This is a genomic window from Lichenicoccus roseus, from assembly GCF_005844085.1.
Classification (GTDB): Bacteria; Pseudomonadota; Alphaproteobacteria; order Acetobacterales; family Acetobacteraceae; genus Lichenicoccus; species Lichenicoccus roseus.
The window spans coordinates 627,729-685,399 of the sequence record NZ_VCDI01000002.1 but is presented as its reverse complement, the minus strand read 5'-3'; the positions used below and the strand labels follow the sequence as shown (position 1 = coordinate 685,399).

Sequence of the window (57,671 nt, the reverse complement as noted above, 5' to 3'; positions counted from 1 at the left end):
CTGCGTGCGCCCTACGGCAACCCCGAGGCTGATCCGCGCGGCGACGTGCCGCCGCCCGGCCTGCATTCCGACAACCCGACCATGACACGACAGGAAGAGGCGCGCCCGCAATGATGCGACGCTATGGACTGCGACTGGCCCTGAAGCTGGCAACCCCGGCCTTGCTGCTGACCGGCGCGACGCTGCTGCGGTCGCCGCTCGCCCACGCCGCCGGCAGTACGGATGCCTTCACACACACGGTGAATGCCATTCCGCTGGACAACGTGGCGCTTCCCACCGGCTATGTACTGCAGGCGCATGCACAGGTGCTCAGGCCGGCGCCGCTGCCGGACCCGGACGTCTCCGCTCCGGGACCAAGCCGCGAATCCCTCGAGGCGCAGGCTTCGCCAAGCGTTTCCCCCGACCTGTTCAACCCGCGGGCGCATATCGCCGGCGATGGCTATGCGGCCGGTTCCTCGATCGACACCGACCACAACAACCGCCACTCGACCGGCGGCGGCATGAGCCTGTCGATACCGATGCAGTAGGCGGGCCCGATGCAGCAGCTTCAGGCCGGCTGCTGGCGGATGAAGCTGTCCGGCGTGCCGTCCGCCGGATCGACGAAGACGATGTCCTTGGGGTCGCGGCGCGGCGCATCGAAGGACAGGAACACCACCGGCGGCTCGAGGATATCCGGCAGCGCATGAACGGTGCCGCGTTCGAAGAACAGCAGCGTGCCGGGGCCGAACTCTGCCTTGTCGGCTTCCTGTCCCATCCAGAAGGTTCCGCGCCCGGTCAGCACGTAGAGAAACTCGTCGCTATGCACGTGATAGTGCGGCGGCGTGCCACGATAGACCCGGAACAGCCGCGCGCTGGCCGCGGGCCGGTCCACCATGTAGCGATCGAGCAGCAGCGTCTGTGCGCTGTCCGGAAACGCCGCCGCCAGCGCCCTGGTATCGAAGGTGGCAAAGTCCGTCTTGTTGTCCGGCATGCGCTTGTCCGCTATCTGGGTCGCCGGGTCGTCGGCACAGGGGACAACAGGCAATGCTCGAAGTGGTTCAACAGCCCGATGGGCGATACGCGGTTCGCGACATCGGCGGCCGCTCCCTGGACGATGTCCTGGCGGTGTTCGACACCCAGCGCGAAGCCGACGAGTGGATGCTGAGCCGCACCCTCACCGACGAGGGCGCCGATACCGGCCTCGGCATCATGAAGCCGGGCGCCGGCGAGCGGATCACCTGATCTGCCGGCTCAGCGATTGACGTCGATCACCACCCGGCCGCGTACCTGACCCTCTAGCAGGGCATCCGCGACCGGACGGGCCTCCGCCAGGCTATGGCGGGTGGTCAGCTCGTCCAGCAGGGCCGGATCCAGGTCGCGGGCCAGGCGGTTCCAGGCCTCCATCCGGTCGGCGACCGAACGCTGCACGCTGTCGATGCCGGCCAGCGTGACGCTGCGCAGGATGAACGGCGCCACCGAGGCGGGGAAATCCAGCCCCTGCGCCATGCCGCAGGCGGCGACGATTCCGCCGCGCCGCAGTCCGGCACAGACATTGGCAAGCGTATGGCTGCCGACGGTGTCGATCGCCGCCGCCCAGCGTTCCGACTGCAGCGGCTTGCCCGGGGCGGACAGCGTGGCGCGATCGATCACCGAGCCGGCGCCGAGGCGATGCAGGTACGGCGCCTCCCCGGCACGCCCGGTGGAGGCCACGGTCCGGTAGCCGAGCCTGCCGAGCACCGCGAGCGCCACGCTGCCGACGCCGCCGGCGGCCCCGGTGACAAGCACCTCGCCATCCCCCGGCAGCACGCCGTGCCGCTCGAGCGCAAGCACGCACAGCATGGCGGTGAACCCGGCGGTGCCGATCGCCATCGCCTGCTCCGGCGTGAACGCCTCCGGCAGCGGCACCAGCCACTCGCCTTGCACGCGCGCCTTCTGCGCCAGCCCGCCCCAGCGCGTCTCGCCCAGGCCGGCCCCGTTGAGGATCACCCGGTCTCCCGCGACGATCCCGTCGCGGCTGCTCTCCAGAACCGTGCCGGCGAGGTCGACCCCCGGCACCATCGGGAACTTCCGCACCACCGGCCCGGCGCCGGCAAGCGCCAGCGCATCCTTGTAGTTCATCGAGGAGAACGCGACCTCGACCGTGACGTCACCTTCCGGCAGGTCGGCCTCGTCGAGGTCCTTCAGCGCCGACACGGTGCCGCTTGCGGTCTTCTCGATCAGCCAGCCCTTGAACATGGGAGGTCCTTGCCGTGGGTGATTGCCGCTCTACTCGAAGCCGCTCAGCACGATCTTGCCGATCGAGCGGCCGGACTCCAGCAGGGCATGGGCGCGCTTCAGGTTGGCGGCGTTGATGGTCCCGAACTGCTGCGTCATGGTGGAACGCAGCCGTGCCTGGTCGACCAGCCGCGCCACCTCGCCGAGCAGGATGCCCTGCTGCTCGATATCCTGCGTGTCGTAGATCGACCGGGTGAACATCAGCTCCCAGTGGATCGACACGCTCTTGCGCTTGAACGGCACGATGTCGAGCGATTTCGGATCGTCGATCAGAGCGAAGCGGCCCTGCGGTGCGATCAGCTCCGCGATGTCGCCGACATGGTCGTTGGTGTTGGTGGTGGAGAACACGACGGACGGAGCGCCGAGGCCGAGCGCCTCGACCTGCGGGGCCAGCGGCTCGCGATGGTTGATGACATGGTGGGCTCCGAGCGCCTCCACCCACTGCACGGTCTCCGGCCGCGACGCGGTGGCGATCACGGTGAGGCCGGTGAGCACCCGGGCCAGCTGGATCGCCATCGAGCCCACGCCACCGGCGCCGCCGATGACCAGCAGCACCGGCGCCGCACCCGCCACCGGTCGGCGCACCTCGAGACGGTCGAACAGCGCCTCCCAGGCGGTGATCGCGGTCAGCGGCAGCGCCGCCGCCTCGCTGAAATCGAGCGAGGCCGGCTTGCGCCCGACGATCCGCTCGTCGACCAGATGGTATTCGGCATTGGTGCCGGGCCGGCCGATCGCACCCGCATAGTAGACCTCGTCGCCGGTCTTGAACCGGGTGGTCTGCAGGCCGGCCTCCACCACCGTGCCGGCGGCGTCCCAGCCCAGCACCTTCCATCCGCCGGCTTCGGGCGCCGCCGACGACCTGATCTTGGTGTCGACCGGGTTCACCGAGACCGCGCGCACCCGCACCAGCAGGTCGCGGCCGGTCGGGCTCGGGCGTGGCAGGTCGATGTCGCACAGCGAGGCCGGGTCCGAGATCGGTCCGGGCTGCTGGTAGCCGATGGCACGCATGGTTCAGGTCTCCGGGTCTGCGGATGGCTGGGAAGCTGTCAGGCGCACGCTATCGCCGACCAGGCCGCGGGCGAAATCCGCCGCCCGGAAGGGGCGCAGATCCTCCGCCTTCTCGCCGACGCCGACCGCATGCACCGGCAAGCCGAACGCCTCGGCCAGCGCCACCACGATGCCGCCGCGCGCGCTGCCATCGAGCTTGGTCACGATCAGGCCGCTGATGTTCACCATCTCCTTGAACACCCGCACCTGCTCGATGGCGTTCTGCCCGGTGGTCGCATCGAGCACCAGCAGCACCGAATGCGGCGCGGTCTCGTCGAACTTGCGCAGCACGCGGATGATCTTGGCCAGCTCCTCCATCAGCGCGCCCTTGTTGTGCAGGCGCCCGGCGGTGTCGATCAGCAGCAGGTCGGCGCCCTCCGCACGGGCGCGCTCGAAGGCCTGGTAGGCAAGCCCGGCGGCATCCGCGTTGGGGGCGCCCGCGATCACCGGCGCGCCGACCCGCTCGCCCCAGATCTGCAGCTGCTCGACGGCGGCGGCGCGGAAGGTGTCGCCGGCGACCAGGATGGTCCTCACCCCCGCGCGCCCGTACTGCAGCGCCATCTTGCCGATGGTGGTGGTCTTGCCGGTGCCGTTGACGCCGACCACCAGCACAACGTGCGGCTTCAGCGCCGGGTCCGGCACGAACGGGATCGCCACCGGCTCGAGCACGCGCGCCACCTCGGCGGAGAGCGCCACCCGCACCTCCTCGTCGGTGACCTCGTTGCCGAAGCGGGTGCGGCGGAACTCGTCGATCACCCGTCCCGCCACCGCGGGGCCCAGGTCGGCCGCGATCAGCAGCTCCTCGAGTTCCTCGAGCGCCGCATCGTCGAGCCGGCGCCTGGTGAACACCGCCGCGATGTTGCCGCCCAGCTTCTGCGTGCTGCGCGACAGGCCTTCCTTGAGCCGGCTGAAGAAACCCAGCGCCATCTAAGCCTCGATCCTCTCCGCCAGCAGCCCGGCATCGTCCAGGGCGACGGCGCGCGCCGCGATCACCGTGCCCGGGGCATCGTCGCACGGAGCGTCCAGGCGCACCGGCGCGAACTGCCCGGAATGCCCGCGCGTGGGGGTTTCCATCAGGACCGAGACCGTCCGACCGAGCAGGTCGGCATGGAACGCCTGCGCGACCTCCTGCCCGGCCTCGCGCAGCCGGCGCGCCCGCTCGCGCCGCACCGGTACCGGCACCGCGGGCATGCGCGCCGCCGGGGTGCCGGGACGCTCGCTGTACGGGAAGACATGCAGGTACGGCACCGCATGCTCGCGCACGAAGGCCAGCGTCTGCCCGAACAGCGCCTCGTCCTCGGTCGGGAAACCGGCGATCAGGTCGGCGCCGATGCCGATGCCGGGCCGCAGCGTGCGGGCGCGCCGGATCACCGCGGCGGCGTCGGCCACCGAATGCCGTCGCTTCATGCGCTTCAGCACGATGTCCGACCCGGCCTGCAGCGAGAGATGCAGGTGCGGCATCAGCCGCGGCTCGCTCTCGATCAGCCGCCAGAGGTCGTCGTCGATTTCGGTCGGGTCGAGCGAGGACAGCCGCAGCCGTGGCAGTTCCGGCACCAGGGCAAGCAGCCGGCGGGCGAGCTGGCCGAGCCCCGGCCGGCCGGGCAGGTCGGCCCCGTACGAGGTGATGTCGACGCCGGTGAGCACGATCTCGGCGTAGCCACTCCGCACCAGCGCCCGCGCCTGGCGGGCAACGGCGCCCATCGGCACCGAGCGGCTCGGCCCGCGGCCGAACGGGATGATGCAGAAGGTGCAGCGGTGATCGCAGCCCTGCTGCACTTCCAGGAAAGCACGCGCCCGGTCGGCGAAATCGGTGACCAGGTGCGGCGCCGTCTCGCGGGCCTGCATGATGTCGGAGACCGCATGGCCGGACGATGCCGACGCCATCGACCAGGTCTCGGCGCGCAGCTTGTCGTCGTTGCCGACAACCCGCGAGACGCCCGGGAGCGCCGCCCAGCGGCCGGGATCGATCTGCGCGGCGCATCCGGTGACCACGATGCGCGCGTCGGGCTTCTCGCGATGCGCGCGCCGGATCGCCTGGCGCGCCTGCCGCTCCGCCTCGCCGGTTACCGCGCAGGTGTTGACGATCACCAGCCCGCGGCGGTCGTCCGAGGCCGCGACATGGCCGCGCATCACCTCGCTCTCGTAGCGGTTCAGCCGGCAGCCGAAGGTGAGGATCTCGGGCTCGCTCATGAGAGAGATGCGTGGGGGAGAGCCGCGCGGGGGATGGTCCCGGTGAACACGGTGGCGGTCGGACCGCAAAGCTGGACGGACCCTGCCGCGTCCCACTCGACCTCGAGCACGCCGCCCGGCATCTCGATCGTCGCCCGGCGGCCCACCAGCCCGCGCCGGTGGGCGTTCACCAGCGCGGCGCAGGCGCCTGACCCGCAGGCGAGCGTCAGCCCGGCGCCACGCTCCCAGACTCGCAGCCGCAGCGCCGACGCGGACAGGACCTGCGCGAACCCGATGTTGGCACCGTGCGGGAACATCCCGTGCCACTCCAGAAGCGGACCCACCGTGGCGATATCGATGGCGTCGGCATCGTCGATGAACAGGGTCGCATGCGGATTGCCCATCGAGCAGCACGCCGCGTCCATGCCGTCCAGCGCGACATGCAAGGTGTCCTGCGCTTCAGCCAGCGGCACCGATTGCCAATCCAGCCGGGGTGCGCCGAGATCGACCCGTGCCCTACCCGGCCCGAGCCGCTGCGCCGCCAGTATTCCCGCCTGTGTGCGCATCGAGACCGCATCGCGACCGGTCTCGTCCGCCAGCAGCGAAGCGATGCAGCGCGAACCGTTGCCGCAAGCGCCGGATTCCGTGCCGTCGCCGTTGAGGAAGCGCACGAAGGCATCGGTCTCGCCGTCGTGCTGCAGCAGGATGACCTGGTCGCAGCCGACGCCGAGCCGCCGGTTGGCGATCCACGCCAGCTGCGCCGGTTGCAACCCGCTCGGCACACCCCGCTCATCGATGACGACGAAGTCGTTCCCGGCGCCCTGCATCTTGGTGAACGCGATCATGCGCGCCTTATAGGACGCGCCGCGGCGTTGCGCGAAGGGGCCGTGCGGATGGCCCCGTCAGTGCGACGCCTGCTCGACCCCCAGGGCATCGAGCAGCACGCCGCGCAGGCGGTTGAACTCGGCGTCGGCGTGCCGTCGCGGGCGCGGCAGGTCGATATCGACCTCGGTGCGGATGCGTCCGTGCTCGAGTACCACGGCCCGGTCGGCCAGCAGCAGCGCCTCGTCCACATCGTGGGTGACCAGGAGCACCGCGCAGCGATGACGCTGCCAGAGCTCGCCGACCATGGCCTGCATCTTCAGGCGGGTCAGCGCATCGAGCGAGGCGAACGGCTCGTCCAGCATCAGGAACTGCGGCTCGCGCACCAGGGCGCGCGCGATGCCGGCCCGCTGCGCCTCGCCGCCGGAGAGCGTCAGCGGCCAGGCATCGACACGATGATCGAGCCCGACCTCGCCGAGGGCCGCGATCGCGCGGTCCTTGGCGTCACGCGCGCCGAGACCGAGCCCGACATTCTGCCAGACCCGCTTCCAGGGCAGCAGCCGGCTCTCCTGGAACACCACGGCGACATCGCCCGGAACCTGCACGCGGCCCTCGGTCACGTCGTCAAGGCCGGCCAGGGTGCGCAGCAGCGTGGTCTTGCCCGAGCCGCTGCGTCCGAGCAGGGCCACGAACTCGCCACGCCCGACGCTGAGATCCAGCGCATCGAGCACAGCGGGACCGCCGAAGCGACGCGTCAGTCCCTCGATGCGTATGACCGGCTCGGGTCGGATCACCGGCTCCGGGCGATGCATCATGTTCATGGCGTGTTTCCTCGCGACAGGGTGGGCTCAGCGCACATTGGAAGGACGCCAGGCCAGCACGCGGGCCTCGATGCTGCGCACGATCTGGTCGGAAATAAGCCCAAGGGCGGCGTAGACGAACAGCCCGACCAGGATGATGTCGGTGCGCAGGAAGTCCTCCGCATCCATCATCATGTGGCCGATGCCGCTGTTGGCGTTGATCTGCTCGGCGACCACCAGCATCAGCCAGGAGATGCCGACCGCGAAACGCAGGCCGAGCAGCAGGTCGGGCAACGCGCCCGGCAGGATCACCTGCAGGATGGTCTGCGCCCGCGACAGGCCAAGCGTGCGCGCCATCTCGAGCAGCTTGGGGTCGACGTTGCGCACGCCCTTGAACAGGTTGAGGTAGATCGGGAACAGCACCCCGAGCGAGACCAGCGCGATCTTCGGTGTCTCGCCGATGCCGAACCACAGGATGAACAGCGGCACCATCGCCAGCACCGGCAGGGTGCGGCCCATCTGCATCAGCGCGTCGACCGCATCCTCGCCGAGCCGGGACAGGCCGGCGACCAGTGCCAGCGCGACACCCGCGACGGTGCCGATGGCCAGGCCGCTGAGCGCACGGCCGAGCGAGACCAGCAGGTTGTGCGGCAGGGTGCCGTCGCGGGTGAGGCTGATCGCGGTCTGCAGGATCTGCCAGGGCGAGGCCAGGGTCTGCGGCGAGATCAGCCCGGCCGAGCATGCAGCCTGCCAGAGCGCCAGCACCACGACCGGCGACGCCAGGCGGCGCCACGGCCCCGGACGGCGAGCCGCCTGCCCGGTGGTCGAGCGTGCTGGCCGCACCGGACGCCGCTGGGACGCGCTCTGGTCGGCAACCGGCTGGAGGGTGGTGTCGAGCATGCCGAGGTTCCCGTGGCATTCGTCTGGCAGTGATGTTCCACGCATCTGGTGCGTGGCAAGGCTTGCCGACGACGGCATGCCGCGTCGATTGCCCGCCAGAGATCATCACTCCCGGCTGGATGTCAAGGACAGCACGACGCCCAGCCGTACAAATGACCGGACGACCCAGGAGAAACCCGATCCTGAAGTGTAGTTTAAGCCTACTCCGGCTGGTTCAGTGGCGCCCACTGCCGGCCATCCCGGCCAAGCAGCGCCTCGGCGCCCTTCGGTCCGGCGCTGCCCGCCTGATAGATCTCCGGGCCGCTCTTGTCGGCGGCCCAGGCCTTCAGCGCCGGATCCACCACCTTCCAGGCGGCGTCGATGTTGTCGGCGCGCTGGAACAGGGTCGCGTCGCCAGTCAGGCAATCATACAGAAGCGTCTCGTAGCCGACATTCGGCGTCAGCTTGAAGGCGTCCTCGTAGCGGAACTTCATCTCGACGCCGGACAGCTCCATCTTCGGCCCCGGGATCTTGGCGGCGATGTTCCAGGTCACGCCCTGCGCCGGCTGGATGTTCAGGGTGAGCGTGTTCTGCGGCAGCTTGTCCATCGGGGTATCGTGGAACATGCCGAACGGCGCATGCCTGAAATGCACCACGATCTCGGTGCGACGACCGGTCAGGCACTTGCCGGTGCGCATGTAGAACGGCACGTCCGCCCAGCGCCAGTTGTCGACATGCAGCTTCAGCGCGACATAGGTCTCGGTGTTGCTGTCGTGCGCGACACCGGCGCTCTCGCGGTAGGCGGTGACCTGCTTGCCCTGCACCGTGCCGCCGCCGTACTGGCCACGCACCGAATCCTCGGGCGTGACCGGACGCACCGCCTCGAACAGCTGCTCCTTTGCGGTTCGCACCGTCTCGGCGCTGAACGAGTTCGGCGGCTCCATCGCGATCATCGCGAACAGCTGGAACAGGTGGTTCGGGATCATGTCGCGCAGCGCACCGGTCGGTTCGTAGAACGCCCCGCGACCCTCCACGCCGACCGTCTCGGCAGCGGTGATCTGCACGTGGTCGATATGCTCACGGCGCCAGAGCGGTTCGAACACGCTGTTGCCGAAGCGCATGGCAAGAATGTTCTGCACCGTCTCCTTGCCGAGGAAATGGTCGATCCGGTAGATCTGGCTCTCGTCCAGCACCTTGAGGATCGAGGCGTTCAGCGCCTTGCTGCTGTCGAGATCGGAGCCGAACGGCTTCTCGATCACCACCCGGCGGAAATGGTCGTTCTCCTGCTTGGTCAGGCCGGCCTTGCCGATATTCTCGACGACGGTCGCAAAGAAGCGCGACGCCACCGCGAGATAGAACACCGCATTGCCGGTCTTGTTGACGTGCTCGGCGAGACCCTGCAGCTGGCTTACGTCGGTGAAGTCGGCCTTGTGGTAGTGCAGCCTCTGGTTCAGCCAGCCCCACCAGTCCTGGTTGATCTCGGGCGTGTAGAATTCGGCATCCGGATCCTTGGTGAACTCCTGCATGGTATCGGCCAGCGACTTGCGCCACTCGTCGTCGTTGCTGTCGACGCGGTCCACGCCGATGACGGTGAATTGGTCGTCCAGCAGGTGCGCGGAGGTCAGGTTGTAGAGCGCCGGCATCAGCAGCCGCTTGGTCAGGTCGCCATGGGCCCCGAAGATGATCAGGGTGCAGGGCGGCGCCGGCTTGGCGGCGGCAGGCGGGATCTTGTGGTCCGCCTGCGCGGGTGACGAGACCTCGGCGATCTTTTCCATGCGTGCTGCTCCTGTTCCGTACCTGGCCGGGTCTGGCAAACCGGCTCACCGAGTGGTGAACGCGGTGACGGCGGACGGTTTCCTGGCTGGACCCTCAGGATCGGTCTGGCGCCACCGACCCCGGAACCGGCTTCGCGGTGCCGCGGCCCGGCCGCAGGGTGCGGAACGATGGGATCGCGCGTCGCACGATGGGCTGGTCGGCCAGCACGCCGAGCAGGATGACGGTGCCCATCACGGCGAAGTTCAGCGAGCTCGGGATGCCGAGGATGTTCACCAGGTTCTGCAGGACCTGCAGCAGGGCGGTGCCGAGCACGATGCCGATGACCGAGCCCTCGCCGCCACGCAGGCTGCAGCCGCCCAGTACGGCGGCGGCGATGGCATACAGCTCGTAGAAGTTGCCGAACGAGGAGGGCGACACGGAATTGGTGTAGAAGACCAGGCAGATCGTGGCGACACCCGCCAGCCCCCCGCTGATGACGTAGGCGCCGATGACCACCGCGTCGGTGCGTATGCCGGAGAAGCGCGCAGCCTCCTCGTTGCGCCCGATGGCGAACAGGTAGCGCCCGAACACCGAGCGGTGCAGCAGCACGCCCATGACGACGGCGACGATGATGAGCAGGATGAACGGGTGCGGGATGCCCCAGCTGCGGCCCGAGGCGAGCCATCCGAGCCAGTCGAAATCGTCGGAATAGCCGAAGCCCATGGTCGCGTCGGTGGTGTAGTAGCGCGCCGCACCCCGGTAGATCAGCAGGCCGCACAAGGTGACGACGAACGGCTGCAGCTTCGCCTTGGTCACCAGCAGGCCCTGCAGCCCGCCGAGCACGACGCCGCCGGCGACGACGGCCAGGATCGCCAGCGGCCACGGCACGCCGCGATTGACCAGCAGGTCGATGAACACCACCCCGAGCAACGCGAAGATCGAACCCACCGACAGGTCGATGCCGCCGGTGATGATCACCATGCCGACGCCGATCGAGAAGATCCCGAACAGGCCGATCAGGTTGGCCATGTCGAGCAGGTTGACCGCCGACAGGAAACGCGGATTGAGTATGGCGGTGACGCCGCCGACGACGAGCAGCAGCAGCAGCAGCCCCCAGTCCTTACGCGCCATCAGCCCCGGTCCTTGCTGCTCATGAGACGGTCTCCAGATGCTCGGCGGGTTGGCCGATGGCCAGGCGCAGCACGTTGAGTTCGGAGAAATCGGGCCGGTCCAGCACGCCGCTGATCCGCCCCTCGTGCATCACCGCGACACGGTCCGAGACCCCGATGACCTCCTCCATGTCGCTCGAGATCATGATGACCCCGACCCCGTCATCGGCAAGCGCGCGCATCAGCGTGTAGATCTCGCCCTTGGCGCCGACATCGATGCCGCGCGTCGGCTCGTCGAAGATGATCAGGCGCGGCGCCATCGACAGCCACTTGGCGAGCACCACCTTCTGCTGGTTGCCGCCGGACAGGGTGGCGGCATGGACCGCGACGCCCGGGGTCTTGATCCTGAGCGACGCCTGCTGCTCGCGCGCGGTGGCGGTCTCCGAGGCGCGATCGATCAGGTTGAGACGCGCATGCCGCTGCATGCTGGCAAGCGAGATGTTCTCCGACAGCTTCATGTCGAGGACGAGGCCCTCGCCCTTGCGGTCCTCCGGCACCAGGTAGATGCCCTGCTCGATCGCCTGCCTCGGCGAGCGCATGGTGACGGCCTGCCCGGCCAGCCGCACCTCGCCCGACAGGATCGGATCCACCCCGAACAGGGCGCGGGCCAGGGAGGTGCGGCCGGACCCGACGAGGCCCGCCATCCCCAGGATCTCGCCGCGTCGCAGCGTGAACGAGAGGTGGCGGTCGGGAAAGGCACTGGTCACAACCCGGTCGACGACGCAGATCTCGCCGCCGGGCGATGCAAGCGGCGGCGTGTAGAGCGAACGCAGGTCGCGGCCGATCATCAGCCGGATCATGGCGTTGTGCTCGATCTCGTCGCGTTTCAGGCCCCCCGCGACGCGGCCGTCGCGCAGGCAGACGACGCGGTCGGCGCAGGCCTTCACCTCGTGCAGCCGGTGGCTGATGTAGATCACCGCGACGCCCGACGCGCGCAGGTCGGCGATCACCTGCAGCAGGCGTTCGGTCTCCTGCAGGGTGAGGCTGGAGGTGGGCTCGTCCATGATGATGACGCGCGCGTCCACCGAAAGCGCACGGGCGATCTCGACGAGCTGGCGCTGGGCGATGAGCAGCTTCGAGACACTGGTCTCGGGGCCGAAATCGGCGCCCAGCCGCTGCAGCAGCGGGCGCGCGAGGTCATGCATGGCGCGGTTGCGGACCAGACGCAGCGGCCCGCCCGCCACCGCCTCGCGACCGAGGAAGATGTTGGCCGCGACATCGAGGTTGTCGAGCACGGTGAGTTCCTGGTGCACGAACGCGATCCCGGCGCGCGCGGCGCTCGCCACCGTCATGGCACCGTGCGGGACACCGTCGATCACGATGCTGCCGGCATCCGGCTGCACCACGCCGCCGAGGATCTTCATCAGCGTCGACTTGCCGGCGCCGTTCTCGCCGATCAGGCCGAGCACGGTGCCGGCCTCGACGCCGAGGCTGACATCGACCAGCGCTCGCACGCCGGCGTAGGACTTGCTGATCCCGGCCAGGGACAGCAGCGTGTCGGCGGCCACCGGCCGGGGATCCCCGCCTGGTCTATTTGGCGGCCAGCATGCGACGCATGCTCTGCTGGAACTCGTGCACGTTGTCCTTCTGGATGACGCGCGTCGGAATGATGATCAGGTGGTTGGCCGGAATGAACGACTTGTCGCCGTTGATGTATTTCACCAGGTCGGTCATCGACTGGTAGCCGAACTGGAACGGCTGCTGCACGATGGTCGACTGGATGGTGCCGTCGGCCACGCCGCGCAGCGTCTGGGCATCCTCGTCGAAACCCACCACCTTGATCTTGCCGGACATGCCGGCGTCCTTTACGGCGGAATAGATCTGCGGCGTGTTGTAGTTGTAGAGGCCGACGAGCAGGTCAAGACCGCCCTTGGCCAGCGCATCCTGCACGTTCGCCTTGGCCTTGGCGAAGTCGCCGCCATCGGTGCGGATGTCGACGATCGTGACGTTGCTGCCCTTCAGCCCCTCCCGGATGCCCTCGACACGCTCGCGGGCGTTGTCGGCGTCCATGGTGCCGACGAAGGCCATCAGCTTGCCGCCGTTCGGCAGCGCCTTGCGGATCTCGCCGGCGGCCTGCAACCCGGCCGCCTTGTTGTCGGTACCGATATAGACCAGGCGATTTGAATTCGGCGCGTCGCTGTCGGTGGTGAACAGGGCCGCGTGGCTCGCGACCTTGTTGAACTCCTCCGTCGAGTTCTTCGGGTCGATGGCCGAGATCGAGATGCCGGCGACGCCGGAGGCAAGCAGGTCGTCGAGCTCGCGACGCTGCTCGGCGGCGGTGGCCTGGCCGGTGACGATCACCTGCATGGCGAAATCGGGATGCTCGCCCTGGGCTTTCATGACGCCGGCGCGGGCGACGGTCCAGAAGTCGGCGGAAACGTTGGTGACCAGGGCCAGCGACTTCTTCTGCTGGGCAACCGCCGGCGCGCCAAATAAGGCGAGGCTGACCGCTCCGACTAGGGTGGCCTGGATCAGTCTATGCATGTTTCCTCCGGGAGCACGTTTGTTCTTCATAAGTTCAGGTCGAACCTGGCGCTCTTGGTAGCGCTCCCTTTCAGCTTAGTATGGCTTGCGCGGACTTGCCCAGTGCGTCTTCGAGTCTTCGTGGCCTCCTCAGAAAACCTTGCCGGGATTCAACAGGCCGGCCGGATCCAGCGCTCGCTTGATGGTGCGCATCAGGTCGAGTTCGACGGGGTTGCGGGTATACGGCAGCCAGCGCTTCTTGCTCAGACCGATGCCGTGCTCGGCCGAAACCGTGCCGCCGAACTGCTGCACCGTCCCGTAGACCGTCTCCTGGATCGCCTGCTTCGGCTGCGTCGCGGCACCCGGCAGGTTGCTCACGATGTGCAGGTTGCCGTCGGCGACATGGCCGTAGAACAAGGCGATCACACCGGGCAGCCGCGCCTGCAGAGCGTCGCGGCAGGCGGCGGTGAAGTCGTCGATGGCGCCGACCGGCAGCCCGATATCGAAGCTCTCGTGCACGCCGAGGACCTGCACGAACTCGCCGGCGGCGTCGCGCGTGCGCCAGAACGCCTGCACGTCGGCGATCGACTGCGCCACCGCCGCGTCCACCACCGTACCGGCCTCGGCCTGGCGCTCCAGCCAGTCCTGGAACCGGCCGGGATCGATCGCGGCATCGCTGCCATGGGTCTCCACCAGAACAGTGAACGCATGCTCGCCGGCAAGCGGATTGCGCACGCCGTTCATGCCGGTGACCACGCGCCAGTAGTCCGGCCACATCACCTCGAAGGCGGAAAGCTGGGCGCCGAGTTCGCGCCGCGCGGCATCCAGCAGGGCCAGCACCCCAGCGTAGCTCGCCACACCGCAAAGCGCAGCCGAGACGCTGGCGGGTTGCGGAAACAGCCGCAGCACCGCGCGGGTTACGATGCCCAGCGTGCCCTCGCTGCCGATGAACAGCTGGCGCAGGTCGTAGCCGGCATTGTTCTTCAGCATCTTGTTGAGGCTGGTCATGATGGTGCCGTCCGGCAGCACCACCTCCAGGCCGAGCACCATCTCGCGGGCCATGCCGTAGCGCAGCACCCGGTTGCCGCCGGCATTGGTCGAGATGTTGCCGCCGATCGCGCACGAGCCACGCGCACCGAGGTCGAGCGGCATCAGGAAGCCGGCGTCGGACGCCGCCTGCTGCACCGCCTCCAGCGGGGTGCCGGCGCGCACGGTGATGGTCGACGCCGCCGGATCGATCTCCTCGATGCCGGTCAGCCGTTCCAGCGAAAGCGCGACGGCGCCCGCGATCGGCAGCGCCCCGCCGCACAGTCCGGTCAGGCCGCCCTGCGGCACCACCGCCACGCCATGCCGCGCGCACACCCGCATGGCGGTCGCCACGCCCTCGGTGCTGTCCGGCCGCACCACCGCCAGTGGCCGGACCGCATCCATCGAGCTCCAGTCACGCAGGTTGCGGGTCGGGATCGCCTCGCCCGCGAGCACCGCGTCGCCGAGCGCCGCCTGCAGGGCCGCAAGTACGTCTCGCCCGGCTCCGGCAACGGTGTGGTCGAAATGGTCCGGCATCATGTGATCCTCTGGTCCGGCGCCAGGCGGCGCAGGCTTTGCAATGCTTCGGCGCCGTACGCCTCCGAAGCGGCGACAAGCGGCGCCCGCACCCGACGCCATGCCGCATCGCCACGCTGCGCCGCCATGATCGCCTTCAGCGCCGGTACGAACGGTCCGCGTATCAGGCCGGCGATCGCGGTCATGTCGGCTTCCGCATGGTGCGCTGCATTGCCGCCCGATGCGAACATCGCGCGCACCGCACCGGGCGCGATGTTGGACAGGCCGCAGATCGTGCCGGCGGCGCCGGCCCGCAAGGCGCGCGCGATGTCCGGCTCGTGCCCGACCAGGATCGCCAGCGCCGGAGCAGCCTCCCGGTAGGCCAGCACGCTGTCGAACCGGCCACTGCTGTCCTTCACGCCGGCAACCAGCACGCCGTAGCGCGCCCGCAGCGCGGCCGCCGTCGCCGGGGGCAACGCGACGCCGCTGACCTGCGGGATGTTGTAGAGCGCAAGGCGCAGGCGCGCATCGTCGATCCCGTCGATCAACAGCGCGAACGCCTCGGTGAGGCCCGCATCGGTCACGTCCCGGTAGAAGTAGGGTGGCAGCGCCAGCATGTGGGCGAGGCCGAGCCGCAGGGCCGAACGGGCCAGCCCGACCGCGTCCGGCAGCGCCGGCATGCCGATGCCGAGGGCTATCGACGATGCCGGAATCCCGGCGTGCAGCAACGCCTCGACGGCGGACAGCCGTTCGGCAGCTGAAAACGAGGTGCCCTCCCCGGTGGTGCCGAACAGCAGCACGCCATCGCATCCCACCTCCAGCAACCCGGCTGCGTGGGCCGCGAGGCGATGCTGGTCGACCGCGCCGCTCGCCTGCAGGGGAGTCGCCGCCGCCGTCCAGTGGCCGGCGATACGGTCGCCGTCCGGCGCGATCGGATGCTGCATGACGCGCTGCTCCATCACTGGGCCACTACGATCTTGACGCCGGCCTCCTCGAGCGCGGCCGCCAGCTCGCCCTCCGGCCCCGCATCGGTCACCAGATATTCGACACGCTCGAAATCCGCCACCAGCGCGAACGCCTGGAGGTCGAACTTGCTGCTGTCCGCCAGCAGGATGGTGCGCTCGCAGGCGGCCATCATCTCCTTGGTGGCGGTCGCCTCCTCCAGCTTGCTGATCGAGCAGCCCCGGGCGGACAGGCCGGATACGCCGATCACCGCGGTATCCACCGAGATCTGCGGCATCGCGGCGAAGCCGGCGAACCCCACCATCACCTGCGAGGAGGCGATGTAGGTGCCGCCGAGCACGTAGACCGCACGCACCGCGGTCTCCGGCAGCAGGGTCGGGACATGCACGCTGTTGGTCACGATGGTGAGGTCGCGCAGGTCGCCGAGGGCGGCGGCGAAGCAGGCGATGGTCGAGCCACCATTGAGCATCAGCGTCTCGCGCGGGCGCAGCAGGCGGGTCGCCGCTCGCGCGATGCGCTGCTTTGCGGCCTGATGCTTGTTCATGCGGCTGTCGAGGGTGGTGATCGACGAGGTCACCAGCCGCTCGCGCGGCACCGCGCCACCGTGCGTGCGCACCAGCAGGCCACGCTCCTCAAGCAGCGTCAGGTCGCGCCGGATGGTGTCGCGCGAAACCCCGAACAGGCTGACCAACTCCCCGGCCGAGACCTGGCCCCTTCTGGTGACCAGCTCGACAAGCTTGGATTGTCGGGCCGCCGGCAGGTTCGCGCCGCTCTCATCCTGGGCCGCCTCGATGAGCAGCACGTCGTCCACCCGATCTGTCTCCCGCACCGTCCGGCCGGTGTCCGGATAGCATCATCCCGTCCGGTTCGCCAGCTTGACAGCATGCAGGATTGCGCAGATACACGCATTCATACGCATAAAATCCAGCAAGATGACGCAGAACGTCACGCGGATCCCGGGGAGGATGCATGCTCGACTGGCGCCATGAGTATCGGCAGGCAGCACTCGATCTCGACGCCCTGGCGGCCCGCGCCCGGCTGACCTTCTGCGGCCTGTCCGCCTGTGTCGATGCGACCATCTCGCTGCACGACGCGATGCCGGTGCTGCATGGCGGCGGCAATCCGCAGGCACACCTGTTCGGCGACCTGCTGCGCGACCGCGCCGTCGCCGGGCGTGGCGGCGAGATGCGCGTCGACTGGCCCGGAGGTCCGGACTGGCTCGACCAGCGTCTGCGTTTCCGCCACGCCCTGGGCGGCACCGGCCCGCATGCCGCGCGCGTGCTGACGCACCTGGGTGCTCCCGCCCTGCTGGCCCTGGCGACACGAAGTCCGGAACAGCTGGCGGTGCTCGATCCGCGCATCCGCCTCGCGGTCGACGGCACCCCGGTCGAGGTCGCCAGGCTTGTCCCGACCAGTCCGGATGTCCCCAAGATCTACATCTTCGAATTCACCGCCGGCCGGCCGCTCGGCGGGCAGGTGCTCGGCCGCTCGTCGCGCATCATCGTGCGCTTCAACGATCCCGGCCTGGAGGATGACGCCGAGTTCGCAGGCACCAGCGGACGGCTCGCCGGCGAGGCGGGTGCCGCCGTGCTGTCCGGCTACAACGGCGTGGGCGGCGGCGACATGCAGGCGGCATTGACGCTGACGCGAAACCTGATCGCCGGCTGGCAACGCCCCGAGCCGCTGCTGATCCATCTCGAGCTGGCCGGCTACGACCGCGACGCCTATCGCGACGCGGTGCTGGATGGCCTTGCCGGACAGATCACCTCGCTCGGACTGAGCCTGTCCGAATACGAAGCCCTGATGCCCGCACCGGCGCCGCTCGCCGAAGGCATGGCGGCGCTGGCGCTGCGCCTGCGTCTGCAGCGCGTCTGCGTGCATGCCGACAACTGGGCCGCCGCGGTCACCACCGGCGATCCGGAGCGCGAGCGTCGCGCCCTGCTGACCGGCTGCCTGCTGGCCGGCAACCGGGCAGCAACCGGAACCGTCGCGACGCCGCAGGGCGCGCATGCGGAAGCGATCTTCGAGGCGCCTCCCGCAGCGCGGGCGCTGCCGGCACCCTGGCATTTCATCGCGGTGTCGGCGCCGTTCCTGCCAAGCCCGGCCACCACGCTGGGCCTCGGCGACACCTTCATGGCCGGGTGCCTGCTGGTGCTCGGGCAAGCTGTCTGAAGACAGCAGCCAGAACGAAAAACAACACGCAAACCAACGGGACCGTCCAGATGAAAGCAAAATCGATATTCGCCGGCCTGCTCGGCCTCGCCGTCACCGGCACCGCGGGTCACGCCGCAACGACGATCACCATCGCGACGGTGAACAATTCCGACATGATCGTGATGGAGAAGCTGTCGTCGCAGTTCGAGGCGCAGAACCCGGACATCAGGCTGCACTGGGTGACGCTCGAGGAGAACGTGCTGCGCCAGCGCGTCACCACGGATATCGCGACCCACTCCGGTCAGCTCGACCTCATCACCGTCGGCATCTACGAGGTTCCGATCTGGGGCAAGCTCGGCTGGCTGTCGCCGTTCACCGCCATTCCGGCGAGCTACAAGGTCGATGACCTGCTGCCGTCGATCCGCAACGCGCTGACCGTCGACGGCAAGCTCGATGCGGTGCCGTTCTATGGCGAGAGCTCGTTCACGATCTACCGCACCGACCTGCTGCAGGCGAAGCACCTGACCATGCCGGAGAACCCGACCTGGAGCCAGATCGCGGACCTTGCCGGCAAGATCAGCGACCCTGCGCACGGCGTCTACGGCATCTGCCTGCGCGGCAAGCCGGGCTGGGGCGAGAACATGGGCACCATCGCCGACATCGCCAACAGCTTCGGCGGCCGCTATTTCGACATGGACTGGCACCCGCTCCTGACTTCGGCGCCGTGGAAGCAGGCGGTCGGTTTCTACGTCAAGCTGCTGAAGGATTCCGGACCGCCCGGCGTGGTGTCGAACGGCTACAACGAGACGCTGGCGCTGTTCGCGAGCGGCAAGTGCGGCATGTGGGTCGATGCCACGGTGTCGGCGAGCTTCCTCAATAATCCCGCAACCAGCAAGGTCGCCGGCAAGGTCGGCTATGCCGCGGCCCCGTATGCGACCAGCAAGGTCGGCTCGCACTACCTGTGGGCCTGGACGCTGGCAGTGCCCAAGACCTCGCGCAAGGCGGAGGCCGCCAAGCGGTTTGCGTTGTGGGCAACGTCGCCCGCGTATATCGAGCTGGTTGCCAGGACCAATGGCTGGGGTGCGGTGCCACCCGGAACGCGCAGCTCCACGTACCGCAACCCGGACTACCTGAAGGCCGCGCCGTACGCACCGGCCGTGCTCGCCGCGATGCAGTCCGCCGACCCCAACCATCCGGTCACGCAGCCGGTGCCCTACACCGGCATCAGCTATGTCGGCATCCCGGAATGGCAGGATATCGGCACCGATATCGGACAGCAGGTCGCAGCCGCCGTCTCCGGGCAGATGAGCGTCGACGACGCGCTCAAGCAGGCGCAGGACGACACCACCCGGGCGATGACACAGGGCGGCTACCTGCGGTGACACCCCGATGAACGCCGTGACGATGGCGCACGCTCCGGGCGCCGGCCGGGGCACGCGCCGGCAGGCGCAGGCACGCACGGCGCGGCAGGCGCGGCTGCTGCTCACGCCGGCGGTGTCGGTGCTGCTGGTCTGGATGGTCGTGCCGCTGGCGCTCACCCTGTGGTTCTCGTTCCAGCGCTACAACCTGCTGCGTCCGGCGGGCGGCTTCGCCGGCTTCGACAACTACAGCTACCTGCTGGGCGGCCACGACCTGTGGCGGTCGATCTGGAACACCGTCCTGCTGGTCGGCGGCGTGCTGGCGGCCAGCATCGCGCTCGGCACGCTGACCGCCGTGCTGCTCGACCAGCCGCTGTTCGGCCGCGGCATATTGCGCCTGCTCTGCATCGCGCCGTTCTTCGTCATGCCGACGGTCAGCGCGCTGATCTGGAAGAACCTGCTGCTGAACCCGGTGACCGGCCTGTTCGCCTGGCTCGCGCACCTGGTCCATCTCACCCCGGTCGACTGGTTCTCGAACGTGCCGCTGCTCGCCATCGGCATCATCGTGGCCTGGCAGTGGATCCCGTTCGCCACCCTGATCCTGCTCACCGCCCTGCAGTCGCTCGACCAGGACCAGATGGAAGCGGCGCACATGGACGGCGCCGGCCCGGTCGCCCGCTTCCGCTACATCACGCTGCCGCACCTCGCGCGTCCGATCAGCATCGTGGTGATGATCGAGACCATCTTCCTGCTGTCGGTGTTCGCCGAGATCCTGGTCACCACCAGCGGCGGTCCCGGCAGCGCCACCACCAACCTGCCATACCTGGTCTACAAGACCGCGCTGCTGCGATACGACGTCGGCGGCGCCTCGGCCGGCGGCATCGTGGCCGTGGTGCTCGCCAACATCGTCGCCTTCTTCCTGGTGCGAAGCGTCGCGACCAGCATGGGCCCCCGGGGCCTGAAATGAGACGCGCCCCCGCCGCCACCCGCCTCTCGCTGTCGGTCCTCGGCTGGATCGTCGGCGGCATCACCTTCTTTCCGATCTTCTGGATGGCGATCACCTCGGTGAAGACCGAGGCGCAGGCGATCTCCTCGACGCCGCTGCTGTTCTTCCGGCCGACCTTCGAGAACCTCGCGAACATGATCGATGGCGGCGACTACCTGCACTTCGCCACCAACAGCGTGATCGTGAGCTTCGGCTCGACCGCGGCCGCGTTGCTGCTCGGCATCCCGGCGGCGTACGCGATGGCCTACTACCCGACGCACCGCACCAAGGACCTGCTGCTCTGGATGCTGTCGACCAAGATGATGCCCTCGGTCGGCGTGCTGGTCCCGGTGTACCTGATCTTCCGCGATGCCGGGCTGCTGGACACCCGCATCGGCCTGGTCGGGATCTACACGCTCGCGAACCTGCCGATCGCGGTGTGGATGCTGTACTCGTTCTTCCGCGACGTTCCGCACGAGATCCTGGAGGCGGCGCGCATGGATGGCGCCGGTTTCCTGCAGCAGATGCTCTGGCTGCTGCTGCCGCTCGCCGCCCCCGGTATCGCCGCGACCGCCCTGCTCACCATCATCCTGAGCTGGAACGAGACCTTCTGGTCGATCAACCTCACCTCGTCGGACGCCGCACCGCTCACCGCCTTCATCGCCTCGTTCTCCAGTCCGGAGGGCCTGTTCTGGGCCAGGCTGTCGGCAGCCTCGCTGCTGGCGATCGCACCGATCCTGGCGCTCGGCTGGATGACGCAGCGGCAGCTGGTGCGTGGCCTCACCTTCGGCGCCGTCAAATGATCGCAGCAGGAGACATGCATGTATCTCGATAAATACCGTCTGCACGGCCGCACCGCCTTCATCACCGGCGCCGGCCGCGGCATCGGGCTCGCCGCCGCGCATGCCTTCAGCGAGGCCGGCGCGCGCGTGGTGATTTCCGACCATTCCGAGACGCTGCTTGCCGAGGGGCTTGCCACCCTGCGCGCGGCCGGCCGCGACGCGCACGCCGTGGTGCTCGACGTCACCCGCGCGGACGACGTGAAGCGCGCCGCCGACGAGGCCGACACCGGGTTCGGCGGCATCGACATCCTGTTCGCCAATGCCGGCATCGCCTGGCCGGACACCGGCGGCGAGGACATGACCGACGAGGTCTGGCGCCGCATGATCGATGTGAACCTGAACGGCGTGTTCTGGTGCTGCCGCTCGTTCGGCGCGTACATGCTGGCGCGCGGACGCGGCAGCATCATCACCACCGGCTCGATGTCGGGCCTGATCTCGAACCGTCCGCAGCGGCAGGCGCACTACAACGCCGCCAAGGCCGGCGTGCATCATCTCAGCAGGTCGCTCGCCGGCGAATGGGCCGCGCGCGGCGTGCGCGTCAACTCCATCGCTCCCGGCTACATCGACACCACGATGTCCGGCGGCGGCCTGCGCACCGAGGGCCTCGGCCCGGTCTGGCTCGAGGCGACCCCGATGCGCCGCGCCGGCACCGCCGAGGAGATCGCCTCGGTGGCTTTGTTCCTCGCCTCGGACGCATCCAGCCTGCTGACCGGCTCCGTCATCGTGGCCGACGCCGGCTACTGCGTCTGGTGACACCCCTCCACAGCAACAGGAAGACCGCAATGACACGCATGGACCAGAAGCTGCGCCGTATCCGGGCGGGACAGTACACCCGTGCCGACTTCATGATCGCCGATGCCAAGGATGCCGACATGGGCACCGGCATACGCATGGGCGGCCCGCGCCGCCGGTCGGATGGCAGCCACGACGGCTGGCGTACCCGGCGCGAATTTCTCGACAGCATCAAGGCCGTCGTCGCGCAGGACATCGTCGACATCATGCTGGTGTCGGCGTCGAACCTCGAGCTGCTGATGGAGGAAGGCACCTTCGCGAGCAGCGACGTGCAGACCGCGATACGCGCGAACGAGACCACCGACGTCTGGGGTGGCCTGCGCCACGGCAACTATGTCACCCACAAGTCGATCCCGCACAGTTCCGCAGTGCTGCCGCGCATCATGCACGGCACGGCGATCGCGACCCCCGAGGCCCCGGTCACAGGCACCGACCTCGGCCTGTATTCGATGACGATCAACAACGATCTTGCCGCCGACCTCGCCTCGCTGGAGGCCTACAAGGCGTTCCGTGCCGAGGCGAGCCAGATCGGTTTCCGCCACTTCCTCGAGGTGTTCAACCCGAACACCGATACCGGGCTCGATCGCGACGCCATCGGCTGCCTGCTCAACGACCACATCGTGCGTTGCCTGGCCGGCGTGATGAAGGCCGACCGCCCGCTGTTCCTGAAGATGCCGTTCAACGGTGCGGCGGCGCTGGAGGAGCTCGCGACCTTCGATCCTTCGATCGTTGTCGGCGTGCTGGGCGGTGGTGGCGGCACCACGCGAGATACCTTCGAGCTGGTGCACCAGGCGGAACGCTTCGGCGCACGCCTGGCGCTGTTCGGCCGCAAGATCAACCTCGCCGACGACCCGTTGGCGCTGATCGCCCTGATGCGCCGCGTGGTCGACCAGGAGGTGGCACCCGCCGAGGCAGTACGCGCCTACCATGGCGCGCTACAGGAAGCCGGGATCACCCCGACACGATCGCTGCAGGACGATCTTGCCGTGACCGAGCCGCCGCTGCAGCACGCCAAGACATAGGCATCAGCTCGGGCGCGTCACCGGCAGCTTGCTGCCCGCCACGTGGCGCGCCTGCAGCACCTCGCGGCGGAAGCGGAACAGCTTCGCGGGACGCCCGACCGAGCGGTCGCACAGCGCTCCGGTCTCCTCGACCAGGTTCTGCTGCTCGATCAGCCGCCGGAAGTTCTGCTTGTGCAGGCGCCGTCCGGCCAGCGCCTCGAACGCGAGCTGCAGTTGCAGCAAGGTGAAGGTCGGCGGCATCAGCTCGAACACCACCGGGCGATACTTGATGCGCGCGCGCAGCCTGGCGATCGCGGTGGCCAGGATGCGCCGGTGGTCGCGCAGCATCGGGCGTCCCGTCTGCTGCGGCGGCGGCGGCGGCCCGTTGCGCGACGCCGTCGCCTCCTCGACCAGTCCGGCCTCGTACAGCAGCTCGTAGCGCTGCAGCACCAGTTCCTCGTCCCAGGCGCGGCCCTGCAGCCCGAACCCGATCGCCGCACGCTGCCGGCGCGTCTCGCGCAGGTCGGGGCCCGAGGCTTCCGCCCAGTCCAGCACGCGCGTGCCCAGCAGCCGGGCAGCCTGGGCGCCGGCCTCGCTGCGCTGGTCCTCCCAGGGGAAGTAGCCGTACCAGCCGCGCCAGCCGGCATCGCCCCAGCCCGGATAGCCGATCTCGATCCGCGTCAGCGCCAGGTAGCTGATCGAGATCGCACGCATCGGCCCTTCCGCCCGGTCGCGGTCGCCGAAGGTGTAGAGCTGTTCGACATAGCCGAGCGGATGATGGGTCTGGTGCTCCACCCAGGCGCGCAGGCCGGACTGCAGCGAACGATGCGCCGGCTCCAGGGGCCCGGACGGCAGCGCGGCACCCTCGCCGAGCGTCAGCACCATGGGGGCGCCGTCATGCACCGCCACCAGCACGGCGATGAGTTCGGCATGCAGCGAAGCCTGCGGATCGCCGGCCTGATCCGGCGCCATCTTCAGGCGGTCGGCTCGCCGGGCGGCGATCCTGCCCCCGGGCTTGCACTGGGATCGGACGCCGGATCCGGTCCAGAGGCCAGCGGGAGGGTCAATACGACGCTCACCCCGGTGGCGCCCTCGCCGCTGACGCTGTCGATGCTGGCCACACCGCCGCTCTGCTGCGCGAAGCCGTAGACCTGCGCCAGGCCAAGCCCGGTGCCATGGCCGGGCGCCTTGGTGGAGAAGAACGGCTCGAAGGCATGGTCGAGCGCCTCCCGGCTCATGCCCGGGCCGTTGTCGGCGACCGTGATGCGCACCCAGCCGGAATGCGTGCGGCTGCCGCCCGCCGGCCGTCGCGCCGCGGCAGTGGTGACGGTGACCTCCGCGCCGGGACGCCCCTCCATCGCATCGCGCGCATTCGAGCCAAGGTTCAGCAGGGCGCGTTCGAGCTGGTCGCGATCAACCCTGATCGGCGCGGGATCGCCCGCCAGCGCCAGCCTGAGGCTGACGCAGGAGCCGAGCGTCAGCCGCAGCAGCTGCTCGGTGTCGCGGATCACCGTGTCGACATCCAGCACCGTCGGCGCCACCGGCTGCTGTCGCGCGAAGGCCAGCAGTCCCTCGACCATGCGCTCGCCAAGCCGCGATGCCTCGATGGCGTTCTCCAACGGCCGCGACAGGCGCGGCTCCGGGTTGTCGCCCCACTGCGCATGCAGCCGCGTCCGCAGCATCTCCAGGCTGCCGAACAGGGCGGTCAGGATGTTGTTGAAATCGTGCGCCACGCTGCCGGTCATGCGGCCGAGCGCGCCGAGCCGCTCGTTGCGCAACAAAGCGCTTTCCGCCTGCTCGCGCGCCGCGATCTGCTCCAGCAGGCGCCGGTTGGTCTCGACGTATTGCCTGGTGCGCTCTTCGACCTGCGCCTCCAGGGTGGCGTTCATGTCGGCCAGCCGGCGCACGCTGTCGGCATTGCCGATCGCGTAGCGGACGGTGCGCTCGAAGGTGGCGACGTCGAAGCCACCCTTGATCAGGAAGTCGTTGGCGCCCGCCTCGGCGGCGCGGGTGTCGATCATGTGCGAGCCGGTCAGCATGACGATCGGCGCCATGATGCCTTCCTCGCGCACCGAACGCACCAGCTCCAGCCCGCTTTCGGCGCCGACATGATGGTCGACCAGATAGCAGTCGTGCCGCCCCTCGCGCATCACCGCCAGCCCCTCGGCCACCCGGGTGACATGCTCGACCTTGTAGTCGCGCAGGCGGCCCGGCCGGCGCGACGGCGACAGCATGGCGCGCAGGGTCACGAACACGTCGGCGCTGTCGTCGATCAGCAGCAGCCGCAAGGCCGGGGAGCGCGGCGATTCGGCGCCAGGGATCGCGTTCAAGACGCTGTCCCCGCCGGCGTCGCGGGATCCGGCTCGGCCAGGGTGAAGCAGAAGCTGGCCCCGCCACCCTCCGGCGACCTGGCCTCGATGCTGCCGCCGTGCGCGACCACGATCCGCTGGCAGATCGCAAGCCCGAGGCCGAGCCCCGGGGTGGCCGCCGCGGCCCGGTTGGGAAAACGACGGAACGGCTCGAACAGGTGCGTCGCGTGTGCCGGATCGAAGCCCAAGCCGTTGTCCGTCACCTGCACCCGGACCATCCCGTGGACGGCCGGCAGCGCTTCGGCGACGACGCACAGCGGGCGCTCCGGATCGCGATACTTTACTGCGTTGGAGAACAGGTTCTGGAACACCCGCCGCACCTGCCCGCGATCGGCGCACAGGCTGACCCCGCCCAGGCCCGCCAGGCTGATGCTGCTATCGGCGGGCATCGAAGGCGTGTTCTCCCTGTCGGACGATTGGACTTGAGGAAGCGGCAATGGCTGGGGCAGCGCCTGGCCCTGGCGGATGTCCTCCAGTGCCTCCATCGCAACCTCGCGCAGCGAAACCATTTCCGTGCGGTCGGCCTGGTGGCCGGCGATAGCCAGCCTCGACAGCTCCTCGATCATGCCATGCATGCGTTTCGCCGAGGCCACCACCGACTGCGTCATCTGGCGCAGCTCCGCCATGATCGCCGTGGCCGGCGGCTGGTCCAACGCCATGTCCTCCAGGCCCTCGCCGACCAGTTCGCTCAGCACCTGGATCTGCCAGAGCGGCTCGCGCAGGTCGTGTGCGGCCGCGTCCGCGAAGAAGCGGGTCTCGTCGCTTCGGCGGCGCAGCTCCTCGTTGCCACGCGCGATCTCGGTGCTGCGGGCCAGCAGCACGGCGCCGATCGCATCGCGCAACGCCAGCGCCACCCTGCGATCGGCATCCGACCAGTGCGCCGACTGGCCGGCGACCTCCTGTGTCCAGGCCTCGAACGAGGCTCGCGGCGACAGCTGCAGCAGGCCACCCGAAGCGGCGCGTCCGTCGACGCAGTTCGTCGCGTTGTCGCCTGACGCAGCGACATCCAGTCGTGCAGCCTGTTTCTCCGGATTGCCAGCCCATTGCACCGAGCGCCGCAGTTCGCGGCGCAGCAGCAGCAGCCAGCCATCGCCCGGCAGCCGGACCGCCAGCAGGCCAAACGAGGCGTCGTGCCGGGGATCCTCCGATCGCTTGCCGGCATACAGCATCCCGGCGAGATCGGGTGGCAGCAGCTCCGGCAACGCATGCGTCGAGAGCAGCCATTCGGGCGCCCCCGGCCGTGTCTCGGAGGCAGCCTTCGCCTCGTCATCAAGCCACGAGCAGAGACGCTCGATGCACCCCGCCCCCGGCGCCGTACCGGCCTGCAGTGGCTCCACCCCGGCGACGCGGGGCCACACGACCAGGCCATCGGCGTCGCACGCCGACAGCAGCTCGTGCAGCCCTTCCGAGGCAGGCAGCCTGCGCGGAGCAAGGTCCGGTTCCGGGATCGGCCAGCGGTCCATCGGAGGACGCTCCCGGCGTGCCAGCGAGAAGTCCTCGAGCATCGGCACGCTCGCGATCGCGAGGCTGTGCAGGCGTCCGGCGACCATCGCCGCCTGGAGCTCGGCGATGCGCCAGGACAGCGCGCGCGCCAGGATCTCGGCGGCCAGCCGCGCCTCCGGCCCGACCTGGAGCGTGCCGCGCAGGTGGTGGCAGGCGAACAGGCCCCACAGGCCGGCGTTGCCGCGTATCGCGATCGACATCGAGGCGCGCACGCCCATGTTGGCGAGATAGGTGAGATGTACCGGGGCAACGCCGCGCAGCACCGCACGCGACAGGTCGATCGCCCGGTCGCTGCCGTCCAGCCGCAGCAGCGGTGCCGGCTCGACGCGGGCATCGGGGATCAGCCTGACCGCGGCGCTGTGGTAGAGCGCCCGCGCCTGCGCCGGGATGTCGCTCGCCGGAAAGCGCAGGCCAAGGTAGGAATTCGGCTGCGCCGGATCTGGCGGCGGCCCATCGACCCGCCGCGACTCGGCAACGACATCGCCGCTGAGGTCCTGCTGGAAACGGTATGCCATCACCCGGTCGAAGCCGCTGACCGCGGCGAGCGACGCCACCGCCGCCCGGCAGGCAGCGACGATGTCGGTCTGAAGCTGGATCTCGACGAGGCCCTGGTTGAGGCGCTCGAGCAGCAGGCGCGGCGCGGCGGCGGTCGGCCCCGCCGGCTCGAGCTCCAGCAACGCGAGATCGCGATCGTCCGGACAGAGGGTCCCCGGCGAACCGGTCGCCTGCAGGCGGAGCGTCGCGTCCCACGGCTGGCCGGCGCGGTCGTGCAGCGTGCCGAGCGGCAGGTCGGCTGCACCCGTCGCGGTGGTCAGCGCCCGCTCCAGCCGGGCCCGCGAGCCGGCGTCGAGATAGGCTGCCGGGTCGGTCGCATTATCGCATCCGGCATTGGCGCTCGCCGCGACGACGGCGATCTCGCCCCCAGCTCTGCGCAGCGCCAGCAGGACGCCGTGCGGCTGGATCAAGCCCGGGATGTGGATCGGCTCGACGTCGCAGGCGGTGATCGGCAGATCCGGCAAGGCATTCCTTTCTCGCAACCTCGGCGGCTACACTCTAAGCCACAGGCGTTCATATCGCGAGAGCCAGTGCCGCCTGCACGCGCTCCCGATGCCCCCTTCCCGATCCACAACCACTAAGGAGATGGCCGTGCCGGACACCGATCCTTCGCTGTCTACGCTGCTGGACGGAGTGGCGCGGTTCGCCGCCGAGGTGTTTCCCTCGAACCGTGACCTGTTCTCCGAACTCGCCCAGGGCCAGGCGCCGCATACCCTGTTCATCACCTGCGCAGACAGCCGTGTCAGCCCTGGCATGATAACCCAGAGCGCTCCGGGTAACCTGTTTAATCTACGAAACATCGGCAATATCGTTCCGGCCTACGGCGAGATGCTGGGCGGCGTCTCGGCTGCCATCGAGTATGCCGTGGTGGCGCTCGGCGTTGCCCACATCATCGTCTGCGGGCACTCGGACTGCGGCGCCATGAAGGCGATGATCGAGCCGCACCGCCATGGGCTGGAGCGCATGCCGACGGTCTCGTCCTGGCTGCGCAACGCCGAGGCGGCGCGGGCGGTAACCGAGGCGCTGCTGTCCCATGAGGATGCAGCCGGGCATGACGGTGCCCATGCCGTCACCACCATGGCCGAGCAGAACGTGCTGCTGCAGCTGTCACACCTGCGCACGCATCCGGCCGTCGCGGTCCGGCTCGCCGAGGGCAGGCTGCAGATCCAGGGCTGGCTCTACGACATCGCCACCGGGACGGTCCGCATCCTGGACGAGCAGACCCGGACGGCGATCAGCCTCGAGGAGGCCCGGGCGAGGCTGCGGCCAACGGGGTGAAACATTTCTCGCCGCTTCGTGCGCTGCTTGCGGCGGCGGGGCTGCTGCTGGCGACGGCGGCGGGGCACGCCGAACCGCCGCCCGGGATCAAGCTGGCGACCTGGAACCTGGAGTGGCTCACCACGCGTCCGACCGGCGACGCCTCGTTGCCGGACGACGCCACCACCAAGCGACCGGAGGACATCGCGACGCTTGCCGGCTATGCGGCGCATCTCGACGCGGATGCTGTCGGCATCCAGGAGGTGGACGGGCCGGAGATCGCGGCGCGTATCTTTCCACCGGACCGCTACCAGATTTTCATGACCGACGATCATGTCGTGCAGCGCGTAGGCCTTGCGGTGCGGCGCGGTTTCGTCGTCACTCGCTACCCGGACCTGCAGGGGCTCGACGTCACCTCGCCCGGTGCCGCACATCACCTGCGCAGCGGCCTCGACGTCTCGATCGCCCGCGACGGGATGCGGCTCCGGATCCTCGTCGTGCATCTGAAGACCGGCTGCTGGCGGATGGGCTTCGGCAGCAGCGCGCCCTTCCAGTGCCGCCTTCTGCACCTTCAACTCGACGTGCTGAAGAGTTGGCTGGAGGCACGCCAGGCCGAGCACATCCCGTTCGTGCTGATGGGTGACTTCAACCGGAACATGCCGGTGCACGACGTGTTCCTCGATGCGCTCGAGGCATCCGCGCCGATGGTACTCGCGACCGCCGGCCATATCAGCCCGTGCTGGGGCGGCGAGGACTTCATCGACCACATCTTCGCAGGCGGTGCCGCCCAGGCGTGGCTGGCGCCGGAGACGTTGCGGGTGATGGTCTATCGGGAGACCAACCCGGACATGAAGGAACGCCTCTCCGACCACTGTGCCGTAAGTGTCAGGCTGGCGCCGGACCGCTAGGGCCCGACGCCGGTTCGCTCAGAAGCTGCTGCTGTCGTCGTCCCAGCCACCGCCGCCGCCGCCGCCGCCGCTGTCGAAGCCGCCGCCGTCGAAGCCGTCGTTGCCGAAGTTCGGATCGACATCGGTGCCCTGGCCGCCGAACGGATCGCCGCCGGCGCCGGTGGCCGCATCGCCGTAGTTGTTGTTCACGATGGTCTCGCCGCCGCCCATGCCGCCGAAGCCGCCACCGCCCATGCCGCCTTCATGGCCACTGAACATGTCCATCAGGGCGTTGCCGACAACCATGCCGCCGGCAACACCGGCCGCCGTCGTCAGCGCCGAGCCGAGGAAGCCCGAGCCGCCCCGCTGCTGGAACATGCCCGGCTGGTAGCCCGGTGGGTAGGTCGGCTGCGGCGGCGGCGGCATCCCGGCATAGTTCGGTGCACCGCCCGGCGCGCCCTGTCCATAGCCCTGGCCCTGGCCGAAGCCCTGGTTAGGCGCCTGGCGCTGCTGGCCACCGCCGCCGAACAGGCCGCCGAACAGCCCGCCCGAACGCTGGCCGCCCCCCTGCTGCTGCGCTGCCTGGATGGCCTGCTGCGCCTGCGCCTGGGTCTGCTGCAGTTCCCACTCGAGCCGCTTGATGCGGTTCTGCGCCTCGGCGAGGGCGGCTTCCTGAACCACCGCCGTCTGGGTGATCCGGTAGCGCGCCTCGGGATACTGGTTGAAATTGTCCGCGATGAAGCGGTCCGCCTCGGGATCGACCGGCGGCAGGCTTGGCTGCGTCGCGGGAACGCTCGAGGTGAAGCCGCCGCCACCGGCGCCTCCCTGGGGCTGGCCGGAGACCCGGGCGATGAACCGGGAGATGAGGTCGCGTTCCTCGTTGGTCATGGCAGCATGATCCATCCAGATTGCAGGAGATGGATGTGGCCGCGCGTCGATCCAGCGTCAAGCGGCCCCTCATGTGACAACAGAAGGGGATCCCGACAGAGCGTCCGGAGGATCCCCGGCGCGGGTCGGAAGCACTTGCCGGTCCCCGAGGCCGGGCCTAGCGTTCCCGCCAATGCAGACGAATGCGAAAGGTCGGGCTGCCATCGTCCCGCTGCTCGCGGGCGTCACCTTTCTCGTGTTCGGCACCAATCTGCAGGGTGTGCTGGTTCCGATCCTCGGCCACGAGCGCGGCTCCAGCATGATCGCGATCGGCCTGTTCTCCGCCGCCTGGTCGACGGGTTTCGTCGTCGCCTGCGTGTCGGTCGGCTGGCTGCTCAACCTCTACGGCCATGTCCGCGCCTTCACCCTGTTGGCGATGATCTCCGCGAGTTGCGGCCTGCTGCTGGCGCTGGCGCCGGACGATGTCGCCTGGATCCTGCTCCGGCTGGTGATCGGCTTCTGCTACGGGGGTCTCGCCGCCATCGTCGAGGGCTGGCTGATCCAGCAGGCCGGCAGCGGCTTCGCCTTCGCCAGCTACATGATCGCCAACCTGCTCGCCTCGCTGGGGGGCACCCTCAGCCTCGACGTCATCGACCCGACGCGCTGGACCGCGCTTGCGCTCGGGGCGGTGACGGTCGCCGCCTCCTCGCTGCCGATCGTCCTGGGCCGGCTGCCGCAGCCGCCGCGCGAGCCGGCGTTCCGGCCGATGCTCGGCACCCTGTTCCGCGCCTCGCCGGTGGGCGCCACCGGCTGCGTCCTCACCGGCCTGATCACCGGCGGCATCGGCGGCCTCGGCCCGGTGTTCGGCATGATGTCCGGTCTCGACATGCAGGGCGACACGCTGATGCTGGCCGCAAACTCGATCGGCGGCGCGCTGGCTTACCTGCCGGTGACGCTGCTGGCGTCCCGGCTGGACCGCAGGCTGCTGCTGGCCCTGGTGGCCGGCGTCGGGATCGTGCTCTGCCTCGCCATAGTGCTCGGCGCGCCGCGGCTCGGGACGCCGCAGATCATCGTCGTGCTCGGCGCCTTCGGTTTCGTGCAGTATCCGCTGTACGGCCTGTGCGTCGGCATCGCCAATGCCGACCAGCCGGACCGGCCGTCGCCGCAGATCGCCACCGAGGTGCTGCTGCTGTTCGGCCTCGGCACCATCGCCGGCCCGATGATCGCCGGCCAGGTCATGCGCGCCGGTCCGCAGCACCTGTTCTCGTTCGTGGGGCTGGCGCTGCTGCTGATCGTCGGGATCGTCGCGCTGGATCGTTCGCGGCGACCCACCGCCACGCCGGGGCTGGCACCAGGCTAGAGGACCGGGCCTACCACTCGATCTTCGGGCAGCGATCCATCACCACCCGCAATCCCGCCGCACGCGCCCGTGCGGCCGCCACCTCGTCGACCACCCCGAGCTGCAGCCACAGCGTGCGCGCCCCGAGCCGGATCGCCTCGTCGGCGATGCCGGCGACATGCCCGGAGGCACGGAACACATCCACCATGTCGACCGGTCCAGCTTCGGCGAGGGTCGCCACCACCGTCTGGCCCAGGAGGCTCTGCCCGGCGAGGCCCGGATTGACCGGCACCACCTCATAGCCGCGGTCGAGCAGGAACCGCATGACGCCGTGCGACGGACGCGCCGGGTTGGCGGACGCTCCGACAAGGGCGATGCGCCTGGTGTCGGACCGGATCTGCTCGATCGACGCATGCTGGTCCGCTGCCACGATGGCCCCTTGCTTGCTGGCGCTGACCCCTGAACTTATGGTGCCGCCCCCGCCCCGACCACCCCCACCCACATCCCCGGAGATCGCGCGTGCCCCTGGCGGCTGCCCCGAACACCCTGAGCTTCCAGTCGCTGATCCTCAGGCTGCACGAGTTCTGGTCGAGCCGTGGCTGCGCCATCCTGCAGCCGTACGACATAGAGGTCGGCGCCGGCACGCTGTCGCCGCATACCAGTCTGCGTGCGCTCGGTTCGAGGCCGTGGAAGACAGCCTACGTGCAGCCCTGCCGTCGTCCGTCGGACGGCCGCTACGGCGAGAACCCGAACCGGCTGCAGCACTACTACCAGTACCAGGTGCTCCTGAAGCCGACGCCCGCGGACAGCCAGGCGCTGCTGCTCGACAGCTACCGCGCCATCGGCATCGATCCCGCGCTGCACGACATACGCTTCGTCGAGGACGACTGGGAGAACCCGACCATCGGCGCCTGGGGACTTGGCTGGGAGGTCTGGTGCGACGGCATGGAGGTGACGCAATTCACCTATTTCCAGCAGGTCGGCGGCATCCCGGTGGCGCTGCCCTCCACCGAGCTCACGTATGGGCTGGAGCGGCTGGCGATGTATGTTCAAGGCGTCGAGCGCGTCTACGACCTCGACTACGACGGCCACGGCCTGACCTACGGCGACGTCTTCCTGCGCGCCGAGCGCGATTATTCGCGGCACAATTTCGAGCTTGCCGACACCGCCATGCTGCTCCGCCATTTCGACGATGCCGAGCACGAGAGCCTGGCGCTGGTGGAAGCGGGCGTCGCGCAGCCGGCATACGACCAGTGCCTGAAGGCGAGCCACCTGTTCAACCTGCTCGATGCGCGCGGCGTGATCAGCGTCACCGAGCGCGCCGCCTATATCGGTCGCGTGCGCACGCTGGCCCGTCGCGCCTGCGAGGCCTGGCTGGCGGGAGAGAGCTGATATGCCGGAATTGCTGGTCGAGCTTTTTTCCGAGGAGATACCGGCGCGTGCGCAGCGCGACGGCGCCGAGACCCTTGTCCGTCTGGTGTCGGAAGCGCTGGCGTCGCTCAAACTTCGCGATGCGCGCCCATACTGGGGACCCCGCCGGATCGCATTGTCCGCGACGATGGACGCCTCGGTGCCGGGCAGCACAAGTTCCGAGCGCGGCCCGCGCGAGAATGCGCCGGAGCAGGCGCTGGCCGGGTTCCTGCGCAAGCATGGCGCGACGCGCGAGGATCTGCGCAAGGAGAACGGCTTCTGGGTGCTGGAGCGCCGGCACGATGCGGTGGAGGCGCAGTCGCTGATCCTGAATGCGCTGCCCAGCCTGCTGCGCCGCTTTCCCTGGCCGAAATCGATGCGCTGGGGCGACGGCAGCGGGTTCACCTGGATCCGTCCGCTGCGCCGGATGCTCTGCCTGCTCGATGGCGTGATCGTTCCGTTCGATGTAGGCGCCGACGTTAAAGATGATGGTCACGGCCTGTCGGCTGCGAATGTCACCGAGGGCCATCGCTTCCTGTCTCCCATCGCATTCGAAGTGACCGGAGTGCAGGACTGGCAAGACGGGCTGCGCGCGCACCATGTGCTGGTCGACGCCAGCGAGCGCGCGGCGCTGATCCGCGATGGCGTGGCAAGGCTTGCGGATGCCGCCGGCCATGTCGTGGTGACGGATGACGGCTTGGTCGAAGAAGTCTCCGGCCTGGTCGAGTGGCCGGTGCCGCTGCTCGGCCGTATCGACGACGACTTCATGGACCTGCCGCCCGAGGTGATGCAGGTCAGCATGCGGGTGAACCAGCGCTACTTCGCGCTGCGCCGTCCGGATGGCTCGGCCGCGCCGGCCTTTGCTTTCGTCGCCAACAGCATCGCGCGGGATGGTGGTGCGCTGACCATCGCCGGCAACGAACGCGTGCTGCGCGCTCGCTTCTCCGACGCCCGGTATTTCTGGGACCTTGACCGCGCGACCCCGCTCGCAAGCCGGGTCGCTGCACTCGATGCGGTCACCTTCCATGCCGCCCTCGGTAGCCAGGGTGCGCGCACCGCCCGCATCGAGCGGCTCGCCGGCCTGATCGCGCCGATGGTCGATGCCGATCCGACGCTGGCTGCACGGGCGGCCCGTCTCGCCAAGGCCGACCTGACGACCGGCATGGTTGGCGAGTTCCCCGAGCTGCAGGGCGTGATGGGCAGCTACTATGCCCGCCATGACGGCGAGGCGCCGGAGGTGGCGGCCGCGATCCGCGAGCACTACCTGCCGCGCGGCGCGGGCGACGGTACGCCGCGCGCGCCGGTATCGGTCGCGGTGGCTCTGGCCGACCGCATCGACTCTCTTTCCGCGCTGTTTGCAGCCGGAGAGCGGCCGGGCGGTTCCGGTGATCCCTACGCCCTGCGACGCGCCGCCCTGGGCGTGATTCGGATCGTGCGCGACAACGCGCTGCGTCTCGACCTGTTCGCGCTGTGCCGCGCGGCGGCCGAGGCGCTGCCGGAGCCGTTGCGCACGGCGCCCGACCTCGACCTGCTTCCCGGCTTCATCGCCGAGCGCCTGCGCGTGCAGCTCCGCACCGAGGGCGCCCGCCACGATGTGCTGGCAGCGGTGAATGCGGCCGGCCTGGATGGCGACCTGGTGCGCACGCTGGCCCGCGCGCAGGCAGTCAGCACGCTGATCGCCACCGATGACGGGCGCAACCTGCTGGCGGCGGCGAAACGCTCCGCCAACATCCTGCGCATCGAGGAGAAGCGCGACGGCCCGCACGACGGCGCCCCCGATCCCGCCCTGTATGCCCAGGACGAGGAGCGCATGCTGGCGACCGCGCTCGATGCCAGCCTGCCTCAGGTGGCCGACGCGATCGCCGCGGAGCGCTACGAGCAGGCGATGACCACGCTCGCCACCCTGCGCCGCCCGCTCGACGATTTCTTCGACAAGGTCACGGTGAACGCCGACGACCTGCCGACCCGGCGCAACCGGCTCCGCCTGCTGGCCGCCCTGCGCGGCGGCATGGCGCGGGTGGCGGATTTTGGCGCGATCGAGGGTTGAGCGGCGGCGGCCAGACCCGCCCGGGATCGGGCACGGCCCGGTTGCTCCCGAAGCCCGGCAAGTTCGCCACTCCGTCCCGCGTCAGCCCTGGTCCATCCCGGTGCGGTCGCTCTCGTAGACCAGCATCGTATGTCCCGCACGCAGGAAGCTGCCGCGTACCTGCATGCCGATGCCGCCCAGGATCGTGCGGGAGGCGAAGTTCTCCTCGCGCGCCACCCCGACCACCCGCTTCTCGCCCTGGTCGTGCGCGAACCGCAGCGCCGCCGCCGCAGCTTCTCGCGCGATGCCGCGTCCGCGCGCATGCGGCCAGATCGCGAACCGCAATCCCAGCCCCAGCCCGTCCGGCCGCTCGTGCAGGCCGGTCATGCCCTGGAAGATGCCGTTCTCGTTGATGGTGAAGATGCCGACGCGGCGGCGCGCCCAGAACGCGATATCGTCCGCCATCTCCTCGGTAGCCTGCTTGCGGCTGCGCACGCCGCCCAGCATCAGCCCGAATGCGCCGGCATCGCCCTTCAGCCGCACCATGCGGTCGAGATCCGGCCATCCGACCGGCGACAGGATCAGCCGCGCCGTCCGCACCGTGCGCCCGAGGGAGGATGCGGTCATGGCCGTGGCCCCGGCGGCCGCACCGGGCGGTGCGGCGCCATGGTGGGACTAGCGGGCGATCGGACGATACTTGATGCGGTGCGGCTCGGTGGCCTCGGCGCCGAGACGGCGTCGCTTGTCCTCTTCGTAGGCCTGGAAATTACCCTCGAACCACTCGACGTGGCTGTTGCCCTCGAAGGCCAAAATGTGCGTCGCCAGACGGTCGAGGAACCAGCGGTCGTGCGAGATGATCACGGCGCAGCCTGCGAACTCGCCGAGCGCATCCTCGAGGGCGCGCAGCGTGTCGACGTCGAGGTCGTTGGTCGGCTCGTCGAGCAGGATGACGTTGCTCTCCTTGCGCAGCATCTTGGCGAGATGCACCCGGTTGCGCTCGCCGCCCGACAGGATGCCGACCTTCTTCTGCTGGTCCGCACCCTTGAAGTTGAAGGCACCCACATAGGCGCGCGACGGTACCGCGCGCTTGCCGAGATAGATCACGTCGGTGCCGCCGGAGATCTCCTCCCAGACGTTCTTGTCGGCGTCGAGCGTGTCGCGCGACTGGTCGACATAGCCGAGCCGCACCGTCTCGCCAATCTTGAGCTCGCCGCTGTCGGGCGTGTCCTGGCCGATGATCATCTTGAACAGGGTGGACTTGCCGGCGCCGTTCGCCCCGATCACGCCGACGATGCCGCCGGGCGGCAGCTTGAAGTCGAGATCCTCGATCAGCAGCCGGTTGCTGTAGCCCTTGCGGAGCTGCTGCGCCTCGATCACCGTCCCGCCCAGGCGCGGGCCCGGCGTGATGACGATGTCCGCCGTGCCACCGGCGCGCTCGGCATTGGCCGCCAGCATCTTCTCGTAGTTGGCGATGCGGGCCTTGTTCTTGGCCTGGCGCGCGCGCGGGCTGGAGCCGATCCACTCCTCTTCGGCGGCGAGCGCACGCTGGCGCGAACTCTCCTCCTTCTCCTCCTGCTGCAGCCGCTTGCGCTTCTGCGCCAGCCACGAGGAGTAGTTGCCCTCGAACGGATAGCCGCGGCCGCGCTCGATCTCGAGGATCCAGTTGGTAACGTTGTCGAGGAAGTAGCGGTCATGGGTGATCACCATGACGGTGCCGGCATAGTCCCGCAGCGTCCGCTCGAGCCAGGCCACGCTCTCGGCATCCAGATGGTTGGTCGGCTCGTCGAGCAGCAGGATATCCGGCTTCTCCAGCAGCAGCCGGCACAGCGCGACCCGGCGGCGCTCGCCGCCGGACAGCTTCTCGACCCCGGCCTCGGCGGGCGGGCAGCCGAGCGCGTCGAGGGCGATCTCGATGCGGCGGTCCAGGTCCCAGCCCTCGCCGGCCTCGATCTCCTCCTGCAGCGTCGCCTGCTCGGCCAGCAGCTTGTCCATCTTCTCGTCGTCCATCGGCTCGCCGAACAGCAGCGAGATGGCGTTGAAGCGCTCCACCGCCGCCTTCAGCGGACCGAAGGCGAGGCCGACATTCTCGCCGACCGTCAGCGTCGCATCGAGCTTCGGCTCCTGCTCCAGGTAGCCGATGGTGACGCCCTCGGCCGCCCAGGCCTCGCCGCCGTACTCGGTCTCGATGCCGGCCATGATCTTCAGCAGGGTGGACTTGCCGGCGCCGTTGACGCCGAGCACGCCGATCTTGACGCCGGGCAGGAACGACAGCGTGATGCCCTTGAATACCTCGCGGCCACCCGGATAGGCCTTGGTCAGGTCCTTCATCACATAGACGTATTGATACGCAGCCATGGGAGGCTCCTGGTCCAGGGTGTCGGCGAGCGGTTGACCTGCGCCCGGCAGGACTCGAACCCGCAACCAAGCCGTTATGAGCGGCCCGCTCTAACCATTGAGCTACAGGCGCACAAGTCACGCCTCAGATCGCGCATCAGGGGTGGAATGGCAAGTTCCCGACCCATCGTCGGGTGGCATTGCAGCCTTCTATCCGCCGCAATCGGATGCCAGTTCTGTCACATCGTATCGTCCGGAGCGACCGCCCATGACCTCGAGCCGCCATCCCCTCGCCAGCCTGTTCCTCGCAGGCGCCCTGCTGCTGCCGGCAGGTGGCGCGATTGCCCAGACCGCGCCCGGTCCCGACCAGCCGGGATCCATGCAGGCGCCGCCGGATACGCGCCCGGCGGACCAGCCGATGGCCAACGGCGCCAGGACGAAGCCAAGTGGCGGCTGCCTGAAATACGGGGCGGCCGGCGCCGTCGGCGGCCATTTCGCGCATCACCACGCAGTCCTCGGCGCGGTCGGCGGCTGCGCGGTCGGCGCCTATGTCAAGCACCGCTCCAAGAAGCGCATCGCCGCCGGCCAGCAGCCCTGACCACGGCGTCGGGTCGGCTTGGCAACGGCTTGGCCGCCCGATAGGGTCGCGCGCCAGCAGCAGCCAACAGGATCGTTACCATGGACGTCTCGAAGATCAGTCCCGGCAAGGATGTGCCCTGGGACATCAACGTGGTCATCGAGATCCCGGAAGGCTCGGCGGTCAAGTATGAGGTCGACAAGGAAAGCGGCGCCCTGGTGGTCGACCGCTTCCTGTTCACGCCGATGGCCTACCCCGCCGCCTACGGCTTCATCCCGGGCACCCTGGCCGACGATGGCGATCCGGCCGACGCCCTGGTGCTGACGCCGGCGCCGGTGGTGCCGGGCGCCGTCATCCGCGCGCGCCCGATCGGCATGTTGAAGATGGAGGACGAGAGCGGGCAGGACGAGAAGATCATCTGCGTCCCGCACGACAAGATCCACCCGCTTTACACCTCGGTGCACAGCGTGGACGACCTGCCCGAGATCACCCGACAGACGATCGAGCACTTCTTCACCCGCTACAAGGATCTCGAGAAGGGCAAGTGGGTGAAGGTCACCGGCTGGGCCTCCAAGGAGGAGGCGGCCGAGGTGATCCGCGCGTCCCTGGCAGCGGCGTCGAAGTAGTTCAGCCTGCCTGCATGGTGCGCCGGATCAGCGCCTCGTAGTTGGCGATATAGGAGCGCATCGACAGCGTCCGCTCGGCCTCGGCGCGCACCGCGTGCCGTAGGCGGGCAGACAGCGTGGTGTCCTCCAGAAGCTCGAGCACGCGGTCGCCGAGTACGCGGGGCTGGTGGAATGGCGTCAGCAGCCCGGTCTCCCGGTCGCGGATGAATTCCTGCACCGGCGCGGTGTCGCTCGCCACGATCGGGCAGCCGACAGCCATCGCCTCGCGCAGCGACCACGAGGCGACGAACGGGTAGGTCAGGTACATGTGTGCGTCCGAGCGCTGCAGCAGCGCGACGTAGGACGCATAGGACTGCTTGCCGACGAAATGGACCCGCGACGGGTCGAGGCTGGCACCGACCTCGCGCAGCATGTACTCGCGCCAGCTGCCCTCCGAGAGCCGCGCGCCGTAGCTGACGCCGTCGCCGCCGACCAGCACGATGCGGGCATCGGGCCTTGCCTGCAGGATACGGGGCAGCGCCCGCATGACGACGTGGAAACCGCGATACGGCTCCAGGTCGCGGGCGACATAGGTCACCAGCTTCTCGCCGGGATGCACGACCACCGGGGTGCCGCCGGCCACCGGCAGCACCAGCTCGCGGGCGGCCGCCAGCGGGTCCGGCCGGCAGATATCCAAGTCCACGCCTTCCGGCAGCACGGTGATCTGCTCGTGGGCCCAGGCGGGATAGGTCGAGCGCTGGAACCAGGTCGGCGTCTGGCCGCGGCTGCGCAACGGATTGTTGGTGAGCGCCAGCAGGTTCACCGCGTTCTTGGCGCGCACGCGGGGAAACATCGAGGCGTCGGAGGGAAACTCCGGGTCGAAACCGACATCGAAGCTGTCGGTGTGGTAGTAGAATTCCAGATAGCCCAGCATCGGCGTGTCGGGAAACACGTCGTGCAGGTTGAGCAGCTCGCCCCAGCCGTGATGGCCGATGATGATATCCGGCTGGTAGTTGAGCTGGCGCAGCGCGCGCGCGGTCTGCGCCACCTGATCGGCCCGCAGGGTCGCAAGCTCGAATTCCTGCGCGACCGCGAACGTCTCCGCCGCCGCCTCCCTGGGCATGCAGTACGACACCCTGCGTACACCGGGCATCGCATTCTGGTTCGGCTCGCTGATGAAGACGATCTCGTTCTCGGCGCCGCCCTCGTTCTGCCGAAGCAGGTGCCGCACGAGATGCAGGAACTGGCCCGGGAAGTTCTGGTGGACGAACAGGTAGCGCAAGTGCCGTGGCCTCGCCTTCCGTCTAGCGCCGCTTGCCGCGGGGCGCCGGTTTGTCGACCGCAGCCGGCACCGCCCGGACGACCTTCGCCACGGCGACCGCGGCGGCGGGGACCGGCGGAATGGGCTTGGCCGTCGCTGCGGCGTTCGCCACGATCTCGACCAGGAAGGCTTCCAGCGGCGCCAGGCTCTCCGCCTCCAGGGTCTGGGTGTCGGGCGCCGGTCCGATCGCGCTGCCGTCGGTGAAGGTGGCGCTGATCCGCAGCGTGTGGGTCTGCGCGGCCTCGCCCTTCAGCCGCACGCGCAGGCCCAGGATCGGCAGCGCCATGCCGCGGCTGCCGCAATACTGGCCGCCATCCGACCAGGGCGACAGCCAGCCCTTGCCGAGCACGGCCTGGTATTCGATGTCGGAGAGGCCGATCTGGCGGGTGGGCGCGAGCGCGAAACCCTCGATCCAGTTCTGGCTGCCGCGCTGGCCCATCCACTCGCCGAGCCGTCCAAGCCGGTCACCGCGCCGCTGGATATGAGCGGCAACCTCCCAGACCTCCTCGGCCGCCGGCACGCCGGCGGTCGGACTGGCCGCCGCGGCCTCGGCAAACCCATGCACGGATGGCATCGCCGGCTGGATGTCGGACGCCCCGAAGGCGCCGCCGCCCGGCGGCCCGCCGTCCCCGGCCACCGCCTCGGGCGCCGGTGCGGCCGGCGCCGCGACATCGCCGAGCCGCATGACCTGCAGCTTCGGCGCCTCGTGCTGCACGACGGCGCTCTGGTAGATGGTCACCAGAAGCTGCGCCGGGGCACCCTGCACGCGCACCAGTGCGGCGCCGCCGGAGGCCCCGATCCAGCCATCCTCGCTGAAGGTACGGAGGGCGAGCTGCCCCCTCTCGCGCGGTCCGGTCTCCCGCGGGCCGGGCTCCCGCAGTCCGGCTTCCTGCACCGGCGGATGCGAGATGCGCACCCCGGGCAGCCCGGTCTGTGCATCGGCGGCGACGCTGCCCGGGGCGTGGAACACGCAGTACAGGCCCGGCTCCAGGGTCATCAGGTGGCCGGAGACCTTGAGTTCCGCGACGAGCGTCTGGCTTGGGGCTGTGGTCATCTGGTCGCTTCCCGGACTATTGCGCCGGCGGCCATGTCGGGCGCCATCACGGCACGGCGCGATATTGCGCCGTCATAACATCTTTTTGCGACCGAATGCCCCGGGTCTTCTTGGCGCGGTGCGAAACCCGGGCGGGCCGGCCCTAGCCACGCCACCCCGCTTCCTGCAGGTCGATCATGGCCGGCGACGCGCAGAGCCGCAGCAGGGCGTCGTTGATGGCCGGTGCCGGCAGCGCCAGCGGCAGCACGGTGCCGCGTCCGGTGGCGCGCACGCGCTCCGCCTGCGCGCCGATATCGAAGCAGACGGCGTTCAGGCCGGCCCGCCAGGCCAGGGTCAGCGTGAAGCACCAGGTCTCCGGCCAGATCGACGGCAGCCAGGCGAGGTCGCATCGCTGCTCGCGGACCAGGGCGACCGCTTCCGCCTCGCGGTAGGCGCCGGTCACCTCGGAGCAGCCCGCTTCCAGCAGCGCGGCGTCGTCACGGGTCGATCCGACCAGGATGAAGTCCAGCTCCAGGTCGCGGCGGTTGCGGTCGCCAAGGCAGGCCAGCAGCACGTCGTAGCCCTTCTCCCGGCCGATGCCGCCGATGAGGCAGATCCTCGCGCGCGGCACGGCTCCCCGATGCAGGCGGAGCCGCGGCGGGGCACGGTCCGCGAAATCCTGCAGCGACACCGCCGGACGGTCCGCTTCCCAGGCCAGCAGCTCCGGCCGCACCGCCGTGAAGTGGCGCGCGATCCGCACGCACGCATCGATCGAAGGCGCCACCACCCGGCGCGCCCGCACGAATTCCGCAAGCGAGCGTTCATACAGGTCGGCGGGGGCAATCGCCTCGCCGAGCAGGCTGCCCTGCAGCGCGATGCAGGCATCGCAGCCGGCAAGGTCGGGTTCGCCGCAATAGCGCCCGGTCGGCCCGACCAGGGCGATACGCGCGCAGAAGGAGGCATAGTCGTGGATCACCATGTCGAACGGCAGGCCGAGCCGGTCGCACAGCGTGCGCAGCACCGGATGATGGCCGAGGAAATGGTGCCATTCCGCATGCACCAGCCCCTCCCCGGCCAGCAGCTCCACCAGCAGGTCGATCTCCTGCGGCAGCCGGAACACCAGGTTCGGCGTCGCGTGGCGGTCGGGCGCATCCGCCTGCGGCACATCGACCAGGCAGCCGCCACCCACCGGACGCAACACGACCGGCCGCAGTCCCCGCCTGGCGATCGACGCCGCCCGTTCGGCCACGATGCGCGATACCCCGCCGGTCTCGTCGTGGGTGATGAGCAGCACGCCGGCGGGCGGCGAGCCGCGGCCGGCAACGAAGCGCCGCCGGTCGATCCGGCGCCGCGACCGGGCAAGCGGATCGGCGGCGATATGCGCCTCGACGAGGGCGTCGTAGCCGGGATGCAGCCGGTTCAGCGTTGCCAGGTTGCGCCGCATGAGCGCGGTGCGCGCGGCGCCGACCGCCACTTCGAACGAGGCCTGGCCGACATGGCCGACATAGATGCCGGTGGCGGCGACATGCCGCCAGCCGCGCGCCGCCGAACGCAGGCAGAACTCGTTCTCCTCGGCGTAGCCCTGCGCGAACAGGTCGGTGCGAAAGACGCCGCCGCCCCGTGCGCTGTCCTGCAGGCAGTCGCGCCGGAGATAGAGGCAGTAGCCGTGCCCGGTCGGCACATCGATGACCTCGCCGCCATTGGCTGCAGCCGCCAGGGCCATCAGGGCGGCGACGCCGGCCTGGTCCGGCAACGGGTTGCCACCGCCGCGGTCGGGATAGCTGAAGATGCTGGCGTCGTTGGAGAGCGGGGTGACGCTGCCGATGTCGGGCGCGCTGTAGGCCGCCGTACGCAGCGCCTCGATGGCGCCCGGCGGCACCAGCGTGTCGCTGTTGAGCAGCATCACGTCACGGCGAGCGCAGGCGGCGATGCCGGCATTGGCGGCGCCGGGATATCCGAGGGTGCGGGGCAGCCGGATCAGCACGATCGCGCCCTCGGCGGCGAGCACGTCCAGCGCCCGCGCAAGAGCGGGTTCCGGCCCGGCATCGTCCACCACGACGATGCGCCCGGCATCGGACCGCCGCGAGGCGCGCACGCTGGCGATGCAGGCCAGTGTGCAATCCAGGCCGCCATGCACCGGGATCACCACGTCCGGGCCGGGCGCCGGCGGCCGGGATGCCGGTTGCCGCGCCGGGCCTTCGATCTGCCGCACGGGGATCCGGGTCTGCCGCACGAGGCCGGGGCGCCACGACCGGCGCAGCGCCGGGGTGATCGGGCTGCCGGTCAGTTCCCTGCCATCATCCCCGAACAGCCGCACGGTTCCCTCCGGCAGAGCCGAGAACGGGATGGAGAGCGCACGCGGACGGGTGAGCGGCGCCTCAGACTCGATCGCTTCGGCGACCGCCTCCAGCCGATGCCGGATCAGCGTGCCGTCCGCGGCCTCGATGGTCAGCAGCGGCGCGCGCTCCGCCTCGCCCGGATGCCATAGCCAGCCTTGCAGCAGCCTGCCGCCATCGAGGCATTCGACGAAGCCCTCGCAGCGCAGGATCGAGCCGATGTCGAGCGGGCTGCCGAGCAGCGCCACACCCCGTCGCCTCACCTCGATGCGGCGCGCGCTGCGCCAGTCCGGCGGCAGGCGCGCGACGGGCGCGCCATCCACCAGGACCTCGACCACCGGGCCCTGCGCGAAGGCGTCGGCGCCGTCGGCCAGCAGCCGGCCGCTGCCGTCGAGCCCGCACCAGCCGGGCCATCCGGCGTCGCGTGCAATGGCGTCCATCCCCGCCAGCAGCCACCCGGCGGGGGCATGGCGGGACAGCGCCCGGGACAACGCCCGGGCGGCGTCCCGTTGCGCGCCCACCCGGTGCAGGGCGGTCGCCAGCGCCGTCCCACCCTCGCGGAAGTCGTAGCGGCGCAACAGCCGGTTCAGCAGGTCCGCGGCGCCGGCCGCATCGCCGGTCAGCAGCCGCGACATGGCCAGAGCGAACTCCACCTGCGGAGCGCCGCCACTGATCCGCCGCGACCGCTCGAACCAGCGCCGGGCGCCGTCGTCATCGCCGGATGCGATGGCGGCCTGGCCGTGCAGGAACGCCGCCTGCGCCTGCTCCTGGGTCCAGCTCCGCCACTTCGCCCGGTGCGCCGCGGTGACCCGCGCTACCCGCAGGCGCATCGGGGATCGACCGATGCGCCCTGCCGGGCCAGCCTCAGTGTCCCGAGGCGGAGCGGACCACCTGGGCCGCCGGGCGCTCGCCCTCCGCCGGGGCCGCCGCCGGCTCGCCCAGCCGCGCCAGCTCCGCCTCGGCCTGCGCGTTGCCCTGCGACCTGGCGCGCTGCAGCCAGGTGCGTGCCTGCGGGATGTCGGTCTCGCCGGCGACGCCGCGGGCGAGGTAGCGGCCCAGCATCAGCTGCGCCTTGGCGTGCCCGCGCTCCGCCGCCTGCCGGAAGAAGCCCTGCGCCACCACCCGGTTCTCCGGAATCTCATGGCCGCCGCCATGCATCGCGCCGACCGAGAACAGCGCATTGACGTTGCCGGTCGCCGCTGCACGCTCGAACATCTCCAGCGCCGCCGCATGGTCGCGGTCGCCGCCGCGCCCGGCCAGCAGCAGCTCCGCATAGGCCAGCTGCGCATCCACCATGCCGGACTCGGCGGCGCGTGCGATCCAGTGCCGGCCCTCCTTCAGGTCGACCTCGACGCCGCGTCCCTCGGCGAGCATGCGTCCATACCAGTACTGCGCGTTGACAACGCCGTCGGCGGCACGGCGCAGCCACAGCGCCGCCTTGCGCTCGTCGCGCTCGACGCCGACGCCTTCGGCCAGGCAGACCCCGAAGTTGAACGCCGCCACCAGGTCGCCACCGGCCGCCGCCTTCTCGAAGCGTTCGCGGGTGGCGACGCGGTCGGCCTCTGCGTCAACGCCGTCATGGCCCATCACCAGGTTGGCCAGATCGACCTGCGCCGCATGGTCGCCGGCCTCGGCGGAGCGGCGGAACCAGCGCGCCGCCTCGTCCGGATCGCGCTGCACGCCCGCCCCGGTCAGGTAGAGCAGGCCGAGCGCGCGGGACGCCGCGGCGTGTCCGGCCTCCGCGGCGCGGCCATACCAGCCGGCAGCCTCGGCATAGTTCGGCGGCAGGTCGCCGCCCTTGGCATACAGGTCGCCGATCAGCGCGGCCGCCTCGCCGTCGCCGGCCAGCGCCGCCTTGCGCAGCCAGGTTTCGCCGCCGACCACGTCGCGCTGGACGCCGCGCCCCTGCATCAACGCCAGCCCGTAGCGCGCCTGCCCGGAGCGCACGCCCTTCTCGGCCGCCTGCCGGTACAGGTTGGTGGCGGCGGCGAGGTCCTGCTGCACGCCGGCGCCGCGCTCGGTCATCACGCCGAGCAGGTAGATCGCGGTGGCAAGCCCGCCGGCGGCCGCCTTGGTCAGCTCGATGGCGGCCTGCTGCTGGATCTCCGGGTCTTCCGCACGGGCGAGCAACGCAAGCCCGAGGCCGAGCGCGCCCTGCGCCGAGCCGGCGGCGGCCGACTGGCGATACCAGTGGCCGGCCTTCTCGAGATCGCGCAGCTCTTCCGGGCCGGAGGTCAGGATGTAGCCGTACAGCGCCTGCCCGTCGGGAGACCCCGCCTTCGCCGCCCGCTCCGCCCAGTAGGCTGCCTGGATGAAATCGGCGCGGGCGGTCTCCTGCTGCGGCGCCTGCGAGAACAGCGCCATCGTGCCGCCGCCGGCCGAGCCCAGGCCGAACAGGTGCAGCGTCGCCAGCACGAACTGTGCCTCGACCCAGCCGGCCTCGGCGGCGCGCTGCATCCAGCGTGCACCCTCCTCGCGGCTGACCGGCACCCCGGCGCCGTCCAGATAGGCGCGGCCGACCCGGAACTGCGCCTCCGGGATTCCGGCGGCGGCGGCTGCGGTCAGTGCAGCGAAGGCGCGCCTGGTGTCGCCGGCCTCGATCAGCTCAAGGCCGTACGCGAGTTTGCCGGCCGGCGAGAACAGCGACGCCAGGTAGTGTCGAAATAGACTGGCCATCCGAAACGTCGCCTCGCTGGGCCTGGTAATGCGTCGAGTGATCGATGGAACAAGGTCGCGGCCGGCGCTGCCCCCGGACGGCTAGGATGCTCAGGGTTCGCGCATGCCTTCGGTCGCCACCGGCAGCACGGAGCTGAGCAGGTAGCGCAGGATGGTGCGCTTGCCGACCTTGATGTCGGCGGTCACCGGCATGCCGGGCGTCGGGTGGAAGTAGTTCGGCACGCCGTGCAGGGTGTAGCCGTCGACGCGCAGGCGGATCCGGTAGTAGGTGTCCGGCGAGCCGCCGGGCATCGCGCTGCCCTGGCTGTCGCCGCCCTGCGACTGGCTGGCCTGCTGCTGATCCTTGGTGAAGCTGTCGGCGCTGACGTTGCGGACGGTCGCGGTGGCGCCGCCGTACTGGGTGTACGGGAAGGTCGCGAACTTGATCAGCGCCTGATCGCCTAGCTTCACGTAGCCGGAGTCGGAGCCCTTCAGCCTGGCCTCCACCTCCAGCGGCGCGTCGAGCGGCACCAGCGTGATGAACTGGGTCGCCGGGCTCAGCACCGAGCCGATCGACACCTTGGCGATGGTCAGCACCACGGCGTCGGCCTGGGCGCGCATCACCACCAGGCTCTGCCGCAGCACCGCCTTCTCCAGGTCGCCGCGCGCCTCGTAGTACTTGTGCTGGGCCTCGGAGAGGTCCTGGTAGATCTGCGCCTTCCAGTTCTGCACGAAGCCTTCCTGCTCGGCGACCATCGCCGACAGCTTGCCGCGCGCGCCGGCGGCGTTCTCCTGCGCGGTCACCTGCGAGCGCTGCATCTCCATCAGGTCGTCCTGCGCCGACAGCGACGACAGCCGGCTGCCGACCTGGTCGCGCTGCAGCTGGACGCGCATGTTGCGCACGTCCTTGGCCAGCTTGACGCGGCCGGCATACATCGCCGCCGACGCCTGGTAGCCGGTGACATCCGACCGCAGCGCGCTGATCTGCTGGGTGTAGTTGTTGAGCTTGGCGCGGAACTCGGCCTGGCGGCGCATGTACGCGGCGGCTTCAGCGGTGGAGGCCGGGTTGGCGAGGTCGGCCCGGAACAGTGTCCCCGCCGCCTCCGCCTGCAGCCGGTTCACCTGCGCCTCGTAGGCATAGGTCTGGGCGCGCAGGTTGTTCTCGTCGGCGCCGGCGATGGTCGGGTCGAGATGCGCGAGCACCTGGCCCTTGTGCACCACCTCGCCTTCCTTGACGTCGATCGACTTCACGATCGCGGTCTCCAGCGGCTGCACCAGCATGGTGCGCGCCGTGGAGACCAGCTCGCCGGGCGTGGTGACCACGCGGTCCAGCGGGAAGGTGCCCATCACCGTCAGCATGGTGATCGCCAGCGCGCCCACGATCCAGATGATCCAACGCGCCACCGGCAACGGCGGCATCGCCACCAGGGCGGCGCTCGGCGAGTGGAATTCGAGAAGCGCCTGCGGCAGCTCCTCCTCGCGCATGCGGCGGCGCGGCGGACGCTTCGGGCTATCGGGGCGGCCGGGAACGGGGCCGCCGGCGGTGACGAGATCCTTGCTGGCCATGGCTCAGTCTCCCTCTGCCAGCAGCGGGGCGGGTGTCACCCGCTTGTTGCCCTGCGGATCGAGATGGCGGTTCTGCTGCAGCCAGAGCTGGCGGTAGATGGCGCAGCGCTCGACCAGCACCTCGTGCGGCGCGAGGTCGGCGACCTTGCCGCGCTCCATCACCAGGATCAGGTCGCAATCGACCAGCGACGACAACCGGTGCGACACGATGATCATCGTGCGGCCCTTGCTGATGCGCTTGAGGTTGGCGTTCACCAGCGCCTCGCTTTCCGGATCGAGCGCCGAGGTCGCCTCGTCCAGGATCATCAGCTTGGGATCGGTGATCACCGCGCGCGCGATGGCGAGGCGCTGCCGCTGACCGCCGGAGATGTTGGTCGAGCCCTCCTCGATCCAGGTCTCGTAGCCGCCGGGCATGCGCTCGATGAACTCCTCGGCGCCGGCGAGGCGGGCGGCGCGCACCGCATCCTCCAGCGTCAGGCCCGGGCGATTGGCGGTGATGTTGTCACGGATGGTGCCGCGGAAGAGGAAGTTGTCCTGCAGCACCACGCCGAACGACTTGCGCAGATGCGTCAGGTTGATCTCGCGCAGGTCGACGCCGTCGAGCTTGAGGAAGCCGGTGTAGTTGCGGCTGACGCCCTGCAGCAGGCGGGTGAGGGTCGACTTGCCGGAGCCGGACCGCCCGACGATGCCGAGCGAGGTGCCGGCGGGGATCTCGAAGTTGACCTCGTCCAGCGCCTTGGTGCTGCCGGCCGGGTAGGTGAAGTTGACGTCCTCGAACGACAGCGCACCCTCGATGCGCGGACGCATGCCGTTGGTCAGCGCCTTGGTCTCGGTCGGCTGGTTCAGCACCGCACCCGCCTCGCCGAGCGCCGAGCGCACCTCGGTGAATTCCTCAAGCAGCTTGGCCAGCGAGACGAGTGGCGAGGCGACGCGGCCGCCCAGCATCATGAAGGCGACCAGCCCGCCGGCGCCGAGCGTGCTGCTGCCGGTCAGCAGCAGGTAGGCGCCGACCAGGATCACGCCGCGGCTGATGAACATCTCGAGTGGCATCGACAGCGTCGACGGCCAGTTCGCCATCCGCCCGGCATCGAGCTTGGCGCGCACCACGTCGGCGGTGGCGACGTCCCACTCGACGCGGCGCGACGGCTCCAGCGCCAGGGTCTTCAGCGTGCGTATGCCGGCGACGCTTTCGTACATGATGTTGGCGCGGCGCATCTCGGCGGCGATCACGCGGCCGATCAGGCGGCCGACCGGGCCGATGAAGATCACCACCAGCAGGCCGATCAGCCCGGCGGCGGCCATCGTCATCCAGGCCAGCGTGGAGGACATGAAGAACAGGAACGGCAGGATTACCATCAGGGTGAACATGTCGAGGAAGGTGCTCATCAGCTTGCCGGTGATGAAGTCGCGCACCTTGTAGATCTGCGCCACGCGGCCGATCACGGTGCCGGCCTGCTGGCGCTCGAAATATTCCAGCGGCAGCGACAGCAGCCGCGAGAAGATCACCAGCGCGATGCGGCTGTCGAGCCGTGTGGAGAGCACCAGGACGATCTCGCGCCGTCCGTAGCTGAGCAGCGTCTCGTACGAGGTCAGCGTGAGGATGATCATCGAGATGGCGATCAGGGTGGCCATCGAATGATGGTTCACCACCTTGTCGATCACCTGCATGACGATCAGCGCGGGAAAGATCGTGAGCAGGGAAAGCACGACGGAGGCGATCGAGATGTCGCGCAGCGAGCGGCGCTCGCGCAGCACCATCCGCGTCAGCCAGGCGAGGTTGATCGGCGCCTCGTTCTCCGACTGGTTTCGGCTGCGCTGCACCAGCACGACGTCGCCGGTCCAGACCTGCGAGAGCCGCAACTCGTCGACGGCGACCGGAATATCGCCCTCGGTGCCCATCGGATCGCGCAGCCACACCACGCCGCGCGCGGGATCGGCGCCCACGAAAAGGCCGGCGCCGCCATCCTTGAAAATCAGCACGAAGGGCGGCGTGTTCGTCATGCGGACCAGGTAGCGGAACTTGAGCGACATCGCCTTGGCGACCATGCCCTGCTCGCTCAGCCACTGCACCAGGCTCGCCGGCGACGGGGTTACTTCGGTGATCGGGCCGCGATAGTCGGCGGCCACCAGTTCGGCGCCGTGGTAGCGCGCCGCCGCCATGATCGCGCGCAGGCGCACCAGACGACCGTCTACCTGCGCGCCCGCGCCGCCTGGCTCACCATGTGTCGCGCCACCAGTCGCGGACGAATTATCGCTGGTATGTGCCACGGGCTTCCCTCTGTACAACTCATCATCGCGGCTGAAACGACGTGGCGCGATGAACGCGGCCGCCAGCATGACCAGACCGGTCCGCAGCGCTGCCGGGATCAACCGGAACGAGCAATCCGGCGGCGAGCCTTAGCATGAAGGCCCGGTTTTTTCCGATAAAATTTCGCTACTGCGCCGCAATGACAGGATCTGCTTTGTCTAAAAAAATATATTGGCGCGATCGTTTCGACATTACTTATCGATCGTTGCGTCTGTCGCGACATAGCATCCCGAGAGGAACGGATCGGTTTCCAGCAGCATGCGCAACGATGCCGCCTCGTCAGGCAGCAGCACGGCGGTCACGCCACGGAAGAAGCCGATCTCGCCCTTCGCACGCGCCTGGAACAGGCTGGTCAGGATGCGCGCGAGTTCCGGGCGAGAGCAGCAGGCGCAGGCGGGGCCATGCGGGCCGGGCGCCGGTCCGGCCAGCCCCGCGGGCAGGCGCACCATGGCCGTCCAGCCGGGCACCGCCCCCGCCGGGAGCCCGGCGGACAGCAGCAGGGCCTGCCCGGAGCGCGGCAGGTCCGGGCAGCGTGGCAGGAAATCGACGGCGATGCGGGCGTCTATGAACAGGGTCGTGCTCCCGATACTGGACAGCGGGCGGCGCGCGGACCACAAGGTCCGCCCCACTTGCTCCGCCGCAAGCAATCCCGACCTGTGCCCATATGCTTGACGCTTGATCTGCCCGAGGCCGTGCCGTCATGACAAGACCCCACCTACTCGATGCCCTGCGCGACCAGGTGCTGCTGTGCGACGGCGGCATGGGCTCGCGGGTTCAAAGCCTGACGCTCGACGTCGAGGCGGACTACTGGAACCGCGAGAACTGCACCGAGGTGCTGAACCTGTCGCGGCCGGAGCTGGTGCGCGAGATCCATCGCGGCTACTTCGAGGCCGGCGCCGACATGGTCGAGACCAACAGCTTCGGCGGCTCGCCGATCACGCTGGCCGAGTTCGACCTCGAGGATCGCACCCACGAGATCAACCGCATCGCCGGCGAGCTGGCCCGCGAGGCGGCCGACAGCTTCTCGGACGGCCGCCACCGCTGGGTGATCGGCTCGATCGGCCCGGGCACCAAGCTGCCGAGCCTGGGCAACATCGCCTACGATCCGCTGGAGGCGGCCCTCGCCGCGCAATGCCGCGGCCTGATCGCCGGCGGCGTCGATGCGCTGCTGATCGAGACCTGCCAGGACACGCTGCAGATCAAGGCGGCCGTCAACGGCGCCAAGCTGGCCCGCCTGGAAGCCGGCACCGACACCCCGATCTTCGTGCAGGTCACCGTCGAGACCACCGGCACCCTGCTGGTTGGCCCCGACATCGCGGCGGCGGCCACCACCATCCACGCCCTCGACGTGCCGCTGCTCGGACTGAACTGCGCCACCGGGCCGCAGGAGATGGCCGAGCACGTCCGCTGGCTGGCCACCAACTGGCCCGGCCTGCTGTCGGTGCAGCCCAATGCCGGCCTGCCGGAGCTGGTGAACGGGCAGACGCATTATCCCCTGGGAGCCGCCGAGATGGCGTCCTGGGTGGAGCGCTTCATCGCCGAGGACGGGCTCAACCTGATCGGCGGCTGCTGCGGCACCTCGACCCCGCATATCCAGGCGATGGACGCCATGCTGCGCAAGCGCGCCGGCAGCGGCTCCCGGCCGGTCCCCGTGAAGCGATCGCCGGTCTGGGTGCCGTCGGTGGCCAGCCTGTACAGCCAGGTGCCGTTGCGCCAGGAGAACAGCTACTTCTCGATCGGCGAGCGTTGCAACGCCAACGGCTCGCGCAAGTGGCGCGAACTGCAGGAGACCGGCGACTGGGACGGCTGCGTGTCGGTCGGGCGCGAGCAGGTCGCCGAGGGCTCCAACAGCCTCGACATCTGCACCGCCTTCGTCGGCCGCGACGAGGTCGCCGAGATGAACGAGGTGATCACACGTTTCACCAGCAGCGTGAATGCGCCGCTGGTGATCGACAGCACCGAGACCAACGTCATCGAGGCGGCGCTCAAGCTGCATGGCGGCAAGCCGATCATCAACTCGATCAATTTCGAGGATGGCGAGCAGGCCGCCGCCGACCGGCTGATCCTGGCCAAGAAGTTCGGCGCCGCGGTGATCGCGCTGACCATCGACGAGGAGGGCATGGCCAAGACCCCGGAGCGCAAGCTCGCGGTGGCGACGCGCCTGGTCGAGTTCGCCTGCGACAAGCACGGCCTGCCGCAATCGGACCTGCTGATCGACCCCCTCACCTTCACGGTGGCGACCGGGTCCGAGGACGACCGCAAGCTCGGCGAGTGGACCATCGAGGGCATCAGGCTGATCCGGAAGAAATACCCCGACATCCAGATCATCCTCGGCCTGTCCAACATCTCGTTCGGACTGAATGCCGCCGCGCGCGCGGTGCTGAACTCGGTGTTCCTCGACCATGCGGTGCGGGCCGGCATGTCCGGCGCGATCGTGCATGTCAGCAAGATCCGCCCGCTGCACCTGCTCGCCGCCGAGGAGGTTCAGGTCGCCGAGGACCTGATCTACGACCGCAGGCGCGAAGACTACGATCCGCTGCAGCGGCTGCTCGAGCTGTTCGCCGACCGCAAGCTGGCCGACGTCGCCAAGAAGGGCCGTGCCGAGACCGTCGAGGAGCGGCTGCGCGACCGCATCGTCGATGGCGATCGCAAGGGGCTGGAGGCCGAGCTCGACCTCGCGATGCTGACCAACAAGCCCTTGGACATCATCAACACCATCCTGCTCGACGGCATGAAGACGGTGGGCGAGCTGTTCGGCTCGGGCAAGATGCAGCTGCCGTTCGTGCTGCAGTCCGCCGAGACCATGAAGGCCGCGGTGGCGCATCTCGAGCCGCACATGGAGCGCGTCGAGGGCCAGGAGCGCGGCACCATCGTGCTGGCCACGGTGAAGGGCGACGTGCACGACATCGGCAAGAACCTGGTCGACATCATCCTGACCAACAACGGCTACCGGGTGGTCAACCTCGGCATCAAGGTGCCGCTCGCCGACATGGTGGCGGCCGTGAAGAAGGAGCGCGCGCACGCCATCGGCATGTCCGGGCTGCTGGTGAAATCCACCGTGGTGATGCGCGAGAACCTCGAGGAGATGGCGCGCCAGGGGCTCGATATCCCGGTGCTGCTGGGCGGGGCCGCGCTGACCCGCAACTATGTCGAGGAGGATTGCGTCGCCGCGTATGGCACGTCGGGGCGCGTCGCCTATGCGCGCGACGCCTTCGATGGTCTCGGGCTGATGGACAAGGTCAGCACCGGCGGCTTCGATGACTACCTGGCGGCGCTGAAATCGCGGCGCGGCAACAAGGCGCGGGCGAACAAGCGGGAGCCGGAGCAGCAGGAGAACCGCGGCTTCGCGCCGGTCGACGTGGCCGCCGTGCAGGCACGCCGGCGCGGCCTCAATGCCGGCCTCGATCCGGTGGAGCCGCCGTTCTGGGGACCGCGCACCATCGAGGCGACGCCCGAGGCGGTGCTGCCGTTCCTCAATGAGCGCAGCCTGTACCAGTTCCAGTGGGGCTTCCGGAAGCAGGGCCGCTCCCTGGAGGAGTTCCTCGGCTGGGCCAAGCAGGAGCTTCGCCCGGTGCTGCGGCGTATGCTGGCACTGGCCAATGCCGAGCAGATCCTGCGGCCGCAGGCGGTGTACGGCTACTGGAAGGCGGCCGGACAGGGCAACGACCTGATCCTGTTCGAGCCGGACGGCAGCACCGAGGTGGCGCGCTTCACGCTGCCCCGCCAGCCACGCGAGGACGGCGCCTGCATCGCCGATTTCGTGCGTGACATCGACGACAACGTGCGCGACGTGATCGGCCTGCAGGTGGTGACCGTCGGCCAGAAGGCGTCCGACATCGCGCGAGACTGGTTCGAGGGCAACCGCTACCAGGACTACCTCTACCTGCACGGCCTGTCGGTCGAGATGGCGGAAGCGATGGCGGAGTATGCCCACAAGCGGATGCGCGCCGAGCTGGGCTACTCGTCCGAGGACGACCGCGACATGGACAAGCTGCTGCAGCAGGGCTACCGCGGCTCGCGCTACTCGTTCGGCTATCCGGCCTGCCCGAAGCTGGAGGACCAGGTGCCGCTGCTCGGCCTGCTGGAGGCGGAACGGGTCGGCGTCACGCTGTCGGACGGCTACCAGCTGCACCCCGAGCAATCGACCAGCGCGCTGGTGATCCTGAACCCGCACGCGAAGTACTTCACGGTTTGACCCCGGCCACGGCGCCCGCCACCGCCGGCGTGGAAGCCTCCGAGCGGGCCTTCACCATGCTCTGGAACGCCGCGCTGCACGAGGCGACCCGGCAGGATCTCTCGGCGCCGATCCTGATCGCCCGCGTCGCCCGGGAGGCCGGCATCGAGGCGATGGCCTGCGTCGGCGCCGCGGTCACCCATGACCGGGCGGCGCTGATCGGGCATTCGGCGGAACTGGTCGGCATGCTGACCCTGCTGTGGGCCACTGCCGGGGTGGAGCCGGAGGAGATCTGGACCGAGCTGCACAAGCGCGAGCGGATCGGCACCCTGCTGCACGAGATGGCCTACAAGCCGGGCCGCCCGAAACGGCGGCTGACCCGGCCCTGGCGGGTCGACAGCACCAAGCTGCCCTGAGCGAACGATCCGGCCGATGAGCACCAGAGCGGCCAGCCCGGCCGTCCCCGGCGGCAAGCTCCGGCGCGAGCTGGTGATCGCCGCGATGCTGATCTCGAGCTTCATGGCGGCGATCGAGGTCACCGTGATCAGCACCGCCATGCCCACCATCGTGGCCCGCCTCGGTGGCTTCAGCCTGTTCTCCTGGGCGTTCGGCGCCTACCTGCTGACCCAGGCGGTGGTGACGCCGATCTACGGCCGGTGCGCCGACAGCTTCGGCCGCAAGCCGGTCTATCTCGCGAGCGCCGCCCTGTTCCTGGCCGGCTCGCTGTTGTGCGGCTGCGCGTGGAGCATGCCCTCGCTGATCCTGTTCCGCGCCATGCAGGGGATCGGCGGCGGCGGCCTGGTCCCGCTCGCCACCACCATCATCGGCGACGTCTCGGAACCGGCCGACCGGCCGCGCATGATGGGCTACGTCTCCGGCATCTGGGGCATCTCCGCCATCGTCGGCCCGCTGCTCGGCGCCTTCTTCGTGAACTCGCCGGGCGGGGTCTTCGGCTGGCCGTTCGTGTTCTGGATCAACCTGCCGATCGGCCTCGCTGCGATGGCGATGGTCGTGCGCTACCTGCATGAGCCGCCGCGCACCGGCCGCCACCGGCCGATCGACATCCCCGGCGCCGGGCTGCTGATCATCGGGATCGGTCTCGTCATGCTGGTGCTGGTGCAGGCGCAGACGCTCGCTGCCGCCAGGATCGCGGGCCTGCTCGGCGCCGGTGTGCTGGCCCTGCTGGCGTTCGCCTGGCGCGAGCGCCGGCTGGACGACCCGCTGCTGCCGGCGCATCTGCTGCGCCGGCGCACCATCCTCGCCGCCACCCTTTCGGCCGCTCTCTGCGGCGGCGTGATGCTGGGCATCACCGCCTCGCTGCCGACCTGGGTGCAGGGTGTCGCCGGCGGCAATGCCTTGTCGGCCGGGATCGTCCTAGGGGTGCTGTGCGTCTGCTGGACCTCGACCACCATGCTGCTGAGCCGGAGACTGGCCCGGCTGCGGGTCCGCCCCGTCGCCATCGCGGGCTCGGTCGCGCTGCTCGCGGGCAGCCTCGGATTGCTGGGCATCGGCGCCGGGCACAGCCTGCTGTGGCTCGACCTGTGCTGCTGCGCGCTCGGCGTCGGGCTTTCCATCAACAGCCTGGTCTTCACCATCGCGGTGCAGTCCGGTGTCGCCCGCGCCGACCGCGGCCGGGCGATGGCGCTGTTCTATTTCAGCCGCCTGATCGGCCAGGCGCTCGGCGCCACCGCGTTCGGCGGCCTGCTGAACCACGGCCTGTCAGTCCGTGCTCCCGATGACCACACGATCGTCGGCGTCCTCGTCGATGCCGGGCAGCGGTCCTCCCTTCCTGCGCCGCATCTGCATCGCCTGGTCGGTGCGCTGGCTCACGCGCTGCACGCCGACTTCTACCTTGCCGTGGCGCTGAGCGCGGCCGTGCTGCTGGTCGCCCTGCTGGTGCCGCGCCGGGAGCGGCTGGGCCAGGAGGCATAGCGGCCAAGCCGATGCGGGACTGGTGCAATGCACGGTGCGGGGCGATATACCCGGCGCGCCGGGCCGGGGATGGCCCAAGCTTGGACGGGGCGGCATGAACTGGGTCGATGCGGTGATGCTGGCGTTCGTTGCGCTCTCGGTACTGGTCGGGCTGCTGCGCGGCCTCGCGCGCGAGATGCTCGGGTTGGCGGCCTGGATCGTCGCGGCGCTGCTCGCCACCCATTACTACGGCGTGGCGCTGCCGCTCGCCGGCCGGCTGGTCGATGATGGCCTGATCGCCGACGTGCTGGCCTTCACCGTCGTGTTCGTCGCCATCCTGATCGGCCTGTCGATCGCCGCCACGCTGCTGAGCCGGCTGGTCCGGCTGTCGCTGCTGGGCGGCATCGACCGCGCGCTCGGCGCCGCCTTCGGGCTGGCGAGGGGTGGCGCCCTGCTGGTGCTGGCCTACATCCTGTTTGCCGTCGTGCTTCCGCCGCCGGATTGGCCGTCGCCGGTGCGCCAGGCGGCGGCGCTCCCATATCTGGACCAGGGCGCGCATTATGCCATTGCCCGCGCGCCGGTCCGCTGGCGCAGCATGCTGCCGGAGATCGGTCCGCAGAACGCGCCCGATGGCGGCACAGTCGATACCGGGCTTGCGACCGGTCGGACCAAGGAGAGTTTCTGACATGGTCGAGTTCCCGCCGCTGACCTACAGCCTGGACGGACACGACGACGACAAGCCGCACGAGGAATGCGGCGTGTTCGGCATCTGGAACGCGCACGACGCTGGCGCGATGACCGCACTCGGGCTGCATGCCCTGCAGCATCGCGGCCAGGAGGCCACCGGCATCGTCAGCTACAACGACGAGACCCGGCCCGGCGTCACCGGCTTCCATACCCACAAGGGCATGGGGCTGGTCGGCGACGTGTTCAGCGACGCGCGCATCATCGCCGGCCTGCCGGGTCACTCGGCGATCGGCCACAACCGCTACGCCACCACGGGTGCCACCATCCTGCGCAACGTGCAGCCGCTGTTCGCCGAGTTCGAATTCGGCGGCCTGGCGGTGGCGCACAACGGCAACCTCACCAACGCGCTGTCGCTGCGTCGCGCACTGGTCCGCCGCGGCTGCATCTTCCAGTCCACCACCGACAGCGAGGTGTTCATCCACCTGATCGCGATCAGCCTGTATTCGACGGTCAACGACCGGCTGATCGATGCGCTCAAGCAGGTGGTCGGCGCCTACTCGCTCACCGTGCTGACCCAGCAGGCCCTGATCGGCGTGCGCGATCCACTCGGCGTGCGGCCATTGATCCTGGGCCGCATCGCCAACGAGGCCGGTGCAGACAAGGCTGCAGGTCCGGCCTGGGTGCTGGCCAGCGAGAGCTGCGCGCTCGACATCGTTGGCGCCGAGTTCGTGCGCGACGTCGAACCCGGCGAGATCGTGGTGATAGACCATTCCGGTGTGCGATCGATCAAGCCGTTCGCGCCGAAGCGTGGCCACTTCTGCGTGTTCGAATACATCTATTTCGCACGGCCGGACTCGGTGCTGGATGGCCATGCGGTATACGACGCGCGCAAGCGCATCGGCGCCGAGCTTGCACGCGAGAGCGCCGTCGAGGCCGATGTCATCGTTCCGGTACCGG

The 57,671-nt window shown here is 69.6% G+C and carries 50 protein-coding genes and 1 tRNA gene (2 of these 51 cut by a window edge); 21 read left to right on the top strand and 30 right to left on the bottom strand.

Annotation, left to right across the window (positions count from 1 at the left end; genetic code table 11):
• Positions 1-114, top strand: the 3' end of a protein-coding gene (locus tag FE263_RS08485; protein ID WP_138325499.1) for an NUDIX hydrolase. The gene continues 483 nt to the left of window position 1, outside the view; the window shows 114 of its 597 coding nt (coding positions 484-597); the start codon falls outside the window, past its left edge; the stop codon is at positions 112-114.
• Positions 111-527, top strand: a complete 417-nt coding sequence (locus tag FE263_RS08480; protein ID WP_138325498.1) for a hypothetical protein — start codon at positions 111-113, stop codon at positions 525-527. The genes FE263_RS08485 and FE263_RS08480 overlap by 4 nt, the downstream gene beginning before the upstream one ends.
• Before the next feature lie 20 nt (positions 528-547).
• Here the strand turns inward: FE263_RS08480 and FE263_RS08475 are convergent, their stop codons facing one another.
• Positions 548-970 (bottom strand): cupin domain-containing protein, encoded by a 423-nt coding sequence (locus tag FE263_RS08475; protein WP_138325497.1) that lies wholly within the window; start codon positions 968-970, stop codon positions 548-550.
• 53 nt (positions 971-1,023) lie between these two features.
• Here FE263_RS08475 and FE263_RS08470 point away from each other — a divergent pair, with 53 nt between their 5' ends.
• A complete protein-coding gene (locus FE263_RS08470; RefSeq protein ID WP_138325496.1) occupies positions 1,024-1,221 on the top strand; it encodes a hypothetical protein in 198 nt (65 codons plus the stop codon).
• Positions 1,222-1,230: 9 nt separating this feature from the next.
• On the opposite strand, the gene acuI is transcribed toward FE263_RS08470, so the two are convergent.
• From acuI to FE263_RS08400, 14 genes are all read right to left on the bottom strand, one after another.
• The gene (gene acuI / locus FE263_RS08465; protein WP_138325495.1) at positions 1,231-2,214 is read right to left on the bottom strand and encodes an acrylyl-CoA reductase (NADPH); all 984 of its coding nucleotides are present in this window, start codon (positions 2,212-2,214) and stop codon (positions 1,231-1,233) included.
• A gap of 30 nt (positions 2,215-2,244) precedes the next feature.
• Positions 2,245-3,261 (bottom strand): zinc-binding alcohol dehydrogenase family protein, encoded by a 1,017-nt coding sequence (locus tag FE263_RS08460; protein WP_138325494.1) that lies wholly within the window; start codon positions 3,259-3,261, stop codon positions 2,245-2,247.
• A 3-nt stretch (positions 3,262-3,264) separates the two neighbouring features.
• Positions 3,265-4,227: a signal recognition particle-docking protein FtsY gene (ftsY, locus tag FE263_RS08455; RefSeq protein WP_138325493.1), complete on the bottom strand. Its 963-nt coding sequence runs from the start codon at positions 4,225-4,227 to the stop codon at positions 3,265-3,267.
• Positions 4,228-5,490 (bottom strand): tRNA (N(6)-L-threonylcarbamoyladenosine(37)-C(2))-methylthiotransferase MtaB, encoded by a 1,263-nt coding sequence (gene mtaB, locus FE263_RS08450; protein ID WP_138325492.1) that lies wholly within the window; start codon positions 5,488-5,490, stop codon positions 4,228-4,230.
• Positions 5,487-6,314, bottom strand: a complete 828-nt coding sequence (gene dapF / locus FE263_RS08445) for a diaminopimelate epimerase (protein ID WP_138325491.1) — start codon at positions 6,312-6,314, stop codon at positions 5,487-5,489. The genes mtaB and dapF overlap by 4 nt, the downstream gene beginning before the upstream one ends.
• 57 nt (positions 6,315-6,371) lie before the next feature.
• The gene (locus FE263_RS08440) at positions 6,372-7,112 is read right to left on the bottom strand and encodes an ABC transporter ATP-binding protein (RefSeq protein WP_240759221.1); all 741 of its coding nucleotides are present in this window, start codon (positions 7,110-7,112) and stop codon (positions 6,372-6,374) included.
• A gap of 27 nt (positions 7,113-7,139) precedes the next feature.
• On the bottom strand, positions 7,140-7,991 hold the full coding sequence (locus FE263_RS08435) for an ABC transporter permease (protein WP_138325490.1): 852 nt from the start codon (positions 7,989-7,991) through the stop codon (positions 7,140-7,142).
• Positions 7,992-8,191: 200 nt separating this feature from the next.
• Positions 8,192-9,745, bottom strand: a complete 1,554-nt coding sequence (gene zwf / locus FE263_RS08430) for a glucose-6-phosphate dehydrogenase (RefSeq protein ID WP_138325489.1) — start codon at positions 9,743-9,745, stop codon at positions 8,192-8,194.
• Between the two features lie 94 nt (positions 9,746-9,839).
• A complete protein-coding gene (locus FE263_RS08425) occupies positions 9,840-10,856 on the bottom strand; it encodes an ABC transporter permease (RefSeq protein ID WP_138325488.1) in 1,017 nt (338 codons plus the stop codon).
• Between the two features lie 19 nt (positions 10,857-10,875).
• On the bottom strand, positions 10,876-12,402 hold the full coding sequence (locus FE263_RS08420) for a sugar ABC transporter ATP-binding protein (RefSeq protein ID WP_138325487.1): 1,527 nt from the start codon (positions 12,400-12,402) through the stop codon (positions 10,876-10,878).
• 22 nt (positions 12,403-12,424) lie between these two features.
• The gene (locus tag FE263_RS08415; RefSeq protein WP_138325486.1) at positions 12,425-13,378 is read right to left on the bottom strand and encodes a sugar-binding protein; all 954 of its coding nucleotides are present in this window, start codon (positions 13,376-13,378) and stop codon (positions 12,425-12,427) included.
• Between the two features lie 129 nt (positions 13,379-13,507).
• Entirely contained in the window at positions 13,508-14,920 is a 1,413-nt protein-coding gene (locus FE263_RS08410) for an FAD-binding oxidoreductase (RefSeq protein ID WP_138325485.1), read from the bottom strand.
• Positions 14,920-15,843 carry a dihydrodipicolinate synthase family protein gene (locus FE263_RS08405; RefSeq protein WP_138325484.1) on the bottom strand — a complete coding sequence of 308 codons (924 nt, stop codon included), beginning with the start codon at positions 15,841-15,843 and terminating at the stop codon, positions 14,920-14,922. Before FE263_RS08405 ends, FE263_RS08410 begins: the two co-directional genes overlap by 1 nt.
• A 14-nt stretch (positions 15,844-15,857) precedes the next feature.
• A complete protein-coding gene (locus tag FE263_RS08400) occupies positions 15,858-16,673 on the bottom strand; it encodes a DeoR/GlpR family DNA-binding transcription regulator (protein WP_171034004.1) in 816 nt (271 codons plus the stop codon).
• Positions 16,674-16,831: 158 nt separating this feature from the next.
• Between FE263_RS08400 and FE263_RS08395 the strand changes: the two genes are divergently transcribed.
• Genes FE263_RS08395 through FE263_RS08370 form a run of 6 tightly spaced genes read left to right on the top strand, consistent with a single transcriptional unit; the run spans position 16,832 to position 23,015 of the window.
• Positions 16,832-18,034, top strand: a complete 1,203-nt coding sequence (locus tag FE263_RS08395; RefSeq protein ID WP_138325482.1) for an ADP-dependent glucokinase/phosphofructokinase — start codon at positions 16,832-16,834, stop codon at positions 18,032-18,034.
• 50 nt (positions 18,035-18,084) lie between these two features.
• Positions 18,085-19,398, top strand: coding sequence for an ABC transporter substrate-binding protein (locus tag FE263_RS08390; RefSeq protein WP_138325481.1), 1,314 nt, complete (start codon positions 18,085-18,087; stop codon positions 19,396-19,398).
• A 7-nt stretch (positions 19,399-19,405) separates the two neighbouring features.
• Positions 19,406-20,341, top strand: coding sequence for a carbohydrate ABC transporter permease (locus tag FE263_RS08385; protein ID WP_240759219.1), 936 nt, complete (start codon positions 19,406-19,408; stop codon positions 20,339-20,341).
• Positions 20,338-21,162 carry a carbohydrate ABC transporter permease gene (locus tag FE263_RS08380; RefSeq protein WP_138325480.1) on the top strand — a complete coding sequence of 275 codons (825 nt, stop codon included), beginning with the start codon at positions 20,338-20,340 and terminating at the stop codon, positions 21,160-21,162. Before FE263_RS08385 ends, FE263_RS08380 begins: the two co-directional genes overlap by 4 nt.
• Positions 21,163-21,180: 18 nt before the next feature.
• Positions 21,181-21,954, top strand: coding sequence for an SDR family NAD(P)-dependent oxidoreductase (locus FE263_RS08375; protein WP_138325479.1), 774 nt, complete (start codon positions 21,181-21,183; stop codon positions 21,952-21,954).
• A gap of 29 nt (positions 21,955-21,983) precedes the next feature.
• Positions 21,984-23,015, top strand: a complete 1,032-nt coding sequence (locus FE263_RS08370) for a hypothetical protein (RefSeq protein ID WP_138325478.1) — start codon at positions 21,984-21,986, stop codon at positions 23,013-23,015.
• A 3-nt stretch (positions 23,016-23,018) separates the two neighbouring features.
• On the opposite strand, the gene FE263_RS08365 is transcribed toward FE263_RS08370, so the two are convergent.
• From FE263_RS08365 to FE263_RS08355, 3 genes are read right to left on the bottom strand one after another with little or no spacing between them, the layout of a single operon-like run.
• Positions 23,019-23,966, bottom strand: a complete 948-nt coding sequence (locus FE263_RS08365) for an NUDIX hydrolase (protein WP_138325477.1) — start codon at positions 23,964-23,966, stop codon at positions 23,019-23,021.
• A 2-nt stretch (positions 23,967-23,968) separates the two neighbouring features.
• Positions 23,969-25,324 (bottom strand): sensor histidine kinase, encoded by a 1,356-nt coding sequence (locus tag FE263_RS08360; protein WP_138325476.1) that lies wholly within the window; start codon positions 25,322-25,324, stop codon positions 23,969-23,971.
• Positions 25,321-27,885 carry an ATP-binding protein gene (locus FE263_RS08355; protein ID WP_171034003.1) on the bottom strand — a complete coding sequence of 855 codons (2,565 nt, stop codon included), beginning with the start codon at positions 27,883-27,885 and terminating at the stop codon, positions 25,321-25,323. The genes FE263_RS08360 and FE263_RS08355 overlap by 4 nt, the downstream gene beginning before the upstream one ends.
• Before the next feature lie 121 nt (positions 27,886-28,006).
• On the opposite strand from FE263_RS08355, the gene FE263_RS08350 reads away from it, so the two are divergent.
• Positions 28,007-28,699 (top strand): carbonic anhydrase, encoded by a 693-nt coding sequence (locus tag FE263_RS08350; protein ID WP_138325474.1) that lies wholly within the window; start codon positions 28,007-28,009, stop codon positions 28,697-28,699.
• Positions 28,696-29,586, top strand: a complete 891-nt coding sequence (locus FE263_RS08345; RefSeq protein ID WP_240759217.1) for an endonuclease/exonuclease/phosphatase family protein — start codon at positions 28,696-28,698, stop codon at positions 29,584-29,586. The genes FE263_RS08350 and FE263_RS08345 overlap by 4 nt, the downstream gene beginning before the upstream one ends.
• 18 nt (positions 29,587-29,604) lie before the next feature.
• Here the strand turns inward: FE263_RS08345 and FE263_RS08340 are convergent, their stop codons facing one another.
• Positions 29,605-30,453, bottom strand: a complete 849-nt coding sequence (locus FE263_RS08340) for a DUF2076 domain-containing protein (RefSeq protein ID WP_138325473.1) — start codon at positions 30,451-30,453, stop codon at positions 29,605-29,607.
• Between the two features lie 172 nt (positions 30,454-30,625).
• On the opposite strand from FE263_RS08340, the gene FE263_RS08335 reads away from it, so the two are divergent.
• Positions 30,626-31,792 carry an MFS transporter gene (locus FE263_RS08335; RefSeq protein WP_138325472.1) on the top strand — a complete coding sequence of 389 codons (1,167 nt, stop codon included), beginning with the start codon at positions 30,626-30,628 and terminating at the stop codon, positions 31,790-31,792.
• Positions 31,793-31,802: 10 nt separating this feature from the next.
• Here FE263_RS08335 and FE263_RS08330 read toward each other — a convergent pair whose 3' ends face one another.
• Entirely contained in the window at positions 31,803-32,201 is a 399-nt protein-coding gene (locus FE263_RS08330) for a CoA-binding protein (RefSeq protein WP_138325471.1), read from the bottom strand.
• A gap of 89 nt (positions 32,202-32,290) precedes the next feature.
• Here FE263_RS08330 and FE263_RS08325 point away from each other — a divergent pair, with 89 nt between their 5' ends.
• Together FE263_RS08325 and glyS are read left to right on the top strand one after the other, a co-directional pair.
• Positions 32,291-33,163: a glycine--tRNA ligase subunit alpha gene (locus FE263_RS08325; RefSeq protein ID WP_138325470.1), complete on the top strand. Its 873-nt coding sequence runs from the start codon at positions 32,291-32,293 to the stop codon at positions 33,161-33,163.
• A 1-nt stretch (position 33,164) separates the two neighbouring features.
• Positions 33,165-35,228, top strand: a complete 2,064-nt coding sequence (gene glyS / locus FE263_RS08320) for a glycine--tRNA ligase subunit beta (protein WP_138325469.1) — start codon at positions 33,165-33,167, stop codon at positions 35,226-35,228.
• A gap of 81 nt (positions 35,229-35,309) precedes the next feature.
• Here the strand turns inward: glyS and FE263_RS08315 are convergent, their stop codons facing one another.
• The 3 genes from FE263_RS08315 to FE263_RS08305 all read right to left on the bottom strand — a co-directional run bounded on the left by FE263_RS08315 (position 35,310) and on the right by FE263_RS08305 (position 37,674).
• Entirely contained in the window at positions 35,310-35,834 is a 525-nt protein-coding gene (locus FE263_RS08315) for a GNAT family N-acetyltransferase (protein ID WP_138325468.1), read from the bottom strand.
• A gap of 48 nt (positions 35,835-35,882) precedes the next feature.
• Positions 35,883-37,562, bottom strand: coding sequence for an energy-dependent translational throttle protein EttA (gene ettA / locus FE263_RS08310; protein WP_138325467.1), 1,680 nt, complete (start codon positions 37,560-37,562; stop codon positions 35,883-35,885).
• 39 nt (positions 37,563-37,601) lie between these two features.
• Positions 37,602-37,674: transfer RNA gene (locus tag FE263_RS08305), tRNA-Ile, on the bottom strand.
• Positions 37,675-37,809: 135 nt separating this feature from the next.
• Here FE263_RS08305 and FE263_RS08300 point away from each other — a divergent pair.
• Together FE263_RS08300 and ppa are read left to right on the top strand one after the other, a co-directional pair.
• Positions 37,810-38,139 carry a hypothetical protein gene (locus tag FE263_RS08300; protein ID WP_138325466.1) on the top strand — a complete coding sequence of 110 codons (330 nt, stop codon included), beginning with the start codon at positions 37,810-37,812 and terminating at the stop codon, positions 38,137-38,139.
• A gap of 80 nt (positions 38,140-38,219) precedes the next feature.
• A complete protein-coding gene (ppa, locus tag FE263_RS08295; RefSeq protein WP_138325465.1) occupies positions 38,220-38,744 on the top strand; it encodes an inorganic diphosphatase in 525 nt (174 codons plus the stop codon).
• Between the two features lies 1 nt (position 38,745).
• On the opposite strand, the gene FE263_RS08290 is transcribed toward ppa, so the two are convergent.
• The 7 genes from FE263_RS08290 to FE263_RS08260 form a co-directional block, all read right to left on the bottom strand.
• Complete coding sequence (locus FE263_RS08290; RefSeq protein WP_138325464.1) at positions 38,746-40,005, bottom strand: glycosyltransferase family 4 protein; 1,260 nt, start codon at positions 40,003-40,005, stop codon at positions 38,746-38,748.
• Between the two features lie 22 nt (positions 40,006-40,027).
• The gene (locus FE263_RS08285; protein WP_138325463.1) at positions 40,028-41,098 is read right to left on the bottom strand and encodes a hypothetical protein; all 1,071 of its coding nucleotides are present in this window, start codon (positions 41,096-41,098) and stop codon (positions 40,028-40,030) included.
• A gap of 142 nt (positions 41,099-41,240) precedes the next feature.
• On the bottom strand, positions 41,241-44,243 hold the full coding sequence (locus tag FE263_RS08280; protein ID WP_138325462.1) for a glycosyltransferase: 3,003 nt from the start codon (positions 44,241-44,243) through the stop codon (positions 41,241-41,243).
• A gap of 34 nt (positions 44,244-44,277) precedes the next feature.
• Entirely contained in the window at positions 44,278-46,089 is a 1,812-nt protein-coding gene (locus tag FE263_RS08275) for an SEL1-like repeat protein (RefSeq protein ID WP_138325461.1), read from the bottom strand.
• 90 nt (positions 46,090-46,179) lie between these two features.
• Positions 46,180-47,634, bottom strand: a complete 1,455-nt coding sequence (locus tag FE263_RS08270; RefSeq protein ID WP_138325460.1) for an HlyD family type I secretion periplasmic adaptor subunit — start codon at positions 47,632-47,634, stop codon at positions 46,180-46,182.
• Positions 47,635-47,637: 3 nt separating this feature from the next.
• Positions 47,638-49,794 (bottom strand): peptidase domain-containing ABC transporter, encoded by a 2,157-nt coding sequence (locus FE263_RS08265; protein WP_138325719.1) that lies wholly within the window; start codon positions 49,792-49,794, stop codon positions 47,638-47,640.
• A 339-nt stretch (positions 49,795-50,133) separates the two neighbouring features.
• Positions 50,134-50,571, bottom strand: coding sequence for a hypothetical protein (locus FE263_RS08260; RefSeq protein WP_171034002.1), 438 nt, complete (start codon positions 50,569-50,571; stop codon positions 50,134-50,136).
• Positions 50,572-50,642: 71 nt separating this feature from the next.
• On the opposite strand from FE263_RS08260, the gene metH reads away from it, so the two are divergent.
• The 5 genes from metH to purF all read left to right on the top strand — a co-directional run.
• Positions 50,643-54,137 carry a methionine synthase gene (gene metH, locus FE263_RS08255; protein ID WP_138325458.1) on the top strand — a complete coding sequence of 1,165 codons (3,495 nt, stop codon included), beginning with the start codon at positions 50,643-50,645 and terminating at the stop codon, positions 54,135-54,137.
• Positions 54,134-54,532 (top strand): nucleoside triphosphate pyrophosphohydrolase family protein, encoded by a 399-nt coding sequence (locus FE263_RS08250; RefSeq protein ID WP_138325457.1) that lies wholly within the window; start codon positions 54,134-54,136, stop codon positions 54,530-54,532. The genes metH and FE263_RS08250 overlap by 4 nt, the downstream gene beginning before the upstream one ends.
• Before the next feature lie 16 nt (positions 54,533-54,548).
• A complete protein-coding gene (locus FE263_RS08245) occupies positions 54,549-56,048 on the top strand; it encodes an MFS transporter (RefSeq protein WP_138325456.1) in 1,500 nt (499 codons plus the stop codon).
• 94 nt (positions 56,049-56,142) lie between these two features.
• Positions 56,143-56,712, top strand: coding sequence for a CvpA family protein (locus FE263_RS08240; RefSeq protein WP_138325455.1), 570 nt, complete (start codon positions 56,143-56,145; stop codon positions 56,710-56,712).
• Position 56,713: 1 nt separating this feature from the next.
• On the top strand, positions 56,714-57,671 hold the 5' portion of the coding sequence (purF, locus tag FE263_RS08235) for an amidophosphoribosyltransferase (RefSeq protein WP_138325454.1). Its footprint extends 563 nt past the window's final position; the window shows 958 of its 1,521 coding nt (coding positions 1-958); the start codon lies at positions 56,714-56,716; its stop codon lies off the right edge, out of view.

Bases quoted from the DNA above. Each gene is read 5' to 3' on its own strand.
- FE263_RS08265 (WP_138325719.1), bottom strand. From the start codon at position 49,794: ATGGCGGCGGCGCGCTACCACGGCGCCGAACTGGTGGCCGCCGACTAT.
- FE263_RS08315 (WP_138325468.1), bottom strand. From the start codon at position 35,834: ATGACCGCATCCTCCCTCGGGCGCACGGTGCGGACGGCGCGGCTGATC.
- FE263_RS08460 (WP_138325494.1), bottom strand. From the start codon at position 3,261: ATGCGTGCCATCGGCTACCAGCAGCCCGGACCGATCTCGGACCCGGCC.
- FE263_RS08435 (WP_138325490.1), bottom strand. From the start codon at position 7,991: ATGCTCGACACCACCCTCCAGCCGGTTGCCGACCAGAGCGCGTCCCAG.
- FE263_RS08340 (WP_138325473.1), bottom strand. From the start codon at position 30,453: ATGACCAACGAGGAACGCGACCTCATCTCCCGGTTCATCGCCCGGGTC.
- FE263_RS08275 (WP_138325461.1), bottom strand. From the start codon at position 46,089: ATGGCCAGTCTATTTCGACACTACCTGGCGTCGCTGTTCTCGCCGGCC.
- FE263_RS08395 (WP_138325482.1), top strand. From the start codon at position 16,832: ATGCTCGACTGGCGCCATGAGTATCGGCAGGCAGCACTCGATCTCGAC.
- FE263_RS08440 (WP_240759221.1), bottom strand. From the start codon at position 7,112: ATGAACATGATGCATCGCCCGGAGCCGGTGATCCGACCCGAGCCGGTC.
- FE263_RS08415 (WP_138325486.1), bottom strand. From the start codon at position 13,378: ATGCATAGACTGATCCAGGCCACCCTAGTCGGAGCGGTCAGCCTCGCC.
- FE263_RS08370 (WP_138325478.1), top strand. From the start codon at position 21,984: ATGACACGCATGGACCAGAAGCTGCGCCGTATCCGGGCGGGACAGTAC.
- FE263_RS08410 (WP_138325485.1), bottom strand. From the start codon at position 14,920: ATGCCGGACCATTTCGACCACACCGTTGCCGGAGCCGGGCGAGACGTA.
- FE263_RS08335 (WP_138325472.1), top strand. From the start codon at position 30,626: ATGCAGACGAATGCGAAAGGTCGGGCTGCCATCGTCCCGCTGCTCGCG.
- FE263_RS08385 (WP_240759219.1), top strand. From the start codon at position 19,406: ATGAACGCCGTGACGATGGCGCACGCTCCGGGCGCCGGCCGGGGCACG.
- ettA (WP_138325467.1), bottom strand. From the start codon at position 37,562: ATGGCTGCGTATCAATACGTCTATGTGATGAAGGACCTGACCAAGGCC.
- metH (WP_138325458.1), top strand. From the start codon at position 50,643: ATGACAAGACCCCACCTACTCGATGCCCTGCGCGACCAGGTGCTGCTG.
- FE263_RS08240 (WP_138325455.1), top strand. From the start codon at position 56,143: ATGAACTGGGTCGATGCGGTGATGCTGGCGTTCGTTGCGCTCTCGGTA.
- FE263_RS08245 (WP_138325456.1), top strand. From the start codon at position 54,549: ATGAGCACCAGAGCGGCCAGCCCGGCCGTCCCCGGCGGCAAGCTCCGG.
- FE263_RS08365 (WP_138325477.1), bottom strand. From the start codon at position 23,966: ATGGCGCCGGATCAGGCCGGCGATCCGCAGGCTTCGCTGCATGCCGAA.
- ppa (WP_138325465.1), top strand. From the start codon at position 38,220: ATGGACGTCTCGAAGATCAGTCCCGGCAAGGATGTGCCCTGGGACATC.
- FE263_RS08375 (WP_138325479.1), top strand. From the start codon at position 21,181: ATGTATCTCGATAAATACCGTCTGCACGGCCGCACCGCCTTCATCACC.
- FE263_RS08480 (WP_138325498.1), top strand. From the start codon at position 111: ATGATGCGACGCTATGGACTGCGACTGGCCCTGAAGCTGGCAACCCCG.
- FE263_RS08475 (WP_138325497.1), bottom strand. From the start codon at position 970: ATGCCGGACAACAAGACGGACTTTGCCACCTTCGATACCAGGGCGCTG.
- glyS (WP_138325469.1), top strand. From the start codon at position 33,165: ATGCCGGAATTGCTGGTCGAGCTTTTTTCCGAGGAGATACCGGCGCGT.
- FE263_RS08405 (WP_138325484.1), bottom strand. From the start codon at position 15,843: ATGCAGCATCCGATCGCGCCGGACGGCGACCGTATCGCCGGCCACTGG.
- FE263_RS08380 (WP_138325480.1), top strand. From the start codon at position 20,338: ATGAGACGCGCCCCCGCCGCCACCCGCCTCTCGCTGTCGGTCCTCGGC.
- acuI (WP_138325495.1), bottom strand. From the start codon at position 2,214: ATGTTCAAGGGCTGGCTGATCGAGAAGACCGCAAGCGGCACCGTGTCG.
- FE263_RS08470 (WP_138325496.1), top strand. From the start codon at position 1,024: ATGCTCGAAGTGGTTCAACAGCCCGATGGGCGATACGCGGTTCGCGAC.
- ftsY (WP_138325493.1), bottom strand. From the start codon at position 4,227: ATGGCGCTGGGTTTCTTCAGCCGGCTCAAGGAAGGCCTGTCGCGCAGC.
- mtaB (WP_138325492.1), bottom strand. From the start codon at position 5,490: ATGAGCGAGCCCGAGATCCTCACCTTCGGCTGCCGGCTGAACCGCTAC.
- zwf (WP_138325489.1), bottom strand. From the start codon at position 9,745: ATGGAAAAGATCGCCGAGGTCTCGTCACCCGCGCAGGCGGACCACAAG.
- FE263_RS08390 (WP_138325481.1), top strand. From the start codon at position 18,085: ATGAAAGCAAAATCGATATTCGCCGGCCTGCTCGGCCTCGCCGTCACC.
- FE263_RS08300 (WP_138325466.1), top strand. From the start codon at position 37,810: ATGACCTCGAGCCGCCATCCCCTCGCCAGCCTGTTCCTCGCAGGCGCC.
- FE263_RS08270 (WP_138325460.1), bottom strand. From the start codon at position 47,634: ATGGCCAGCAAGGATCTCGTCACCGCCGGCGGCCCCGTTCCCGGCCGC.
- FE263_RS08425 (WP_138325488.1), bottom strand. From the start codon at position 10,856: ATGGCGCGTAAGGACTGGGGGCTGCTGCTGCTGCTGCTCGTCGTCGGC.
- FE263_RS08280 (WP_138325462.1), bottom strand. From the start codon at position 44,243: ATGCGCCTGCGGGTAGCGCGGGTCACCGCGGCGCACCGGGCGAAGTGG.
- FE263_RS08350 (WP_138325474.1), top strand. From the start codon at position 28,007: ATGGCCGTGCCGGACACCGATCCTTCGCTGTCTACGCTGCTGGACGGA.
- dapF (WP_138325491.1), bottom strand. From the start codon at position 6,314: ATGATCGCGTTCACCAAGATGCAGGGCGCCGGGAACGACTTCGTCGTC.
- FE263_RS08285 (WP_138325463.1), bottom strand. From the start codon at position 41,098: ATGACCACAGCCCCAAGCCAGACGCTCGTCGCGGAACTCAAGGTCTCC.